This window comes from Rhizobium lentis, assembly GCF_017352135.1.
Lineage (GTDB): Bacteria > Pseudomonadota > Alphaproteobacteria > Rhizobiales > Rhizobiaceae > Rhizobium > Rhizobium lentis.
The window spans coordinates 1,397,501-1,453,118 of the sequence record NZ_CP071454.1 but is presented as its reverse complement, the minus strand read 5'-3'; the positions used below and the strand labels follow the sequence as shown (position 1 = coordinate 1,453,118).

At 61.6% G+C, this 55,618-nt stretch carries 56 protein-coding genes and 1 tRNA gene (2 of these 57 cut by a window edge); 29 read left to right on the top strand and 28 right to left on the bottom strand.

Features of this window, described 5'->3' with window-relative positions; translation table 11 throughout:
* Positions 1 to 857, bottom strand: partial view of a DUF2125 domain-containing protein gene (locus J0663_RS06965; RefSeq protein ID WP_207243712.1) — the 5' portion only. It extends 160 nt beyond the left edge of the window; the window shows 857 of its 1,017 coding nt (coding positions 1–857); its start codon is at positions 855 to 857; its stop codon lies beyond the left edge, outside the window.
* A gap of 49 nt (positions 858 to 906) precedes the next feature.
* Here J0663_RS06965 and J0663_RS06960 point away from each other — a divergent pair, with 49 nt between their 5' ends.
* Positions 907 to 1,437, top strand: coding sequence for a gamma-glutamylcyclotransferase (locus J0663_RS06960; RefSeq protein WP_207243711.1), 531 nt, complete (start codon positions 907 to 909; stop codon positions 1,435 to 1,437).
* Here J0663_RS06960 and J0663_RS06955 read toward each other — a convergent pair whose 3' ends face one another.
* The 4 genes from J0663_RS06955 to ftsE form a co-directional block, all read right to left on the bottom strand.
* Positions 1,438 to 2,235 carry a lysophospholipid acyltransferase family protein gene (locus J0663_RS06955; RefSeq protein WP_207243710.1) on the bottom strand — a complete coding sequence of 266 codons (798 nt, stop codon included), beginning with the start codon at positions 2,233 to 2,235 and terminating at the stop codon, positions 1,438 to 1,440.
* An 89-nt stretch (positions 2,236 to 2,324) separates the two neighbouring features.
* Entirely contained in the window at positions 2,325 to 3,041 is a 717-nt protein-coding gene (locus J0663_RS06950; protein WP_207243709.1) for a YdcF family protein, read from the bottom strand.
* Positions 3,042 to 3,108: 67 nt separating this feature from the next.
* Positions 3,109 to 4,128: a cell division protein FtsX gene (locus tag J0663_RS06945; RefSeq protein ID WP_207243708.1), complete on the bottom strand. Its 1,020-nt coding sequence runs from the start codon at positions 4,126 to 4,128 to the stop codon at positions 3,109 to 3,111.
* Positions 4,121 to 4,780 carry a cell division ATP-binding protein FtsE gene (gene ftsE / locus J0663_RS06940; protein WP_008527718.1) on the bottom strand — a complete coding sequence of 220 codons (660 nt, stop codon included), beginning with the start codon at positions 4,778 to 4,780 and terminating at the stop codon, positions 4,121 to 4,123. Before ftsE ends, J0663_RS06945 begins: the two co-directional genes overlap by 8 nt.
* Before the next feature lie 206 nt (positions 4,781 to 4,986).
* On the opposite strand from ftsE, the gene J0663_RS06935 reads away from it, so the two are divergent.
* From J0663_RS06935 to J0663_RS06925, 3 genes are all read left to right on the top strand, one after another.
* Complete coding sequence (locus J0663_RS06935) at positions 4,987 to 5,631, top strand: hypothetical protein (protein ID WP_207243707.1); 645 nt, start codon at positions 4,987 to 4,989, stop codon at positions 5,629 to 5,631.
* A gap of 133 nt (positions 5,632 to 5,764) precedes the next feature.
* Complete coding sequence (gene hpt, locus J0663_RS06930; protein ID WP_004671390.1) at positions 5,765 to 6,307, top strand: hypoxanthine phosphoribosyltransferase; 543 nt, start codon at positions 5,765 to 5,767, stop codon at positions 6,305 to 6,307.
* A gap of 129 nt (positions 6,308 to 6,436) precedes the next feature.
* Positions 6,437 to 6,796: a response regulator gene (locus J0663_RS06925; RefSeq protein ID WP_207243706.1), complete on the top strand. Its 360-nt coding sequence runs from the start codon at positions 6,437 to 6,439 to the stop codon at positions 6,794 to 6,796.
* A 128-nt stretch (positions 6,797 to 6,924) separates the two neighbouring features.
* Here the strand turns inward: J0663_RS06925 and J0663_RS06920 are convergent, their stop codons facing one another.
* The 4 genes from J0663_RS06920 to argH form a co-directional block, all read right to left on the bottom strand.
* Positions 6,925 to 9,576, bottom strand: a complete 2,652-nt coding sequence (locus J0663_RS06920) for a TIGR02302 family protein (protein WP_207243705.1) — start codon at positions 9,574 to 9,576, stop codon at positions 6,925 to 6,927.
* A gap of 267 nt (positions 9,577 to 9,843) precedes the next feature.
* Complete coding sequence (gene lysA / locus J0663_RS06915) at positions 9,844 to 11,112, bottom strand: diaminopimelate decarboxylase (RefSeq protein ID WP_207243704.1); 1,269 nt, start codon at positions 11,110 to 11,112, stop codon at positions 9,844 to 9,846.
* Between the two features lie 11 nt (positions 11,113 to 11,123).
* Positions 11,124 to 11,318, bottom strand: a complete 195-nt coding sequence (gene lptM / locus J0663_RS06910; protein WP_064697554.1) for an LPS translocon maturation chaperone LptM — start codon at positions 11,316 to 11,318, stop codon at positions 11,124 to 11,126.
* A gap of 150 nt (positions 11,319 to 11,468) precedes the next feature.
* A complete protein-coding gene (argH, locus tag J0663_RS06905) occupies positions 11,469 to 12,872 on the bottom strand; it encodes an argininosuccinate lyase (RefSeq protein WP_207243703.1) in 1,404 nt (467 codons plus the stop codon).
* Positions 12,873 to 12,898: 26 nt separating this feature from the next.
* On the opposite strand from argH, the gene tlpA reads away from it, so the two are divergent.
* Entirely contained in the window at positions 12,899 to 13,561 is a 663-nt protein-coding gene (tlpA, locus tag J0663_RS06900; RefSeq protein WP_207243702.1) for a thiol:disulfide interchange protein TlpA, read from the top strand.
* Between the two features lie 177 nt (positions 13,562 to 13,738).
* Here tlpA and J0663_RS06895 read toward each other — a convergent pair whose 3' ends face one another.
* The 7 genes from J0663_RS06895 to J0663_RS06865 all read right to left on the bottom strand — a co-directional run bounded on the left by J0663_RS06895 (position 13,739) and on the right by J0663_RS06865 (position 19,515).
* The gene (locus J0663_RS06895; RefSeq protein ID WP_207243701.1) at positions 13,739 to 14,620 is read right to left on the bottom strand and encodes a 3-hydroxybutyryl-CoA dehydrogenase; all 882 of its coding nucleotides are present in this window, start codon (positions 14,618 to 14,620) and stop codon (positions 13,739 to 13,741) included.
* A 149-nt stretch (positions 14,621 to 14,769) separates the two neighbouring features.
* The gene (locus J0663_RS06890) at positions 14,770 to 15,699 is read right to left on the bottom strand and encodes an electron transfer flavoprotein subunit alpha/FixB family protein (protein ID WP_207243700.1); all 930 of its coding nucleotides are present in this window, start codon (positions 15,697 to 15,699) and stop codon (positions 14,770 to 14,772) included.
* Between the two features lie 25 nt (positions 15,700 to 15,724).
* Complete coding sequence (locus J0663_RS06885) at positions 15,725 to 16,474, bottom strand: electron transfer flavoprotein subunit beta/FixA family protein (RefSeq protein ID WP_207243699.1); 750 nt, start codon at positions 16,472 to 16,474, stop codon at positions 15,725 to 15,727.
* Between the two features lie 185 nt (positions 16,475 to 16,659).
* Complete coding sequence (locus tag J0663_RS06880) at positions 16,660 to 17,442, bottom strand: rhomboid family intramembrane serine protease (RefSeq protein ID WP_207243698.1); 783 nt, start codon at positions 17,440 to 17,442, stop codon at positions 16,660 to 16,662.
* Between the two features lie 32 nt (positions 17,443 to 17,474).
* Positions 17,475 to 18,053, bottom strand: a complete 579-nt coding sequence (locus tag J0663_RS06875; RefSeq protein WP_207243697.1) for a cob(I)yrinic acid a,c-diamide adenosyltransferase — start codon at positions 18,051 to 18,053, stop codon at positions 17,475 to 17,477.
* Positions 18,054 to 18,459: 406 nt separating this feature from the next.
* The gene (locus J0663_RS06870) at positions 18,460 to 18,663 is read right to left on the bottom strand and encodes a twin transmembrane helix small protein (protein WP_207243696.1); all 204 of its coding nucleotides are present in this window, start codon (positions 18,661 to 18,663) and stop codon (positions 18,460 to 18,462) included.
* An 18-nt stretch (positions 18,664 to 18,681) separates the two neighbouring features.
* Entirely contained in the window at positions 18,682 to 19,515 is an 834-nt protein-coding gene (locus J0663_RS06865) for an SDR family oxidoreductase (RefSeq protein WP_207243695.1), read from the bottom strand.
* Positions 19,516 to 19,591: 76 nt separating this feature from the next.
* Here J0663_RS06865 and J0663_RS06860 point away from each other — a divergent pair, with 76 nt between their 5' ends.
* Complete coding sequence (locus J0663_RS06860; protein ID WP_207243694.1) at positions 19,592 to 20,515, top strand: YihY/virulence factor BrkB family protein; 924 nt, start codon at positions 19,592 to 19,594, stop codon at positions 20,513 to 20,515.
* Here the strand turns inward: J0663_RS06860 and gluQRS are convergent.
* Positions 20,480 to 21,361, bottom strand: coding sequence for a tRNA glutamyl-Q(34) synthetase GluQRS (gene gluQRS / locus J0663_RS06855; RefSeq protein ID WP_207243693.1), 882 nt, complete (start codon positions 21,359 to 21,361; stop codon positions 20,480 to 20,482). The two genes, J0663_RS06860 and gluQRS, sit on opposite strands and share 36 nt — an antisense overlap.
* Between gluQRS and J0663_RS06850 the strand changes: the two genes are divergently transcribed.
* Both J0663_RS06850 and J0663_RS06845 read left to right on the top strand, forming a co-directional pair.
* Positions 21,360 to 22,052, top strand: a complete 693-nt coding sequence (locus J0663_RS06850; protein ID WP_207243692.1) for a DNA-3-methyladenine glycosylase family protein — start codon at positions 21,360 to 21,362, stop codon at positions 22,050 to 22,052. The genes gluQRS and J0663_RS06850 overlap by 2 nt on opposite strands.
* A 111-nt stretch (positions 22,053 to 22,163) precedes the next feature.
* Positions 22,164 to 22,721: an HNH endonuclease gene (locus J0663_RS06845; RefSeq protein WP_207243691.1), complete on the top strand. Its 558-nt coding sequence runs from the start codon at positions 22,164 to 22,166 to the stop codon at positions 22,719 to 22,721.
* A 6-nt stretch (positions 22,722 to 22,727) separates the two neighbouring features.
* On the opposite strand, the gene J0663_RS06840 is transcribed toward J0663_RS06845, so the two are convergent.
* Positions 22,728 to 23,243, bottom strand: a complete 516-nt coding sequence (locus J0663_RS06840; protein WP_207243690.1) for a disulfide bond formation protein B — start codon at positions 23,241 to 23,243, stop codon at positions 22,728 to 22,730.
* Between the two features lie 21 nt (positions 23,244 to 23,264).
* Positions 23,265 to 23,855: a YqaA family protein gene (locus tag J0663_RS06835; RefSeq protein ID WP_207243689.1), complete on the bottom strand. Its 591-nt coding sequence runs from the start codon at positions 23,853 to 23,855 to the stop codon at positions 23,265 to 23,267.
* Positions 23,856 to 24,057: 202 nt separating this feature from the next.
* Between J0663_RS06835 and J0663_RS06830 the strand changes: the two genes are divergently transcribed.
* A complete protein-coding gene (locus J0663_RS06830; protein ID WP_375337172.1) occupies positions 24,058 to 24,303 on the top strand; it encodes a hypothetical protein in 246 nt (81 codons plus the stop codon).
* Positions 24,304 to 24,356: 53 nt separating this feature from the next.
* Here J0663_RS06830 and J0663_RS06825 read toward each other — a convergent pair whose 3' ends face one another.
* Positions 24,357 to 26,102, bottom strand: coding sequence for a cation:proton antiporter domain-containing protein (locus tag J0663_RS06825; protein ID WP_207243688.1), 1,746 nt, complete (start codon positions 26,100 to 26,102; stop codon positions 24,357 to 24,359).
* 212 nt (positions 26,103 to 26,314) lie between these two features.
* On the opposite strand from J0663_RS06825, the gene J0663_RS06820 reads away from it, so the two are divergent.
* Both J0663_RS06820 and J0663_RS06815 read left to right on the top strand, forming a co-directional pair.
* Positions 26,315 to 26,599 (top strand): hypothetical protein, encoded by a 285-nt coding sequence (locus J0663_RS06820; protein ID WP_207243687.1) that lies wholly within the window; start codon positions 26,315 to 26,317, stop codon positions 26,597 to 26,599.
* Between the two features lie 190 nt (positions 26,600 to 26,789).
* Positions 26,790 to 27,218 (top strand): hypothetical protein, encoded by a 429-nt coding sequence (locus J0663_RS06815; protein ID WP_207243686.1) that lies wholly within the window; start codon positions 26,790 to 26,792, stop codon positions 27,216 to 27,218.
* Between the two features lie 125 nt (positions 27,219 to 27,343).
* On the opposite strand, the gene J0663_RS06810 is transcribed toward J0663_RS06815, so the two are convergent.
* Together J0663_RS06810 and J0663_RS06805 are read right to left on the bottom strand one after the other, a co-directional pair.
* Positions 27,344 to 27,428, bottom strand: a tRNA-Leu gene (locus J0663_RS06810).
* Positions 27,429 to 27,554: 126 nt separating this feature from the next.
* On the bottom strand, positions 27,555 to 28,850 hold the full coding sequence (locus tag J0663_RS06805; RefSeq protein ID WP_207243685.1) for an MFS transporter: 1,296 nt from the start codon (positions 28,848 to 28,850) through the stop codon (positions 27,555 to 27,557).
* Positions 28,851 to 28,975: 125 nt separating this feature from the next.
* Here J0663_RS06805 and J0663_RS06800 point away from each other — a divergent pair, with 125 nt between their 5' ends.
* Both J0663_RS06800 and J0663_RS06795 read left to right on the top strand, forming a co-directional pair.
* The gene (locus J0663_RS06800; protein WP_207243684.1) at positions 28,976 to 29,554 is read left to right on the top strand and encodes a TetR/AcrR family transcriptional regulator; all 579 of its coding nucleotides are present in this window, start codon (positions 28,976 to 28,978) and stop codon (positions 29,552 to 29,554) included.
* 181 nt (positions 29,555 to 29,735) lie between these two features.
* Entirely contained in the window at positions 29,736 to 31,391 is a 1,656-nt protein-coding gene (locus J0663_RS06795) for an AMP-binding protein (protein WP_207243683.1), read from the top strand.
* Here the strand turns inward: J0663_RS06795 and J0663_RS06790 are convergent.
* From J0663_RS06790 to secA, 3 genes are all read right to left on the bottom strand, one after another.
* Positions 31,366 to 32,643 (bottom strand): GNAT family N-acetyltransferase, encoded by a 1,278-nt coding sequence (locus J0663_RS06790; RefSeq protein WP_207243682.1) that lies wholly within the window; start codon positions 32,641 to 32,643, stop codon positions 31,366 to 31,368. The genes J0663_RS06795 and J0663_RS06790 overlap by 26 nt on opposite strands.
* The gene (locus J0663_RS06785) at positions 32,644 to 34,059 is read right to left on the bottom strand and encodes a lipopolysaccharide biosynthesis protein (RefSeq protein WP_207243681.1); all 1,416 of its coding nucleotides are present in this window, start codon (positions 34,057 to 34,059) and stop codon (positions 32,644 to 32,646) included.
* Positions 34,060 to 34,236: 177 nt separating this feature from the next.
* On the bottom strand, positions 34,237 to 36,951 hold the full coding sequence (gene secA, locus J0663_RS06780) for a preprotein translocase subunit SecA (RefSeq protein ID WP_207243680.1): 2,715 nt from the start codon (positions 36,949 to 36,951) through the stop codon (positions 34,237 to 34,239).
* A gap of 246 nt (positions 36,952 to 37,197) precedes the next feature.
* Here secA and J0663_RS06775 point away from each other — a divergent pair, with 246 nt between their 5' ends.
* The 6 genes from J0663_RS06775 to J0663_RS06750 all read left to right on the top strand — a co-directional run bounded on the left by J0663_RS06775 (position 37,198) and on the right by J0663_RS06750 (position 41,318).
* Positions 37,198 to 38,079 carry a peptidylprolyl isomerase gene (locus J0663_RS06775; protein WP_207243679.1) on the top strand — a complete coding sequence of 294 codons (882 nt, stop codon included), beginning with the start codon at positions 37,198 to 37,200 and terminating at the stop codon, positions 38,077 to 38,079.
* Positions 38,080 to 38,186: 107 nt separating this feature from the next.
* Positions 38,187 to 39,428 (top strand): bifunctional glutamate N-acetyltransferase/amino-acid acetyltransferase ArgJ, encoded by a 1,242-nt coding sequence (gene argJ / locus J0663_RS06770; RefSeq protein ID WP_207244451.1) that lies wholly within the window; start codon positions 38,187 to 38,189, stop codon positions 39,426 to 39,428.
* Positions 39,409 to 40,215, top strand: a complete 807-nt coding sequence (locus J0663_RS06765) for a GNAT family N-acetyltransferase (protein ID WP_207243678.1) — start codon at positions 39,409 to 39,411, stop codon at positions 40,213 to 40,215. The genes argJ and J0663_RS06765 overlap by 20 nt, the downstream gene beginning before the upstream one ends.
* Complete coding sequence (mutT, locus tag J0663_RS06760; RefSeq protein WP_207243677.1) at positions 40,212 to 40,625, top strand: 8-oxo-dGTP diphosphatase MutT; 414 nt, start codon at positions 40,212 to 40,214, stop codon at positions 40,623 to 40,625. The genes J0663_RS06765 and mutT overlap by 4 nt, the downstream gene beginning before the upstream one ends.
* Positions 40,626 to 40,750: 125 nt before the next feature.
* A complete protein-coding gene (locus tag J0663_RS06755) occupies positions 40,751 to 41,068 on the top strand; it encodes a hypothetical protein (protein ID WP_064697586.1) in 318 nt (105 codons plus the stop codon).
* An 82-nt stretch (positions 41,069 to 41,150) separates the two neighbouring features.
* Positions 41,151 to 41,318, top strand: a complete 168-nt coding sequence (locus J0663_RS06750) for a Flp family type IVb pilin (protein ID WP_207243676.1) — start codon at positions 41,151 to 41,153, stop codon at positions 41,316 to 41,318.
* A 15-nt stretch (positions 41,319 to 41,333) separates the two neighbouring features.
* Here the strand turns inward: J0663_RS06750 and J0663_RS06745 are convergent, their stop codons facing one another.
* The gene (locus J0663_RS06745; RefSeq protein WP_207243675.1) at positions 41,334 to 42,218 is read right to left on the bottom strand and encodes a methyltransferase domain-containing protein; all 885 of its coding nucleotides are present in this window, start codon (positions 42,216 to 42,218) and stop codon (positions 41,334 to 41,336) included.
* A 77-nt stretch (positions 42,219 to 42,295) separates the two neighbouring features.
* Here J0663_RS06745 and J0663_RS06740 point away from each other — a divergent pair, with 77 nt between their 5' ends.
* The 4 genes from J0663_RS06740 to J0663_RS06725 are packed head-to-tail and all read left to right on the top strand — an operon-like array spanning position 42,296 to position 44,654.
* Positions 42,296 to 43,072 (top strand): ComF family protein, encoded by a 777-nt coding sequence (locus tag J0663_RS06740; protein WP_207243674.1) that lies wholly within the window; start codon positions 42,296 to 42,298, stop codon positions 43,070 to 43,072.
* 31 nt (positions 43,073 to 43,103) lie between these two features.
* A complete protein-coding gene (grxC, locus tag J0663_RS06735; RefSeq protein WP_064697589.1) occupies positions 43,104 to 43,361 on the top strand; it encodes a glutaredoxin 3 in 258 nt (85 codons plus the stop codon).
* A 10-nt stretch (positions 43,362 to 43,371) separates the two neighbouring features.
* Entirely contained in the window at positions 43,372 to 44,229 is an 858-nt protein-coding gene (locus tag J0663_RS06730) for a carbon-nitrogen hydrolase family protein (RefSeq protein ID WP_207243673.1), read from the top strand.
* On the top strand, positions 44,226 to 44,654 hold the full coding sequence (locus J0663_RS06725; protein ID WP_207243672.1) for a DUF1178 family protein: 429 nt from the start codon (positions 44,226 to 44,228) through the stop codon (positions 44,652 to 44,654). The genes J0663_RS06730 and J0663_RS06725 overlap by 4 nt, the downstream gene beginning before the upstream one ends.
* Before the next feature lie 65 nt (positions 44,655 to 44,719).
* Here the strand turns inward: J0663_RS06725 and ubiG are convergent, their stop codons facing one another.
* A complete protein-coding gene (gene ubiG, locus J0663_RS06720) occupies positions 44,720 to 45,466 on the bottom strand; it encodes a bifunctional 2-polyprenyl-6-hydroxyphenol methylase/3-demethylubiquinol 3-O-methyltransferase UbiG (RefSeq protein WP_207243671.1) in 747 nt (248 codons plus the stop codon).
* 294 nt (positions 45,467 to 45,760) lie between these two features.
* On the opposite strand from ubiG, the gene J0663_RS06715 reads away from it, so the two are divergent.
* From J0663_RS06715 to clpB, 6 genes are all read left to right on the top strand, one after another.
* Positions 45,761 to 47,035 (top strand): aspartate kinase, encoded by a 1,275-nt coding sequence (locus tag J0663_RS06715; RefSeq protein WP_064686444.1) that lies wholly within the window; start codon positions 45,761 to 45,763, stop codon positions 47,033 to 47,035.
* 89 nt (positions 47,036 to 47,124) lie between these two features.
* On the top strand, positions 47,125 to 49,392 hold the full coding sequence (ptsP, locus tag J0663_RS06710; protein ID WP_207243670.1) for a phosphoenolpyruvate--protein phosphotransferase: 2,268 nt from the start codon (positions 47,125 to 47,127) through the stop codon (positions 49,390 to 49,392).
* Between the two features lie 28 nt (positions 49,393 to 49,420).
* Positions 49,421 to 50,500, top strand: a complete 1,080-nt coding sequence (gene prfA / locus J0663_RS06705) for a peptide chain release factor 1 (RefSeq protein ID WP_207243669.1) — start codon at positions 49,421 to 49,423, stop codon at positions 50,498 to 50,500.
* On the top strand, positions 50,497 to 51,357 hold the full coding sequence (prmC, locus tag J0663_RS06700; RefSeq protein WP_207243668.1) for a peptide chain release factor N(5)-glutamine methyltransferase: 861 nt from the start codon (positions 50,497 to 50,499) through the stop codon (positions 51,355 to 51,357). The genes prfA and prmC overlap by 4 nt, the downstream gene beginning before the upstream one ends.
* 343 nt (positions 51,358 to 51,700) lie before the next feature.
* Complete coding sequence (locus tag J0663_RS06695; RefSeq protein ID WP_207243667.1) at positions 51,701 to 52,420, top strand: DUF4167 domain-containing protein; 720 nt, start codon at positions 51,701 to 51,703, stop codon at positions 52,418 to 52,420.
* 246 nt (positions 52,421 to 52,666) lie between these two features.
* On the top strand, positions 52,667 to 55,267 hold the full coding sequence (gene clpB, locus J0663_RS06690) for an ATP-dependent chaperone ClpB (protein ID WP_207243666.1): 2,601 nt from the start codon (positions 52,667 to 52,669) through the stop codon (positions 55,265 to 55,267).
* 89 nt (positions 55,268 to 55,356) lie between these two features.
* On the opposite strand, the gene J0663_RS06685 is transcribed toward clpB, so the two are convergent.
* On the bottom strand, positions 55,357 to 55,618 hold the end of the coding sequence (locus J0663_RS06685; protein ID WP_207243665.1) for a M23 family metallopeptidase. The gene runs 1,682 nt beyond the window's last position; the window shows 262 of its 1,944 coding nt (coding positions 1,683–1,944); its start codon lies beyond the right edge, outside the window; its stop codon occupies positions 55,357 to 55,359.

Below are 55,618 nucleotides of genomic sequence, written 5' to 3'. Positions count from 1 at the left end.
TTCAGGCTGTCGCCCCAGGGGCCGAGCCGTTCGATTTCCAGCTTGAATTTCCCGGAGAGAAAGCCCTGCTCGTCGAACGAAAAAGGTCCCGTGAGCGTCATCACCTTGCCGTCGCCGATATCGGCAACGATGCGGCGCAGTTCGCCGGCAGAACCATTGAGGCCGTTCGGGTCGCTGCCATCGATCAGGCCAGCCTTGCCGGCGACGGTCAAATCGATGCTGGCGGAAAGTTTGGGGAATATCTGCGGCCAGTCCTTGATCGCCGTGTTTGCATCCTGCACGGAAATCGCGCCGTCGAGATCGGTTCCATTCTGTCGGAGATGAATTTCGGTGTGGGCGGCATCGAAGCTGATAGTCTGGCCGGTGAGGGAGGAGACTGCCGTCGCCTTCAGGCCCTCGATGACCGTTGAACTGCGGTCGATGCCCTTCAACCGGGTTGCGAGGCTCGATTGCAGGTTCGCCCATTGGGCCGAGATCGAGAAGCCGTTGCCGGTGCGGATTTCCGCCGGCGAATCGAGCTCCCACATGATATGGCCCGGCGCATAGACCTGTGCCGCCGAGCGCAGCGCGCCGAAGGTGGCCGAGACGCCGTTGACGTTGTCGTCGACATCGATCTTGGAGCAGAACAGGCCGATGCGGAAGGGATAGCCGCGGAATTCGATATCGGCGCATTCGCCCCTGACGCCTGCCTGATTGCCTGGTGCGATTGCTTTCAGCACCGTCGTCTTCAACGCCGACGCGGCATAGAACCAGGCGGCGGTATAAAGCGCGATTACCAGGAGGACGCCTCCGCCCAGCAACCAGAATTTCTTGCCGCTGCCGGTTTGGCTGCTGCCGGATCGGCTTGACGCTGCCATGATGTTCTCCAATGGTGAATCGCAAAGTGATTCCGGTCTGGCGTGCGATATGGACGAATTTTGGGTGTTTGGCTACGGTTCGCTGATGTGGAATCCGGGCTTCGAGTTCCTGGAGCGGGCAGAGGCTCTGGTGCGTGGTTACAGGCGTTCGCTGTGCGTGCGCTCCTTCGTCCATCGCGGCACGCGCGACAATCCCGGCCTCGTTCTCGGCCTCGACAGGGGCGGAGCCTGCCGCGGGATGGCGTTCCGTATTTCGCCGAACAAATGGGACGAGGTGATCGATTATCTGCGCGCCCGCGAGCTCGTCACCAACGTCTATCTGGAGCGCCGGGTTCGGCTGCAGTTTGCCGGTGGCGGCCGAGTGGAGGCGGTGACCTACGTCGCTGATCGCGACCACGAGCAATATGCCGGTACACTCGATGCGCTCGCGGCCGCGCGGGTGGTGCACGAGGCCAGGGGTCAGTCCGGCCCGAACGATGCCTATGTCTTCAATACGCTTGCGCATCTCAGACAGATGGGCATTCGCGACCCGTGGTTGGAGCAGGTCGTCCACGAGGTGGAGCGGCTGCGGGCTGGCTGATCAGGCCGTCGCCGCCTTGACTTTACGAAGCTCGGCCAGCCTGGCGACCGTCGTCGGCGGCAAGGGCAGATGCGGATTGCGCTCGACGGTGTCGAGGAGCAGCTCGTCGCTTGCCCGTTCAGTTACCTCGATCAGATGGGCGAAGAAGGCATCGGGGTCCATTCCGGGCATGATCGGCGGCAGGATCCTGACTTTGAAGTGGCCGGGATAGCGACGGATGCTGCGCCGCGGCCAGAAGAGGCCGGGATGCATGGCAACGGGCACGACGGGAATGCCAAGGTCGCGGTACATGCGGGCGATGCCGTATTTATAGAGCGGTTCCGCGCCCGGCGGACGGCGCGTGCCCTCGGGATAGATGATGAGCTGGCGGCCGGTCGACAGCTCCTCCCTGGTGCGTTTCAGCACTTCCACCATCACCTTGCCGCGGGCGCCGCGATCGACCGGGATCATGCGCTGCTTCTTCGCGTACCAACCAAAGAGCGGGATCCACATCAGCTCGCGCTTCAGGATGTAGACCGGGTCCTTGAGCCTGGGCAGCAGCGCATAGGTGTCCCAGAAGGATTGATGTTTCGGCGCCAGGATGTAACTGCCGTCCGGCAGGTTTTCCAACCCCTCGATCTCAAAAGTCGTGCCGATGATCACGCGCATGAGCCAGTGGTTGGAGCGGGCCCAGTTCTTCGGGATTTCATAGGCGGTCAGGCGCGGCACCACAAAATAATATGGCGAGAGCACGATCATCCGGATGATGAGGTTGGCATAGAAGATCGTGTTGAAGATGACGGAACGCAGGGCGATCATGAAATTTTCCCGAGGCATGCTCACGCGACCCGGCCTACACGATATTGCCCGTCATAAAAAGCGTTTGATGATGCGTCAATGCAAAAGCGTCAGTCTGCGGCCGAGACATTTGCCGAGCGCAGCCCGGTATGGCGGCCGAAGCCGGTGACGTTGCGGGCGCCGGTTAATAGCACCTTTGCATATTCGGCGAGCATGACCCGCATCGCGTTGGGGTCGGTGAACCAGTTGCGGGTCTTCAAATCCGAATTGACCACCGGATAGGGGATGAACTCGATGTCCGGATCGACATAGGAGAGTTCTGCGAGGGTCCGCGGCATATGATAATTGTTGGTGACAACGAGGACGCTTCTGTATCCCTTGGCGTGGATCCAGTTAGAGGTCTCCTCGGCGTTGCCGATCGTGTCTATCGCGTCATGGCCGATATCGACGCAGCAGGAGAAAAGATCGGCCGGGCTTTGCGTCATCTTGCGAATCTGCGCCGTCGTCGTTGTCGGGTGGACGCCCGAGATCAGCAGCCGTTTGCCGGCGCCCTTCTGCAGCAGTTCCACGGCCTGATCGATGCGCTGGTAGCCGCCTGTCAGCACGACGATCGCATCCGCCTTCGGTTCGACGGGGGGCTTCAGAGTTGTGACGGAATCGGCAAATCGGAGGAAGCCGCCGAATAACAGGGCGACCGCCAGAACGCACCCAAAGCCGCACCAACGCAGCAGACGGCGGATCGGGCCGCGCCGCGGCGGCAGGCCCGCCGGACGATCAAGCTCCGGGTCCTGGCGAATCGGGTTGCGTGTCGTATGGCCCATGGTCATGAATCGTGATTATACGCTGATTGCGGCGCGGAACAGACGCTTTCATCACAAAATGGCATGACCACGATCAACTGGCGATGCCGTCGGTGCGCGTCGGGTCCGAACGCAATGTGTCGATTTCATAGATCGTGCGCATGACGGTGAGGCGTGCCGTGACGGTCGTCAGGAGCGCGATGACGATCATCGTCGCGAAGATGCCGGCATAACCGAGCACGCCGACCGAAAAGGTGCCAAACAACGCGGTCGCCTGATCCGTTTCCGGCGTCGCGAGCGTGCGGCTCTGCCAGAAGCCGGCGGTGGCGAAGAAAAGAGCGGCAAGCGCGCTGCCGATCGCCGAGCCTTTGAGGCTGATCTTCAGGAAATGCTTCTGAAATTCGGTGGCAACGAAGGAACTCTCGGCGCCGACGAAATGCAGCACTTCGACGATGTGGCGATTGCCCGACAGCGCGCCGCGCGTGGCGAAGACGACGGTCAGCACCATTGCCGAGAAGACCAGCAGCAGGACTCCTGTGCCGATCAGCACGGTCGTGTGCGCCATGGAGACCAGGCGATCAACCCAGGTGCGGTGGTCGTCGAGGCTCGCCTGCGGGATGCTGTCCTTGAGGAGCCCCCGCATCGCATCGAAATCCGGCGGATTGCTCTCGTCGATGGTGATGACGACGAGGCGGGGAACGGGCAGATCCTTGAGGTCGAGACCGGGGCCGAGCCAGGGTTCGAGCAGGCGGGCAGTTGCCGCCTCGTCGACGATCTGGCCGCTTTTGGTGCCGACGAAGGTCAGCGCCAGGTCGCGCGCCTGCGTCAGCGCCTTTTCCATGTCGAGATTGTCGTCCGGCTTGATCTGGATGGTGATCTCGCGGGAGATCTGGCTCTCCCAACTTGCCGCCGTCGAACGCACCATGCTGACGCCGCCGAGCGTCAGGCAGGCGAGAAAGGCCATGATCGATATGACCACCATCAGGGCGTTGCCCTGGATGTTGGAGGGCGGCAGGATCGGCGCGGTCGGGCGCACGCGCATTTCCGGCCGCTTCGGCTGGGCGGCAGCCTGGGCCGGCGCCTTCTCTAGGTTGCTGGACGGGGGCTCAGTCATAGATATCGAGGTGCCCCCCCGAGAGGATCATGCGCCGGGCTTCCACCTGCTCCATCAGCGCCAGGTCATGAGTGGCGATCACGACCGCCGTCCCAAGTCGATTGAGTTCGAGGAATAGATTGAGCAGCCGCCTGGCCATCGGCGGGTCGACATTGCCCGTGGGTTCGTCAGCCAGAAGGACTTCCGGCCGGTCCATCAGCGCGCGGGCGATGGCGGCGCGCTGCTTCTCGCCGCCCGAGAGCACCGGCGGCAGCACATTGATGCGTTCGCCGAGCCCGACCCATTTCAAGAGTTCCAAAACGTCGGTTTTGTAGGAGCTTTCCTCCTTGCCGCGCACCCGGAGCGGCAAGGCGACATTCTCATAGGTGGTGAGATGGTCGAGCAGGCGAAAATCCTGAAAGACGATGCCGACGCGCCGGCGCAACAGCGGCAGTTCGGGCCTGGGAATTTCGGAGATGTCGCGCCCGAACATGCGGATCAGGCCCCGCGTCGGCTGCAGTGACATGAACAGCAGCCGCAGCAGCGAGGTTTTGCCGGCGCCGGATGGGCCCGTCAGGAATTGAAAGGATTTCTTCGGAATGTCGAAGGTCAGGTCCCGGAGGATTTCCGGGCCCATGCCGTAGCGCAAACCGACATTCTCGAAGTGGATCAACGGGCAGCTCAGTCTGTTCTTGGTTTCACCGCGCGACTTGTTAACCAACACCGTTAACAGCCGGTAAATTTTGCCGGAAAGACGCCCGTTTGATGGCAATCTTTGCGAAGCATTAACCATTAAAATTTACGACTGAGGAGGATTCGTTTCAATGCCAAGATTTCTTGCAGCATCGAAACCATGTGGACATCTGCGAGGCAGCCACCATGGAAGCATCCTCCTTCAGCCGTCGGACGCCGGGTCAGACCTATGATTTCCTGCCGCCGGAGCCTGCCCGCCGACAGTACCGCACGGCACGTCCTGCCGATATTTCCGACGCCGAATTCGTGACGGTGGGCAAGGCCCGGCCAAAGGAATTCAGCGCCAGGATCCATAACGACAACCGCAGGCGCATGGGCGCCGCACAGCCGTCGCTCCTGTCGGCGACGGTTGCTTCCGCGCTGCGGACGGCGGAATCCTGGCTGCAGCGTGCGTCGCTGCAAAGCTTCGCAATACTGGTGCTGGCGCTTGCCGTGCTCGTCTTCGGTCTCACAGGCGGCTTTTCCGGCCTTTCCGCCGAGGGAGCTTCTTCCGGAGCGCCGCTGCATTTCACCCATGTGACGGTGACGCCGCGCGATGCGAACGGCATGCGTGTGCTGGTTATTAACGGCATCATCGAAAACGAAAGCGGCACCACGCAGACGGTGCATCCGATCCGCGCCGATCTCGTGACCGATGAGCGGCTGACGGCAAGCATCGTCATCGATTCGCCCGCCGACGTTATCTATGCCGGCCAAAGTCGCGGCTTCTCGGCCCGCGTCCAGCATGCCGGCGGTAAGATGCCGGAGGTCAGGCTTTCCTTCCTGCCGTAGCGCAGCGGAAGGCGTGACGACCGGCTTGCCGGCTATAGAATGCACCAATCGCGTTAATTTCATGCCATGCGAGGCTGTTTCGGGCCGGCATATGTGCTAACGGCTTACCTTCTTTTTCATGGAGCAAGCCTTTATGCCTGTCGTGCGCGGAAAAAACATCGAGCCGCTTTTCACCGCCGAGCAGATCGCCGAGCGCAATCATGCGATGGCGCGAGAGATCGCCAACGGTCCGACCAAGGACCTGCTCGTCATCGCCGTGCTCAAGGGCTCCTTCATCTTCGCCGCTGACCTGATCCGTGCCCTGCATGACACCGGGCTTGCACCGGAGGTCGAGTTCATCACGCTGTCGAGCTACGGCAGCGGCACGGTTTCGCAGGGCGTGCGCATCGTCAAGGATATCGACAGCGACGTGCACGGCCGCGATGTGCTGTTGATCGACGATATCCTGGAGTCTGGCCGGACGCTGCTTTTTGCCAAGGAACTGCTCTTCGAGCGCGGCGCACGCAACGTCACGATCGCCGTGCTGCTCGACAAACGGGTCAAGCGTAAGGAAAAGTTGGAGGCCGATTATGTCGGCTTCGAATGCCCTGATTATTTCGTCGTCGGCTACGGCATGGACGTTGCCTATGCGTTTCGCGAATTGCCCTTCGTCGGCGTGGTCACCGGCGACGCCTGAGACAGGGTCAATCTATTGCCGGTGAAGACGGGTTGTTAACCATTCCGTCCATCGCTTCGCCATCTTTACCGATCGAAAAGGAAAGTCTGGTGATTTCCGTCGCGGGGCTGAAGACGGAGCAATGCACATATGGCAAGAATTCTGATTACGGAAGACGAGGACTCCCTGCGGTCTTTCGTAGCCCGGGCCCTCAGGCTCGACGGTCATGAGACCGATGAAGCGGCGGATGGCGCCGAGGGACTGGAAAAGCTGAAAGACGGGGGCTACGACCTGCTGCTTTCGGATATCCGCATGCCTGTCATGGACGGCATCGAACTTGCTCATCAGGCGAAGGACGCTTTCCCCGGCCTGAAGATCCTGCTGATGACCGGCTATGCCGAACAGCGCGAACGGGCCGACGATCTTGCCGAAAAGATCATCGACGTTGTCGCCAAGCCATTCGCGCTTCCCGATATACGCAAGGCGGTTGCCCGGGCGCTCGTCGCCTGAAGCAAGTCGCGCAAAGTGCACAGCGGTTTTGCGACCACAACATGCGAAAACCAAAGACTAAAGCGCGGGCCAAGCGAATCTGAAGATCGCGACGCGCTTTAGAATCCAACCATAAGGCGGTATAAGGTCTACTGGATGTCCAGCAGCCGCTCGAGATACCGCCGTTCCATCTCCTGTGGCGGATTGTTGCCGAGTTTCTCGCGGATCGCGTCAAGGATTTCTCGTGCTCGCTGAACGTCGATTTCGTCAGGCACCTTCACGTTGTTGTCGCCGAAGTCCGGTCCCTGGGTCTGGCGCAGCCGGCCGAGCGGATCGCGACCGTTCTGCTCGCCCTGTCCCACCTGGCCGTTCGGACCTTGCCCCTGTTGGCCTTGCTGCGCCTGCATCATTTGGTTCATCATATCGCGCGCACCCTGGCGAAGTGCCTCCAGCGCGCGACCCTGGCCTTCGATCGCCGGCTGGCCGCGGCCCTGGCCGAGTTCACGGCCGGCGCCTTCCATTTCGCGCTGCGCCTGGCCGAAGCCCGGACCTGGCTTCATGCCCATCTCGCCGAGGCTCTTCTGCAATTCGCCAAGCTGCTTGCCGAGCGCATCCTGGCGGGAGCGCAGCTGTTTCAGCGCCTCGCGCAGTTGCTCTGCCGTCATCTGGTCGGAGGGTTGCTGGCCTTCCTGGCCTTGGCCCTGTTGCTGATCCTGCGGTTCGCCCTTCTCGCCGGGAAGCATATCGTCGAGCAACGGATCGTTCTCGCCCATCTCGGTCTCGCCGCGCTGCATGCGATCCTTGAGCTGCTGATCAAGACGGAAGGTCTCTTCCATCAGCTTCTGCTGGTCGCGCAGGATCTCCCCGAGTTTGTCGATCTGCTTTCGGGCTTCGCTGTTTTCCTGGCCCTGCTGGCCGCGCTGCGGCCGGCCCGCCTGCAGGTTGTTCATCATGCGCTGCAGTTCCGACAGCATCTGCTGGGCTGCGTCACGGTTGCCGGAGCGGGCGAGATTTTCGATCTGATCCATCATCCGCTCCAGATCCTGCTGGCGCAGGATGTTCTGTGCGTTCTGGTTCGGCTGCATCGGCGCGTTCTGCATGCGCTGGGCGAGCTCGCTCAGATAGTCCTGCATCGCCTTGCGCAACTCGTCCATCAGCTTCTTGATCTCTTCGTCGGGCGCGTTGCGGTTCAACGCGTCGGCGAGGTTCTGCTGGGCCTGGCGCAGCTTGCGCTCGGCAAGGGAAAGATCGCCATCTTCCATGCCAAGCGCGATCTCCCAGAGATATTGGGCCGTATCCTTCAGCGCTTCTTCGCCCTTTGCGAGCTTCATGCGCGTCAAGGCGGATTGCAGCAGCAGATAGTTGGTCAGCTTGGGGATGGTCTCCTCGGGACGGATGGTCAGCGCCTCGTTCAGGGCGATAGCCTGCGGCATCTTGCGCGTATCGAGCGCGAAAACCTGTCGTTCCTCGGCAACTGCTGCGGCAAGCGGTTCGTTGAAGGGCCGCGACGGCAGCGTCATCTCGTGCGGCGGGCTGCGGCCGGTCTGGCCGGCGGCATCCCTGGCGACGAGCGTCACGCGAACGCGCTTGCCGGCAAGTGGATGTTCGGTCAGGTTCCGGCTGGTCACGCCCTTCGCATCGCGGGCGTTGCGACGGGGGATATCCAGCCGGTATTCCGGCAGCGGATAGAGCGGCGTCGCGGTCGGATCGGTTTCGACCGGAACGATCTCGGCATGCGCTTCCTGCACGCCGTAATCGTCCTTGACGGTGAAGCCGATCTCAAGCGCGCCGTTGACGCTGGGCTTCGGTAAGCCGTCGAAAGCGATTTCCGGCGCCTTGTCGGGAAGGACATCGAAGCTCCAGCGGCGGCCGTTGACTTCGAGCGTGCCGTTCTCCTCGAGCTTCATCACATGTGTCTGTGCGATGGCAGCCTGGCTGGCTGGTGCAGCATCCGGCTGATCGCCAGCGGTCACCAGAGTCTGCTGCGGCCTTGCATCCGCCTGGACGGCAATGTCCTGCGCCTCACCATTCGCCTTGCGGAACACGACCTTTTCGGCCGTTTTTCCGCCGCTGACGCGTACGGTGAGACCGGAAAACTGCGGTATGCCGATCGGCGCCTGTTCACTCCCGTCGGCGGTCAAATAGACCGGTGCGCGACCGGTGTAGGAGGGTGGTGTTACCCAGGCGTCGATGCGCACGGCCGGATCGACCGTCACCTGCTCGGGGGCTGCCTGCAATGCATCGCCGATCGACCCGCCGTTGATCGACAGCGAATAGGCAAAGGCCGTGACCAGAAGCAGCGCCGGAACGGCGCGAAGGGCGAAGCGGTCATGTGCGGCGATATCCGGCCTCGGCATGCCTGTGTCGAGCGCTGCAATTTTTTCGGCCATGCGCACCTGGTGCTCGCGCCAAAGCGCTCGGGCAAAGGGCGTATCGAAGGCTGGTTCGTCTTCCTGGACGGTGACCGGCTGGTGCGGCAGGCCATTGCGCTCTTCCAGCAGGCGGTCGGCTTCGGCGACCTTCGGCCAGCGCAGATGGCGGAAGGGAAGCAGCGAGACGAGTAAAGCGAGCGCGAAGGCGATCAGCAAGACAATGCGCAGCCAGTCGGGCACGTTGCGGAAGAGGCCGAACCAGGAGGCGGAGAGATAAAAGGCTGCGACCGACAGCACCGGCAGCAGCGGCGGCAGCAGCTGCTCGCAAAAAAGCACAATGCGCGCCAGCAGGCGCTTCGTCGTCACCAGCCGGGCAAGCGCAGGGCGGAGCGCAAATGCACCTTTCCTCTGCCTGAAAGGGCTCATCATCGGTCCGGTCTCCGCGATCTGGCGTTCTGAAACAGAGGGCGCTTCCGGCGATTGTCGGGCAATACGCTCATGAACGAAAGGATAACACTCTTTGTGGCGAAGGCGAGGGCGAGCGGCCGGTAATACCGGCTTTTCACGTTTATTCGCCAAAAAGTGATGGCTGCTTTAAGCGCGCCGCGATCTTTCAGACTGCTCCCCGCGCTTTAAATTTTTGTTGTACGCATGTCGCGTGATCGCAAAATCGCTGCACCGATTTGCGCGAGGCGTTTAGTCGAGCCAAGCAGGAACCGAGTCGAGGCTGATCAGCTCGGCATAGGTCCTCCGCGGCCGAATCGCATGAAAATCGCTGCCCTTGACCAGAACTTCGGGCACCAGCAAGCGGCTGTTATAGGTGCCGGCCTGAACGGCACCATAGGCTCCCGCAGTGCTGACGGCCATCAGGTCGCCTGGCTTCGGCATCGCCATTTCGCGGTCGAGCGCCAGATAATCGCCGGTCTCGCAGACGGGACCGACCACGTCGGCGCGGATGCGCGGCGCGTTTGCTGCCGAAATCGTCACCGGACGGATCTCATGATAGGCCTCATAGAGCGTCGGGCGGATGAGGTCGTTCATCGCGCCGTCGACGATGACGAAGGTCTTCTCGCCGCCATCCTTCACATAGAGGACTTCGGTCACAAGGATGCCGGCATTGCCGACGATCAGGCGGCCGGGCTCGGTAATGATCTTGCAGTTCAGATCGCGCAGCTGGTGCTTGACGATTGCCGCATAGGCGTCCGGCAGCGGCGGCGGATTGTTGTCGTCCTTGTAGGGCACGCCGAGGCCCCCGCCGATATCGACGTGATGAATGGTGTGGCCGTCGGCGCGTAGCGTCGCGACGAGATCGCGCAGCAGCTTGAAGGCGTCGTCGAAGGGCTGCAGCTCGGTGATCTGACTGCCGATATGCATGTCGATGCCGCTGACCTCGATGCCGGGCAGCCTGGCGGCATGGGCGTAAATAGCGCGGGCCCGTTCCCAGGAAATACCGAACTTGTTTTCCTTCTTGCCGGTCGAGATCTTCGAATGCGTCCTGGCATCGACGTCGGGATTGATGCGGAAGGAGACCGGCGCTTTTTTACCGGCGCTGACGGCCCGCTGGTTGAGGATTTCGAGTTCGGGTTCGGATTCGACGTTGAAGCAGTAGATGCCGGCCTCGAGAGCGAAATCCATCTCGGATGGAGTCTTGCCGACGCCTGAAAACATGATGCGGCTCGCCGGAATGTCGGCCGCGAGCGCGCGGCGCAGCTCGCCTTCCGAGACGACGTCGATGCCGGCGCCGAGGCGGCCCAACGTCTTCAGCACCGCCTGGTTCGAATTCGCCTTCATCGCATAGCAGACCATCGAGTCCATACCGGCGAAAGCATCGGAGAAGACCCGGTAATGGCGCTCCAGCGTCGCGGTGGAATAGACATAGAAAGGCGTGCCGACCGCCTTGGCAATCTCCGGAACGGGGACATTTTCGGCATACAGGACGCCGTCGCGGTACTCGAAGTGGTTCACGGGCCTATGCCTTAAAGAAGAGGATCGAGGAGGAAGGGCTTGTCGACGGTCCCCGGCTGTTTCGTCGGCTTGGATACGTCGCCTTCCTTGGTTGCCGCGGCACTCGGCGGATCGAGATCACCTTTGCGACCACATCCGGCAACGGCAAGGCCGACGACGGCGAGAACCACCGTCAGGCGGATGAGATGCGGCAAGCTCTTCTGCATATATACCTCTTCTGCGGCATAAGGTGGACATCGTTCACATCGCACGACGGACATCTTCATAGCGAAGTTTATCCGCCTTGTGCACCCTGATTGTTGGACGTGTGCGCGCTTGCCGTAAGGGCGTGGCGGCTCTCCGCCTCGCCCGTTATCTCAGTTGCGGGCGCGCCAGAAGGCGATCTGCCGGCGCACTTCGGAGGGTGCCGTGCCGCCGAAGCTCTTGCGGCTGGCGACGGAGGCCTCGACGGTCAAGACGTCATAGACCTTGTCGGTGATCGCGGAATGGATCGCCTGCAGATCGGAGAGCGGCAGGTCGGCGAGGTCGCAGCCCTTGCTTTCGGCGAGCGCCACGGCTCGGCCGGTCACGTGATGGGCATCGCGAAAGGGCAGGCCCGCTTCGCGCACCAACCAGTCGGCAAGGTCGGTCGCCGTCGAGAAGCCGGAGCCGGCCGCCGCCTTCATGCGCTGGGTGTTGACCGTCATGTCGCGCACCATGCCGGTCATGGCAGCGATGGCCAGTTCCAGGCTCTCGGCCGCGTCGAAGACCTGTTCCTTGTCTTCCTGCATGTCCTTGGAATAGGCGAGCGGCAGGCCTTTCATGATCGTCAGCAGTGCAATCAGCGAACCGTTGATGCGGCCGGTCTTGGCGCGCACCAGCTCGGCCGCGTCGGGGTTCTTCTTCTGCGGCATGATCGAGGAGCCGGTCGAGAAGGCGTCGGACAGGCGCACAAAACCGAATTGCGGGGTCGACCAGATGACGATCTCTTCCGCCAGGCGCGACAGGTGCATGCCCGTTATCGCGGCGATCGACAGAAACTCGATGGCGAAGTCGCGGTCGGAGACCGTGTCGATGGAGTTGCGGGTCGGTTCGCGAAAGCCCAGCGCCTTGGCCGTCATGTGGCGGTCGATCGGATAGCCGGTGCCGGCAAGGGCGGCAGCGCCGATCGGGCTTTCGTCCAGATGCTCGATGGCGTGGCGCACGCGCGAGCGGTCGCGGCCGAACATTTCGACATAGGCCATGCAGTGATGGCCGAAGGTGACGGGCTGGGCGGTCTGCAGATGCGTGAAGCCGGGCATGACGCTTTCGGCATGCTCCTCGGCACGGTCGAGAAAGGCGGCGATCAGGCTGGTCAGCATGCGTTCGGTCTTCTCGAGCTCTTCCTTCACCCAGAGGCGGAAGTCGAGCGCCACCTGATCGTTGCGCGAGCGGGCGGTGTGCAGCCGGCCGGCCGCCGGTCCGATCAGCGTCGCCAGGCGCGCTTCAATGTTCATGTGGATGTCTTCGAGCCGGCGTGAGAATTCGAAATTGCCGCTTTCGATTTCTGACAGGATCGTGTTTAGCCCTTGAACGATCTTGTCCTTATCCTCGGCCGAAATGATCCCCTGATGGGCGAGCATCGTCGCATGGGCGACGGAGCCGCGGATATCCTGGGCGAATAGCTTCTTGTCGAAACCGATCGAGGCATTTATCTCCTCCATGATCGCGTCCGGGCCGGAGGCGAAGCGCCCGCCCCACATCTGGTTGGAGGATTTAGTATCCGTGTTGTTCTCGGCCATGGGAGATGCCCGTCCTGGAGAATGAAATGACGACGAAAAAACCTTTCGGCCTGCCGTCCGTAAAACTGATCGCAATCGCCGCCGTTGCGGGCGTTGTTGCCGGTGCGGCAGCGGTATACGTGAAGGAGACGGGGATTGGCAATGGCGTCGGTGATACCGCTTCGGCCGAGTGTCCACTGGCGAAAGAGCGCACAGCCAATCTGACGCCGCTGATGAAGGGGCAGGTCGCCGCGATGGTCGCCGCCAGCGAGCCGCGCCAGCTGACTACGGTTTCCTTCAACGGTCCCGACGGCAAGCCGACGACGCTCGATTATTTTGCCGGCAAGACGGTGCTTCTCAACCTCTGGGCCACCTGGTGTGTCCCCTGCCGCGAGGAGATGCCGGCCCTGAACGCGCTGGAAAAGGACATGGGAAGTGACAAGTTCCAGGTCGTGACGGTCAATATCGATACGGGTGACGACGAGAAGCCGAAGGCCTTCCTCAGCGAAATCGGCGTCGATGCGCTGCAGCTTTACCGCGACAATACGATCGGCGTATTCAATAGCCTGAAGAAGGAAGGCCTGGCCTTCGGCCTACCGGTGACGCTGCTGCTCGACGACAAGGGCTGCCTGATCTCCGCCATGAACGGTCCTGCTGCCTGGGACAGCGAAGATGCAAAGGCGCTGATCAAGGGGGCGATAGGGTCGTAGCGAGGTTGGTCAAGAGTCTCCATCTCCTCTTATGAGGAAGACGCCGGCAATTCCAATCAGGACGCAGCATTGCAGCAGAAACATCGGTGTTTCGGTCGACATGGCGTTTCCTCCCGTTCTCGAAGGAAAGCATTTCGCGGGCGCTGGGTCCACTCGCCCGTTGTAATGATAGTCTGCTTAGCGGGTCGGGACCGGCACGTCGCCGCGATAATCGTAGAAACCGCGGCCGGATTTGCGTCCGAGCCAGCCGGCTTCGACATATTTCACCAGCAGCGGGCAGGGGCGATATTTCGAATCCGCCAGGCCGTCATGCAGCACCTGCATGATCGATAAACAGGTGTCGAGCCCGATGAAATCGGCAAGCTGCAGCGGGCCCATCGGATGATTGGCGCCGAGCTTCATCGCGGTATCGATGGCGTCGACGGTGCCGACGCCCTCGTAGAGCGTATAGATGGCCTCATTGATCATCGGCAGCAGGATTCGGTTGACGATGAAGGCCGGGAAATCCTCGGCGACCGTGACGGTCTTCTCCAGCGAGCCGACGAATTCCTTGGCGGCGGTGAAGGTCTTCTCGTCTGTCGCGATGCCGCGCACCAGCTCGACCAGCTTCATCACCGGCACCGGATTCATGAAATGTATGCCCATGAAGCGTTCGGCGCGGTCGGTGGCGGCAGCAAGCCGAGTGATGGAAAGCGACGAAGTGTTGGTGGCAAGCAGCGCTTCCGGCTTCATCACCGGGCAAACCTGGCTGTAAATCTTGCGCTTGACGCTTTCGTCTTCGGTGGCGGCCTCGATGACGAGATCGGATGGTGCGAGATCGTTGATATCGGCGGAGCCTGATATGCGCGACAGGGTCGATTTCCGTTCCTCATCGGTCATCTTGCCGTTCGTCACCAGGCGGGCGAGATTGCCGTTGATGGTGGCGAGGCCGGATTCGATGCGGTCCTGCGAGAGATCGTAGATGTGAACCCGGTAACCTGCGGCGGCCGAAACATGCGCGATGCCACAGCCCATCTGGCCGGCACCGATAATACCAATATTCTTCAACACCGCACTCATCTCCAAACCCCCGTGCGGCATTCGCCCCCGCGTTGCCGCATTATTTTAGCAATACTGCCGGACGACGGATCGTCCGGCAGTAAGTAGTAGACCGATAAGAGACAATTTTCCAGTCATTCGCAAGTGCGAAAGAAAGGCATTTGCCTCGCTCAGAGCGCCTTTTCGAGTTCCGGCAGGACCTCGAAGAGATCGGCGACGAGGCCGTAGTCGGCGACCTGGAAGATCGGCGCCTCCTCGTCCTTGTTGATGGCGACGATCACCTTCGAGTCCTTCATGCCGGCCAGATGCTGGATCGCCCCGGAGATGCCGGCGGCGATATAGAGATCGGGCGCCACCACCTTGCCGGTCTGGCCGACCTGCCAGTCGTTCGGCGCATAACCGGCATCGACGGCAGCGCGGCTGGCGCCGACGGCCGCCCCGAGCTTGTCGGCGACCGGCAGGATCACTTCCTTGAACTTCTCGGAGGAGCCGAGCGCCCGGCCGCCGGAGATGATGATCTTCGCCGAGGTCAGCTCCGGACGTTCCGAGGCCGACAGCGCATCGGAGACGAAACGCGACAGACCCGGATCGGACACCGCCGGGATCGCCTCGACGGCGGCAGAACCGCCTGCGGGCGCGGAGGCGAAGGAAGCGGTGCGCACGGTGATGACCTTCTTGGCATCGCTTGCCTGCACCGTCTGAATGGCATTGCCGGCATAGATCGGCCGCTTGAAGGTGTCGGAGGAAACGACCTCAATGATCTCCGAGACCTGGGCAACATTGAGAAGGGCTGCCACCCGCGGCAGCACGGTCTTGCCGACCGAGGTCGCGGCCGAGACGATCGTGTCATAGGAGCCGGCGAGCGAGACGATCAGGTCGGCGAGCGGTTCGGCCAGATTGTTGGCAAGCGCGTCGCTTTCGGCAAGCAGCACCTTCGAGACGCCGGAAAGCTTGGCGGCCGCATCGGCCGCAGCCCTGGCGCCCTTGCCGGCGACGAGAATGTGAATGTCGCCGCCGATCTGCGTTGCGGCGGTCAGCGCCTTGGTGGTCTGGTCGGAGAGGCTCGAATTGTCGTGATCGGCCAGAAGAAGAATGGTCATGATGGTTGCTCCTGTTCTTGCCCGATTACAGCACGCCGGCTTCGTTCTTCAGCTTGTCGACCAGCTCAGCGACCGACTTGACCTTGACGCCGGCCTTGCGGCCGGACGGTTCCTCGGTCTTCAGCACCTTCAGCCGCGGCGTCGTGTCGACGCCGAAATCGGCCGGAACCTTCTTCTCCAGCGGCTTCTTCTTCGCCTTCATGATGTTCGGCAGCGAGGCGTAACGCGGCTCGTTCAAGCGCAGATCGGTGGTCACCACCGCCGGCAGCTTGATCTCGATCGTCTGCAGGCCGCCGTCGACCTCGCGGGTGACGGTCGCCTTGCCGTCGCCGATCTCGATCTTCGAGGCGAAGGTCGCCTGGGGCATGCCGAGCAGCGCCGCCAGCATCTGGCCGGTCTGGTTGGAATCGTCGTCGATCGCCTGCTTGCCGGTGATGACAAGCCCCGGCTGTTCGGCTTCGGCGATCCCTTTCAGGATCTTGGCGACGGCGAGCGGTTCGACGGCATCGTCGGTCTCGACCAGGATCGCCCGGTCGGCGCCCATGGCAAGTGCCGTCCGCAGCGTCTCCTCGGCCTTGGCAGGACCGATCGAGACTACCACCACTTCCTCAGCCTTGCCGGCTTCCTTCAATCTCAGCGCCTCTTCCACCGAGATCTCGTCGAACGGGTTCATCGACATCTTCACATTGGCAAGCTCGACACCCGTGCCATCCGGCTTCACACGGATCTTCACGTTGTAGTCGACAACCCGCTTGACGGGCACGAGAATCTTCATGGGGGCCTTCCTTCAAGAGAAACTGGTTTCGCGAGGTTTTTAGGAAAATGCGCGCTCGAGCGCCGCTTCGATTGTCGAATGGCGACATGGATACGCGTTTTTCCTCCAATTACAACGCTCGCATACGCCGACAGGGATTTTGCTCCGGCAATATATGGACGTTTACGTACACGTCAATATATCTGTTAGCGGCGACCTCGGCCCCAGGGAAGACGCTGCACGGTGCGCCCGTCCATACCGGCGGCAGCGGCGCCGGAGTCGTCCCTTACGGCGCGGGGCGTTACGATTTGCCGGTCGAAGAGCGGCACGCCGGGACGGCGCAAAACGAGGATCAGAGCGGCACCTGCAAGGATGCCGCCGACATGGGCGCCCCAGGAAACGTCGCCATCCGGCGCAATCGCCAGCATGAAGAACTGTTGTCCGATCCACAAAAGCAGCGGCACGAAGGCCGGCAGCGGCAAGGGCACACGAAAAAATACGAGCACCCAGACCCTGACACGTGGATGCAGCATGACATAGGCGGCAACGACGCCTGAGATCGCTCCGGAGGCGCCGACCAGCGGCGCTTCGGACGTCGTCGTCAAAAAACCGTGGCAAAGGGCGCCGGCAGCCGCGCAAAGGAGGTAGAAAAGCAGGAAGCGCATGTGCCCCAGGGCATCCTCGACATTGTCGCCGAAGACCCAGAGGAAGACCATGTTGGACGCCAAATGCCAAAAGCCCATATGGACGAAGGCATAGGTGAGATAGGTCAGCGGTTCCGGCACGATTTCCAGTCCCTCTGCCAATTGCGCATGCCCGAAGGCAATCGCCGGGATATAGCCGAGGCCGACAGTCGTCGCCTGTGCCGCCAGTTCGCTCTCCAGAGTGGTGAAGAGCCAGACGGCGACATTCAGCGCGATCAAGGCCAGGGTCACCCACTGAACCTTGATATGCTTCAGCGTATTGGCATCGTGAAGTGGTATGAACATAAGGTCCCCGGGCGATCGTGATCGCGGCAAACCTATCTGTTTTTTCCCGGAACCCAAAGCACATCCGCACGACCCCGGTCATTTGCATGACGGGCAGCGACGAAGAGAAAATCCGAGAGCCGATTGATATATTTCAGCGCCGGCTCGCCGACGATTTCACCGTCTCTGCGTGCAAGCGTCACCATCAGCCGCTCGGCCCGGCGCGCGATCGTGCGGGCCAGATGCAGATGTGCGGCAGCCGGGCTGCCGCCCGGCAGGATGAAGGATTTCAGTGGATCCAACTCGGCGTTCAGCCGATCGATATCGCGCTCGATCCGCCCGAGCTGCGTCTCGACGATCCGCAGGGGCTCATAGGCAGGGGGCTCGCCGGATTCGGGTGTGGCAAGATCAGCGCCGAGGTCGAAGAGATCGTTCTGGATCGACATCAGCATCGCATCGAGTTCGGGTAGGCCTGATGTGTGCAGCCGCGCCACGCCGATTGCGGAATTGGCCTCGTCGATCGTGCCGTAGGCCTCCACGCGCAGATCGTCCTTCCTCCGGCGCCGGCCGGAAGCCAGCCCGGTCGTGCCGTCGTCGCCCGTCTTCGTGTAGATCTTGTTGAGTTTCACCATGCCGCACCGCCTGTCGATGGGAGGGCGTTCGCGCCGTGGGAGATTGCCGACAGCAGCCCCTCATCCGCCTGCCGGCAGCGACCGGGGTCGAGCCACGTGTCTCGACCCGTCCTTCGGACCCCCGTAAACGGGGCGAAGGGATATGCCGCGCCCTCTCCAGTCCCACTGCGCTCTCGCAGGGCACGTCCCCTCTCCCCGCGAGCGGGGAGAGGGTTAGGGGCAACTATGGGCATGGATCCTCGGGTCAAGCCCGAGGATGACGGAGAGTGGGGTTGGCCTTCTCGGCAAACTCTCCCCGGCATACTGACGCACACCGCGTCGGGGTGCTTCCTCAAGCCGGCACTCACCTCTCCGCGGTCATTTCTGTCCGCACCCGTCATCAAAAATGCCCGCTCCATTAGTCACCTCAACTCGGCCGTCCGCCGCCGGTCAGCCAGAGCGTCAGCATGATCAGGACAACGGCGATTGCCTGCAGCAAGACACGAAGCTGCATCAGCTTGTTGGAAAGATTGGCATCGCCGCCCTTCATCATGTTGAAGAGGCCGCGGATCAGGACGAGGGCAACGACGCCCATGACGATGATCGCAAGGATATAGGTGGCCGCAGACATGGCATTCAACTTTCTCGGTCAATCGGTCCAGCGCATCAGATTGTAGAAGAGGTCCGCCGGAAGCAGCCGCTTCAGGAGCATGCCCTGTTTAGCCGGAGTCGTTACAGGATAATGTGGCCTGGGTCTTTTCGAGTTCAACGCATGTTTCAATACCGAATAGACCGCGTCCGGGCCAAGTCTATGGCGGTTGACCGGCCCCAAGCCCTCAAGTCTCGCCAACTGCCTGACATAATCGGCTGCGTGCGGCGAATTCTCGAGATCGATATTCTCCTTGATCTTGGCAAGCGCGTTGGCGGTGAAGCGCGTCGCGATCGGTCCCGGCTCGATCAGGCTCACATGGATGCCGCTGCCATGGAGCTCCATGCGCAGGGTGACACTGAGGCCTTCCAGCGCAAATTTGGAGGCTGTATAGGCGCCGCGGTAGCGGTAGGGGACGAGGCCGAGAATGGAGGAGCACTGGACGATTCGTCCGTGACCATGTTTGCGCATCGAAGGAATGACTTGCCGCGTCAGTTCGTGCCAGCCGAAGAAGTTCGCCTCGAACTGGGCGCGCAACGCCGCCGTCGAGAGATCCTCGACAGCGCCCGGCTGACCATAGGCGCCGTTGTTGAAGAGCGCGTCGATGTGGCCGCCGCTGCGGTCGAGCACGGTGCCGACCAGGGCGGAAATCGTCTCGGTCCTGGCATAGTCCATCAGGAAGGCTTCGATTCCGTCGGCTTCCAGGTCTGCGAGATCCTGCGTCTTGCGCACCGTCGCAAACACGCGCCAGCCATCGGCTTTCAGCGCCCGGGCGCAATGAGCGCCGATTCCGGACGAACATCCAGTCACGACGATGGTGCGCTCTCCCGCCATGGATTGATTCCTGTACAAAATGGGACTCGTTTCCCATATTCGGCCAGAGGATACAATCTGGAACGCCGGGGACGGAATGCCGAAGACACTGCGCACGATTTACGACGTGGTCTATGACGCGATCTGTCACATGGTCGAGGATGACGGATTTGCGATGGCGAGCCACGTGGCGCTGTCGAGCCTGCTTGCGGTTTTCCCGTTTCTGATCTTTGGCACGGCGCTTGCGAGCTTCCTCGGCGCCGATCAGTTTTCTTCCACCGCCATCCATCTGATCTTCGACACCTGGCCGGAAGCGATCGCCAAGCCTTTGGCTGACCAGGTATTGCAGGTTCTGACCATTCAGCGCGGCGGGCTGCTGACGATCTCTGTGCTGGCGGCCGCTTATTTCGCCTCGAACGGCGTCGAGGCGCTGCGCATCTCGCTCAACCGTGCCTATCGGGTGCAGGAGACGCGGCCGTGGTATTTCACCCGCCTGGCCAGCCTCGGTTACGTGCTGATTGCGGTCATCATATTCGCCGCGATCAGCATCCTGCTCGTTGCCGTGCCGTTGGCTCTCGACTATGCGCGCCGCTGGCTTCCGCTGTTTGCCGATACGCTCGACATTGTCTTCAGCTGGCGCATTTACGGCACGCTTGTCGTGCTCACCGCCGGGCTGCTGGTCATGCATCTCTGGCTGCCGGCCGGCAAGCGGCGGGTCTTCGACGTAATTCCCGGCGTGCTGCTGACGCTGCTTCTCTGGCTCGCCGGCGCATTGATCTTTGCCTATTATCTCGCGACCTTCGCCAATTATACGGCAACCTATGCCGGTCTCGCTTCTGTCATGATCGTGTTGATCTTCCTCTACATGGTCGGCGTGATCTTCATCATCGGCGCGGAGATCAACGCCGCGCTGATCAAATTCCGCGTCTTTCGGATGTTCTCGCATACGCTTTCGATCGTCGGCAGAGAGCGTGTCGAACGGCGATCAAAGCCCGACAAGGCGGCGAATGTCGGCCCCTGACATGCCCCGGGCACGCAATTCGGCAAGCCCGCTGTCTCCTTCGCTTTTCGAAAGCTTGCGGCCGTCCGCGTCGAGAATGAGACGATGGTGGTGATAAAGGGGCTGCGGCAGGCCGAGCAGCACCTGCAGCAGCCGGTGCACCGAGGTCGCATGGAAGAGATCGAGCCCGCGCACGACGCGGGTGATGCCCTGCAGCGCATCGTCGACAACCACGGAAAGATGATAGCTCGACGGGGCGTCGGAGCGCGACAGGATGACATCGCCCCAGACGCCGGGCTCGGCGGCGATCTCGCCTGTCCTGCCGTCGCCGGTTTCCGTCCAGAACAGCAGTTCGCCGATCAGGTCGAGCGCCTTTCTCATATCGAGCCGCCAGGCATGTTTTTTCCCGGAGGAAAGGATTTCCCGCCATTCGGCCTCAGGCCGCTCGCGATCAATCGGCGGGTAATGCGGCGTGCCGTCGGGATCGCGCGGCCAGGATCGGCCCGTTGCCTCGTAGGCGGAGACACGCGCCTTCACCTCGCCGCGCGTCAGGAAGGCCGGGTAGACCAGGCCACGCTCGATCAGCGCGTGCAGCGCCGCCTGATACTCCGGAAAATGTTCCGACTGGCGTCGGACCGGGCTTTCCCAATCGATCTCAAGCCAGTCGAGGTCCCTCAGGATGCCGGCCTCGAATTCGGGGGTGCAGCGCGTCTGGTCGATATCCTCGATGCGCAGCAGCAGGCGACCATTCCAGGTCTCGGCCATGTCGCGGTTCAAAAAGGCCGAAAGCGCATGGCCGAGATGCAGCGATCCGTTAGGACTCGGCGCAAAACGAAAGACAGGTTTTTGACGCTCGCTCGTGGTCATGCTTTCTTCTGCCACGGATTTGGGTTCCGGACCACTGGGAGGACGCGTGCAGATCATCCGCAGCGACGATGACGTGAGGCTGGGGCTGGACGCGCTGCTTGTCCTCGATCCCCGCCTTGCGCCGATCGCAGCCGATGCAGGGCCCATTCCGCTGCGGCTACGCGAACCGGGTTTTGCCGGCCTTGCCCATATCATCGTCTCGCAGATGGTCTCGCGCGCTAGCGCCGAGGCGATATGGCGGCGCATGCTGCCGGCCGACGGTCCGCTGACGGCTGAAGGTTACGTGCGTCTTGCGCCCGAGGTGTGGCGGGAATTCGGCCTGTCGCGCGCCAAGGCCGATACGCTGTCGCGTATTGCCGAGGCGGTTGCCTCCGGCCGTCTCGATCTTTCCGGACTTTGCCTGAAGCCGCCGGACGAAGCGCTTGGTGAACTGACGGCGCTGAAGGGCATCGGCCCGTGGACGGCGGAGGTCTATCTGATGTTCTGCGGCGGCCATGCCGACGTCTTTCCGGCCGGCGACGTCGCGTTGCAGAATGCCGTCGGCGCCGCGCTTGGACTTGCGGCGCGGCCGCAAGCAAAGGCGCTTGCCAAGCTTTCGCAGGTCTGGTCGCCATGGCGCTCGGTGGCCGCCCGGCTTTTCTGGGCCTATTACGCCACGAAAATGCGACGGGACATGGTGCCGATCGGCTGATCGGCAACACTCTTTAAATTGCCTTTATCCTCTGAATTTATTGGACTTCACAATCCTGTAACAACCGGCCTAATATACAGGTGCAGATGCCGAATCGATCAGGAGAGTCCCTTGACGATTGCAGTCTCCCCGCAGGCCCTGCCGGCGCTCGTCCTGAACGCTGACTACCGGCCGCTGAGTTATTACCCCTTGTCGCTGTGGTCCTGGCAGGACGCGATCAAGGCGGTATTTCTCGACCGTGTGAACATTATTGCGGAATATGAACATTCGGTTTCCTCGCCGAGTTTCTCGATGCGGCTTCCGAGTGTCGTGTGCCTGAAGACTTACGTTCAGCCATCACGCAATCCGGCCTTCACCCGGTTCAACGTCTTCCTGCGCGACCGGTTCGAGTGCCAGTATTGCGGCTCCCATGACGACCTGACCTTCGACCACGTCATCCCCCGCGCTCATGGCGGTGAGACGACCTGGGACAATGTCGTGGCGGCCTGCTCGCCCTGCAACCTTCGCAAGGGCAGTAAGCTTCCGAAGCAGGCGGGCATGTTTCCGGCTCAAAAGCCCTACCAGCCGACGGTGCAGGATCTGCACAATAATGGCCGGCTGTTTCCGCCCAACTATCTGCATGAAAGCTGGCTCGACTATCTCTACTGGGATACCGAGCTGCAGCCCTGACAGCCCTTACGCAGATTTGCGGACGCCGATGAAGGCGAAAGCTGCGAGCAGAATGCCTGCGATTACGTTCCAGCCTGCAAAAGACAGGCCAAGCACTCTCAGCGCCGCATCGGTGCAGGATGGACCTTTGATCGTGTTGAGCTCGGTGAGCAGATCGCCGGCATTGCTGGTCATGCTGTTTGCCGTCGTCGAGCAGGTCGCAGGTCCCGCCCAAAAATGCCATTCGACGCCGGCGTGATACACGCCCATCCCTGCCGTCACCAGCATCAGGATGCCGGCAGCGAGAATGAGCGCCCGGGTGATCCAGTTCGGCAAGCCGACAAGCGAGGAAACCGCGCCGATAATGGCGATCGGGACGGCATAATAATAGGGCTGGCGCTGCAACAGGCAGAGCGCACAGGGAATATAGCCGCCAACATATTGGAAGCCGAGCGCCGTTCCGACTGCCGCCGCCATGCCGATAGCGAGCAACAGGGAATAGATGAAGCCGGGGCGGGCGAGCGGCGAGGAAGTGGCAGTCATGGCGGAACTCCGCGAGGTGGTCTAGTGTGCGAAAGAGCGGTAGCCGACGTATAGCACGATCACGGTACCGGCACCGATGCCGACGATCTGGCCGAGGCGCTTTTCGATGAAATCCCGGATCGGCTCGCCATAGCGGCGCAGCAGCCAGGCGAGGAACAGGAAACGCGCTCCGCGTGCAACGATCGCCGAAACAATGAAGAGCCCCAGATTGACGTGAATGACGCCGGACAGGATGGTCACGATCTTGATCGGCGGCAGATGTGCGAGACCTGATGTGACGAGCAGCAGCAGGATCGTCTCGTAGGTGACATAGGCCTTCATCTGTTCGAAGGCATCGAGCTTGCCGTAGAATTCCAAAACCGGCCGCGCCACCGTCTCATAAGCGTAAAAGCCCAGCGCCCAGCCGGCAATGCCGCCGAGCACGGAGGCAACGGTTGCAACCAGCGCATAACGATAGGAGCGCTCCGGCTTGGCCAGTGCCATCGGCAGGAAAAGCACGTCGGCGGGAACGAGAAAGACGGAGCTTTCGACGAAGGCGATGACGGCGAGCCAGACTTCCGCCGATTTGCGCGAGGCCAGAGACATGGTCCAGTCGTATAATCTGCGGAGCATTCTGTTCCCTTCCTGTTGCGGTGCAAAAAGCTTTAGGGGCCGTGTGCGGCGCTGTAAATGCTTGCCCGTGTCCTTCGCGCCACCACGGCTTAAAAAATTTCGTGATCCAGGGCATTCCACCCGTCCCAAGATTTCATGGGATTACGAATCGGCCATTGTGAGGCAGGTTATTTTTGTGGGCATGCATGGGTGGCGTGAGACGATGTTCAAGGTGATCGAGGGCGGCCGCGGGCCGAGCCGAGACGATGTACGCCGGGAAGCGGCGCGACGACTCGACGCGAGCGGCTATCATCTGTCCCGGGTCCGGGAATTTGCGACCGGCGCGCCGATGCCGGCATCGCTCAGATATTTGTCGCTGCAGATCAATTTCGTCGCCGAAACGCTCTCGAAGCTCGACCCTATCCCTTTGGATTTTTGCTCCGACGCCTACTGGCCTGCCTTCGCTTGAGACGGCCACGGCAGCACGATCGTGGGCTGCTTTCTATGGAGCCCATAACGCCCTCAGGACAGATCCATCGACTTTTCCCATTGCTGACGCAAGACGTTCATTTCCGTGCGTTTTTGCGCCATTTCGCTGACGATGGCGCGCAAGTTGGGGTGATGCGACATGAACATATTGAAGTCGCGGCGCTCGAGCACTTCGAACTGGCAGAAATCGACGGCAATGACGTCGGCGGTCCGGCGTCCACCGCTCAGCAGCGCCATCTCCCCGAAAAAGGCGCCCGGTTCCAGGCGGATGGCGCCGCTGGCGAGCCTCACTTCCACGGCCCCCGAGGAGATGAAATACATGCTGTCGCCGCGGTCGCCGCGGCGGATCACCCGTTCGCCCGGAGGGGCCGACTTTGCCTTGAAGAGCAGCAGCAGTTCCTCCTGCGCGTCCTCGCCGACCTGGGAGAACAGGGGGAAGGTTTCGATCAGCTGCTGCATCTTCAGCTGATGCTGGCGTTCGCGTTCCTCGCCGAGCGCCTTGATCTTCTCCAGTTCTTTGCCGAGCGTTATCTGCCTCTTTCTGCCGAAGCTTTCAAAGAGGGAGGGCCACTGCGCATGGATATAGTTCTTCAGGCCCTCGCTTGCGACGATTACGACCGGGTTGAGTGTGATCGACAGGATCGCGGCGGCCAGGATCAGATCCTGGCCTTCATGCGGCAGAAGCCCGAGCGAGACCCCGAGCCCGGCTAGGATGAAGGAAAATTCGCCGATCTGGGCAAGGCCGCCGGCCAAGGTCAGCCCCATGCCGATCGGATATCGCAGCAGCATGACGATGGCGAAGGTGATAACGGCCTTGCCGAGAATGATGAGCGCCAGGGCGCCGATCACCGCCAGCGGCTGGCGCACCAGGATCGAGGGGTCGAAGAGCATGCCGACCGAGACGAAGAACAGCACGGAAAAGGCATTCTGCAATGGCAGCGAATCGGCCGCCGCTCTGTGGCTGAGCTGGGATTCGCTCATGACGACACCGGCGAAAAAGGCGCCGAGCGCGAAGGAGACGCCGAAAATCGCTGCCGAGCCGAAGGCGATGCCGAGCGCGATCGCCAGCACCGTCAGTGTGAAGAGTTCACGCGAGCCCGTTCGGGCGATCATCGTCAGCAGCCAGGGCACGATACGGGGGCCGAGGAAGATCGCCATGGCGGCGAAAGCCAGCACCTTGAACAAGGTCAGTCCGATCGTCAGCGCCAGCGGCAGTTCACCGAGGCCGTGATTGGTGTCGACGGCGTGGCCGCCGAGAAGCTCTGCCAGCGCCGGCAGCAGCACCAGCGCCAGCACCATCACCAGATCCTCGACGATCAGCCAGCCGACGGCGACGCGACCGCTTGGCGCATTGACGAGATTACGTTCCTCCAGCGCCTTCAGGAGCACGACCGTACTCGCCACCGAGAGGCTGAGCCCGAACACGATACCGGCGCCGAGGCTCCAGCCCCAGAGCATGCAGAGGCCAATGCCCAGCAGAGTGGCAAGGACAATTCGGCCGATGGCGCCCGGCACGGCGATCCCGCGCACGGCGAGCAGGTCGGAAGCGGAAAAATGCAGGCCGACGCCGAACATCAGCAGGATGACGCCCATTTCGGCGAGCTGACTGGCAAGGGCGGTATCGGCGACGAAGCCCGGGGTGAACGGCCCCATCAGGATGCCGGCCATCAGGTAGCCGACGAGCGGCGGCAGCCGGAGCCTGTCGGCGCCATAACCGAGGACCGCCGCGAAAACGAAACTGACGGCGACCGTCGCTATGAGTCCTACTTCCTGATGCACGTCTGCCCTCGTCTTATGGTAACGGCCGTCACCTTGGACGAAGCGCAAGCAAAATTAAATAGTTGATTTGCGTTTTGCACCCGCCGTTGGGGGCTTTATTCGGCCGAAATAATAGGGCCTACGATCGCTCACGGCGTGAACGAGCGGTTGCTGGTACTGGAACCACTTGCATCTTGGGTCGTTGCCTTTTCGTCAAGAGAAGGAGAAAGGATATGCGGAAGATCATCCTGAACTGTTCTGTGGCGGCCCTTGCCGCCTGCTCTTTTGCAGCGCCGGTGCTTGCCGACAGTGTCTATGTCAGGGAGCGTTCCTATGACGACGATTATCGCCAGGAGCGGATACGGCCCGGCATCACCATCAGTGAGCGCGGCGTCACTTTCGGTGCTGTGCGTGAACGTGAGCACCGCCGCTATCGACACGATGACTGCGAAACCAGGAGCGTCACCCGCCAGACCGATGAAGGCGAGGTGACCAGGACGGTCAGGCGCTGCTATTGATGAAAACCGCGACAACAAAGCCCGGCTCCCGCAGGCCGGGTTTCGCCAGATGATCACGCGAGATCATTGGGAGTGTCCAGGCCGATCAACTTGCTCGGAAGCCCCAGCCTACCCCTTTGGGCGATATTGACTCCCACCTGCATCCTGGCAACCTGCACCAATACGTTGGAGCCAGGGGGAGGTTCTTGTCTTGGATGCATCATACCCTGGGTGTGAAGCAAGCGTTCACGATATTCTCGAGCTGGCATCGCATTACCGAACCGCCGCGATTTTGCTTGGGGAGTGCTCTCGGAGCACACCGCTGTCGCATACTCCGCGCCGGTTTCTGGCCCTCCACTCGATCGAGCTTCATCTGAATGCGTTTCTGCTCGCCAAAGGGCATGAACCCAAGAAGATTCGCGGCCTTCAACATGACATTGGCGAGGGATCGCAATGGGCGAAGGATGCCGGCTTAATTTTGCGAAAGCGAACGGAGGCACACTTGGCGACGCTCAAAAGGGAATATCTGGTCACAAGATACGATCCGGCGGCCCCGCTGTCGCCGGAGAACCAGGTAATGGCAACGCTCGAAGAGCTGTCGCAGAAGGTGAGGAAGGCCATTGATGGTTCGCTGTATTGAGCGCCGCCATCGATACCGTTTTTAAGCCGCCCGCTACCAACGATTAGCCTCACCTTGGCGCTGATCGACCATTAGAGCCATTCGTGGCCGAAAAATCCCAATGAATTTAATAGCGATTTGGGAGGTGGTGCCCCATGCCGGGGTCGAACCAGCACTTCTTTCGAAACTCGATTTTGAGTCGAGCGCGTCTACCAATTCCGCCAATGGGGCAACGGATACGGACGGGCGGCTGTCTAACATGCGAGCGCCTGGGCGCGCAAGACGGGCTGGCGAAGTTATCGCCGTGAAGCGCTGCGAGGGATCCGGCCTCGTTTCGAGGCCGGATCCTATTTCGTCTCAGTGGGCGGCGGCAGGTACTGCGTTGGTCAGGGCGGACTTCTTCAGCGTGATTGCCAGGATCGAAGCCAGCAGGCAGAAGGCGCCGGCGACGAAGAAGGCGGGTAGATAGCTCGACAGTTCTGTGCGCGACAGGCCGGCGCCATAGGCGGCGGTGGCGGCGCCGAGCTGATGGCCGGCAAAGACCCAGCCGAACACGAGGCCGACCTTCTCCCGGCCGAAGCGATCGGCGGCGATCTTGACGGTCGGCGGCACGGTGGCGATCCAGTCAAGACCATAGAAGATGGCGAAGATGGAGAGGCCGTAGAAGCTGAAATCGCTGAAGGGCAGATAGAGCAGCGACAGGCCGCGCAGGCCGTAATACCAAAACAGCAGCCAGCGATTGTCGAACCGGTCGGAGAGCCAGCCGGAGCCGATCGTGCCGAAGAAGTCGAAGATGCCCATGACGGCAAGCACGCTGGCGGCGGCCACGGGCACGATGCCGAAATCACCGCAGAGGGTGACGAAATGGGTCTGGATCAGGCCGTTGGTGCTGAGACCGCAGATGAAAAAGGTAGCGAACAGGATCCAGAAGGTCGAGGTTGCGGAGATTTCGCGCAGAATGGTGATCGGCGTCATCAGCGCTGCGCCGAGCGTAGTGCGGGCCGGCGCAGGCGCGATATGGGCTTCTCCCAGCGACGGCAGGTTCACGTCCGAAGGGCGGTCACGCATGAAGAGAAGGACGAGAAAGGCGGCAGCCATGATCATGGCGCAGACGAAGAAGACGGTGGCACGCCAGCCATAACGCTCGGTGAGTTGCGCCATCAGCGGCAGGAAGACGAGCTGACCGGTTGCCGAGCTTGCGGAGAGCATGCCGACGACTAGACCGCGATGCTTGACGAACCAACGCGTCGAAACCGTTGCCGCCAGCACCATGGCCGTCAGGCCGGTTCCGAAGCCGACGACGATGCCCCACAGCGCCAGCAGATGCCAAAGCTTGGTCATGAACAACGACCCGATGAAGCCGGAGCCGATCAGCGCCAGTGCAAAGACAATGACCTTTCGCACCCCGAAATAATTCATGAAGGCGGCGGCGAACGGTCCCATGAAACCGAAAAGGATCAGGCGGATCGCCAGCGCAGAGGAAATCTGCGAGGTCTCCCAGCCGAACTCGTCCTGGAGCGGCTTGATGAGCACGCCGGGCGCGCCCATGGCGCCTGCCGTGACCAGCATGGTCAGGAAGGTCGCGGCAACGACCACCCAACCATAATGGATGTTGCGCCGGGCAAGGGAGGAGGCAAGGACTGTGGAAATCATGGGAGAGTCCGTCGGAAGTGAGGTTGGGAGGGTCGTGGACCGATTTACATGATGGTCATCATATTTCTTGCTTATTGATGATGGACATCATATATTTTGTCAAGCGACTATTTCTGGAGACGACGATGCGGGTCAGCCGCGAGAAATTTGCTGAAAACCGCGAGAGGATCCTCAGCGTTGCCGGCGTGCTCTTTCGCGAGAACGGTTTCGATGGCGTCGGCGTCGCCGATATCATGAAGGCGGCGGGGCTGACACATGGTGGCTTCTACGGCCACTTCAGTTCGAAGGACGAGCTGGCGCTCGAGGTCAGCCGCAAGCTGATCGGCAAGGTCGAGAGACGCTGGAAGGAGCATATTGCCGAGGCTCCGGAGCGGCCGCTGCAGGCGCTTCTCGATCATTATATCCACTGGCGTACGGTCGACGATCCCGGCGGCAGTTGCGTCTTTGCGACGCTGATTCAGGAGGTGAGCCGCAGCCACGGCGCCGTCCGGGCAGTTTTCAGCGACGGATTGTCGGTGCTGGTGGACACGCTCGCCGATATCGTTCCGGGCGAGACGGACGAGGAGCGCCGAGCCAATGCCGCCACCACGCTCTCCTCGATGATGGGGGCGGTCATTCTTGCGCGCGCGGTCGAGGACAGGGCGCTTGCCGAGCAATTTCTGGTGACGATGCGCCGACAGCTCGATCCCGACAACCGGAAATAGTCTCAATCGCGGAAGGCGATGAGGGCATCCCATCGAAGGGGGGGAACGAGAATTTGTGCTGCAAGAGCGCAGTGACCTGCGACCGTTGAAAAGCGGCGCTTCCCATACGGTTTCGGGCGGCGGCTTGCACATCGGCGCCGCAAGGTGTTAGCTGCTGCAGCATTTTTACCGGAATCCGACTATGCAGCTGCCCTTCCATGATCGTTACGATGATCTCTATCGCGATTTCTCCTGGCGGATTCCCGAAGACTTCAATATCGGCCGCGCTGTCAGCGACGACTGGGCGGTGCGAGCGCCAGAGCGTGTTTGTCTCGAACATTTCAGCCCGGATGGCTATCACCGCACGATGACCTACCGCGCGCTTGCCGACCGTTCCGCGGCCTTCGCAAATGCACTGGTTTTGCTCGGCATCAAACGCGGCGATCGTGTCGCGCTGCTCCTGCCGCAGTCCTTCGAGACGGTGATTGCCCATGTGGCGATCTACAAGATGGGAGCAATCGCGCTGCCGCTGGCGCTGCTCTTCGGCGTGGAGGCGCTGGAATACCGGCTGAAGGCGGCGGGTGCCGCGGCGATCGTCACCAATGGCTTCGGTTTCGAACGCATCCGGCAAGTCCGCAATCGTCTGCCGATGCTGAAGCATGTGATCAGCATCGACGGGGCCAATGGCGATGCGCTTGGCTTTGCCGAGCTGGTGGATAGTCACCCTTCCATCTTCGATGTCGCTAGGAGTGGTCCGAACGATCCGGCGCTGATGATCTTCACTTCGGGCACGACGGGGCCGCCCAAGGGCGCGCTGCATGGCCACCGCGTTCTGCCCGGTCATATTCCGGGTATGCAATTTGCCCATGAGGGTTTTCCGAAAGCAGGCGACAAGATCTGGACGCCATCCGATTGGGCCTGGGCGGGCGGTCTGCTCAATGCGCTGCTGCCGAGTCTTCTGCTTGGCGTTCCGGTCGTCTCCTCGCCGGCGCAGAAATTCGATGCCGATATGGCCTACCGGATCATGGCGGAGATGAAGGTGCGCAACGCTTTCATTCCGCCGACGGCGCTGCGGCTAATGCGGTCCGTTTCCGATCCGCGCTCGAAATACGATCTGACGCTGCGCACCATCGGTTCTGCCGGGGAGGCGCTTGGCCGCGAGACCTACGAATGGGCGCGGCGTGCGCTCGGCATCACGGTCAATGAATTCTACGGCCAGACGGAGTGCAACTTCGTGCTGTCGTCGAGTGGCGGCTATGGCGTGACCAGGGCCGGCGCCACCGGCCGGGCGGTGCCGGGACACCGCGTCGCGATCGTCGATGATGCTGGGGACGAACTGCCGGCCGGCGAACCGGGCCAGATCGCCATTGCCAGTCCGGATCCCGTCATGTTCCTCGGCTATTGGAACGATGCGGCGGCGACCGAGAAAAAATTCGTCAAGAACTGGTTGCTCACCGGCGATATCGGCCGGCAGGACGCGGAAGGCTATGTCACCTTCGAAGGCCGTGACGACGACGTCATCACCTCGTCAGGATACCGCATCGGTCCGGCCGAGATCGAAGACTGCCTGATCGGCCATCCCGCGGTGCAGCTTGCCGCTGCCGTCGGCAAACCCGATGTCGTGCGCACCGAGATCGTCAAAGCCTATATCGTCCTGTCTCCTGCCCATTCCCCAAGCGAGGCGCTGGCCGCCGATATCAGGGAATGGGTGAAGATGCGGCTGTCGATGCACGAATATCCGCGTGAGGTGGAATTCGTCGAGTCATTGCCGCTGACGACAACCGGCAAGGTCATCCGCCGGCTGCTGCGGGAGAAAGCTGCGGCGGAAGACTCTAACCTCGGCCAGCGAGCGACATGATCTTCTCACGCAGCATCTTTGCCATGTTGCGGGTGCTGCGGTACATGTGAAGCTGCGCGGCCGCCTGGCGCATGTCGCGGTCGCCGTTCTGGGTTAGGCCGATGACCAGCGTGCCCATCTCCTCGCGCTCCTGCCAGAAGCGGCTCATGATCGGATGATCGGAAACGGCGCAGGAATCCGAGCGCACGATATTGGCGTCGTCGAGATGCCATTCCGTGAGTTCGCTCATCAAGAGCTTGCCCGGCGAATAGCGGGCATAGTTCTCGTCATAGGCGGTCTTCCAGGTATAGGCCTCGCCACCCATCATCAAAACGACGATGGCGGCGATCGCCTTGCCGTTGAGATCGATCGTATGGATGCGCACGGCGTCGACGGCGGCAAGGTTCCACACCGCCTCGCGGGCGAAGGCGGTATGATAACGATCGGTGACGAGCGCGCTTCGCCGCTTGCCCTTCCAGCCGCCGGCCTCCATTGCCAGGAATTCCTCGAAGCGGATATGGACGTCACGCGGCTGGCGGGCGACGGCGTAGACCGCCGTTCCCTGTTCCTCCAGCAGCCGCCACTGGCGGCGCATCTCGCGCATATGCGAGGAGGAGATGGTTTTGCCGAGGTAGGCGGGCGCTTCTTCCTCGCTCTGCAGCATCGGACGCAGATAGGGATTGGTCACCGTCAGCGGAAGATTGCGGCTGAGCGCCACGGCCTTGAGCATGCGCACGAAAATTCCGTTCAATCTCAGATCCGGCAAGACCAGGGTGCTCGGCAGGTTGAGATCGGGAACGGTGAGACCCTCGAAGAAATTGTCGAGGGTTTCGGCCGCATCTTCGCTGTCGACCAGCGGCGTGCCGAGCGGGCCGAAGCTGTTCGACCAGCCGCGGATGATCGAGGGGCCGACGGCAAAGCCCGGTTTATCGACCGAAAACGGCAGGAGGAAGCGCATGCGGCTGCGGCTGTCATTGTGGTCGCGGATCAGGGCGAAGTTCACCTGCCGGTCTTCGATCCGTGGCATCGCGGGTGCGAGGAAGCGGCCGGAGAAAAAGACGTTCGGTTCCATCGCCCGGTTGGAGAGGAAGTCGAGCTCGTCCTGAAGTTCGTAGCCGAGCTTGCCGGGATAGAGGCAGAGTTCGCGCCCCGGCCGGCCGATCTCGGCACGGGCCTCGGCCTGCGGCGCTTCGAAATGCAGCGCCGCGAGATCATGAATCATCCGGTTGCTGATGCTGTCGGTGCTTTCGGTGACGGGGGGCAGGCGCACCATCTATCGAACTCTCATTTCTGGCGTTGCGGCGGAGGGGCTGGTGAAGGCGAAGAGGACGATGCCGAGCGCACGGCGCACGGCGACATGCAGAAGGATGGCCTCAACCGCCATCGCCGAGGCCGTGGCGATCGCAGTGCCTTCGATGCCATAATCCGGGATCAATGCGAGGTTGAGGCTGACATTGGCGGTGAGGGCGCCGGCATAGAGCGCGACGCAGAGATTCTGCTTGCCCGCCATCATCAGCAGCGTCTCGGCGGGACCGACCAGCGATTTGGCGAGGATGCCGGCGAGCAGGATCGCCATGACGAGATAACCTGCGGTGAACGCGCCGCCGAACAGCGACAACAGCAAATGGCCGGCCGCCAGCACGGCAAGACCGACGCCGAGCGCCGGCCAGAAGGTCCAACGGGCTGCGTCGGCGGCGGCGCTCGCGAGCTGGGCATGATCACCTTCGGCGATGATCGCGGAAAAGCGCGGGCCGGCGGCGGCCTTCACCGAGAAATTGATGAAATGAACCAGCGCCATGGTCTTGGCGGCGGCGAAATAAATGGCGACGTCGTGCGGCTCGAGGAAAATGCCGACGACGACGACATCGGAATTGGTGAGCAGGAAACTCACGCCCTCGATCAGGAAGATCGGGAAGGCGACACTGAGCCAGGCGAGGAAATCGACCTTGCGCGGGCCTTCGTCGAAATGCCGGCGCAGGCGGTAGAGGGTTGCGCCATATTGGCCGAGGGCAGTGACGAAGGTGGCGGCAAGCGCTGCCTGCATCGCCGTGACGGCCGTATGCGGGGCGCCCATGGCAATCGCGATCAGCATGAAGGCGATGATGAGGATCGGGCGGATGATATAGACCGGGCTCAGCGCCATCACCGCCCAATGGTTCGCCCGCGAGGTGCCTTCCAGAATATCGCCGAGTGCAATCATCGGCATGGCCAGCAGGCCGAGGAAGATCGGGACGAGATAATAGGCCTCGATCGTATCGCCGAAGAAGTGCAGTCCGAGCATGCCGGCCGCGAGCATCGCCGTGCCCGAAAGCAGTGCGAAAACCCGTGCCGTGCCGGTCAGCCCGCGGATTTCGTCGAAGGCGCCTGCCGCCTTGTACTGCGGCAGAAAACGGACAATGGCGGTGTGAAAGCCCAGACAGGAGAGATCGCCAACCATGACGACCAGCACCCAGACGAAAACGAAGACGCCATACTCATATTCGCCCATCAGCCGGGCGAGGACGATCTGGGAGATAAAGGCGAGCGCGGCACTGAGGATACGGATCGAGAAGGCCGTCAGCGCCATGCGCTGGGCGGTGGCCTTCTCCCCACCCTCGGTGAGCACGGCCGCAAGCATGCGCAGCGTACGCCCGCCGATCGGGCGCAGACCCGCCGGCAGCAGTTTCTCCGCTGTTTCTATGACTGCCATGATGAACACGCAAAACTCTGAAGGTCAGGCAAATCGTCCCTGAAGTCTTGACAGAGCAGGGTTAAGAAACGGTTCCGGATGCGGCTCGTCGTCCAACGCGGAACTGTTACTTTCCGGCGTTGCCGCAGAAAGAAAATGCCGCCCGAAGGCGGCATTTTCAGCGTCGTTGCGATTTTCTCAGACCTGTTCGAAGGCCCCGTGGCAATGCTTGTATTTCTTGCCGGAGCCGCAAGGGCAGGCCTCGTTGCGGCCGACCTTGCCCCAGGTAGCGGGGTCATCAGGCTTGCGGTTCTCGGGGGCGACCGTGACTTCGGAGGCCTGGTAGATAGGGGCGAAGTCGTCCTCGCCGGTCGTCGGATCGAGATGATGGGCCTGCATCAGTGGCGGTTCGGGTTCGGCGGGCGCCTGCTGCACCAGTTCGACGCGCATCAGCTGGGCGGTGACGGCCTCGCGCAGATTGTTGAGGAGCCCGGTGAAGAGTTCGAAGGCTTCGGACTTGTATTCCTGCAGCGGATCGCGCTGGGCATAACCGCGGAAACCGATGACGGAGCGCAGATGGTCGAGGTTGACGATGTGCTCGCGCCAGAGATGATCGAGCGTCTGCATGACGATCGAGCGTTCGACATAATGCATGATGTCGTCGCCGAAGCGCTCGGCCTTTTCCGTAAAGGCGGCATTGGCGGCTTCCGTCAGGCGCTCGCGAATATCGTCCTCGCCGATGCCTTCTTCCTGGAACCATTCCTCGATCGGCAGATCGAGGTTCAGAATATTGGCAACACCGGTCTTCAGGCCGACGGCATCCCATTGTTCGGCATAGGCGCGCTCGGGGATATGCTTTTCGACCAGATCTTCGATCACTTCGCGGCGCATGTCGGAGACGGTCTCGGAAATATTGGTCGCTTCCATCAGTTCGAGACGCTGCTCGAAAATGACCTTGCGCTGATCGTTGAGGACGTCGTCATACTTCAAGAGGTTCTTGCGGATATCGAAGTTGCGGGCTTCAACCTTCTTCTGCGCGCGCTCGAGCGCCTTGTTGATCCAGGGATGGACGATCGCCTCGCCCTCCTTGAGGCCGAGCTTGGTCAGCATGCTGTCCATGCGGTCGGAGCCGAAGATGCGCATCAGGTCGTCCTGAAGCGAAAGATAGAATTTCGAGCGGCCGGGGTCGCCCTGACGGCCGGAGCGGCCGCGCAGCTGGTTGTCGATGCGTCGGCTCTCGTGGCGTTCGGTGGCGATCACGTAGAGACCGCCGGCGGCGAGCGCCTTTTCCTTGAGGCCTTTGATCTCCTCGACGATCGCCTGGACCCTGGCGTCGCGTTCCGGGCCAGCTTCGACTTCGCCGAGTTCACGTTCGATGCGCATGTCCAGATTGCCGCCGAGTTGAATGTCGGTGCCGCGGCCGGCCATGTTGGTGGCGATCGTGACGGCGCCCGGCACGCCTGCCTGGGCGACGATATAGGCTTCCTGCTCGTGGTAGCGGGCGTTCAGCACCTGAAAGTCGTTGAAGCCCTGCTTGCGCAGGCGCTCGGCGAGCAGTTCCGACTTCTCGATCGAAGTGGTGCCGACAAGCACCGGCTGACCGCGCTTATGTGCGGCGAGGATTTCCTCGATGATAGCCTTGAACTTCTCGTCGAAGGTCCGGTAGACCTCGTCGTCCTCGTCGATGCGTTTGATCGGCAGGTTGGTCGGAACCTCGATGACGTCGAGATTGTAGATATTGCCGAATTCTTCCGCTTCCGTCTGCGCCGTGCCGGTCATGCCGGCGAGCTTGTCGTACATGCGGAAGTAGTTCTGGAAGGTGATCGAAGCCAGCGTCTGGTTCTCCGGCTGGATCTGCACCTTTTCCTTGGCTTCGAGCGCCTGGTGCTGGCCTTCCGAATAACGTCGACCCGGCATCATGCGGCCGGTGAATTCGTCAATAATGACGACTTCGCCGTTGCGGACGATATAGTCCTTGTCGCGCTGGAAGAGCTTGTGGGCCTTCAGTGCGTTGTTGATGTGGTGAACGATCGCGACGTTCTCGATGTCGTAAAGCGCGTTACCCTTCAGCAGACCGGCCTGGCGGAGCAGGTTTTCCAGCTTCTCGGTGCCTTCTTCGGAGAAGTTAGCGGAGCGCTGTTTTTCGTCGATTTCGTAATCGCTTGGCGCCAGCACTGGAATGAATGCGTCGATCGTATTGTAGAGTTCGGAGCGGTCGTCGAGCGGACCGGAGATGATCAGCGGCGTGCGCGCCTCGTCGACGAGGATCGAATCCACTTCGTCGACGATCGCGAAATTGTGGCCGCGCTGGACCATCTGGTTCTTCTCGTACTTCATGTTATCGCGCAGATAATCGAAGCCGAGCTCGTTGTTGGTGGCATAGGTGATGTCGCAGGCGTAGGCCGCGCGACGCTCCTCGTCGGAGAGGCCGTGGACGATGACCCCCGTGGTCATGCCGAGAAAGCCGTAGACACGACCCATGGTCGCGGCGTCGCGCTGGGCGAGATAATCGTTGACGGTGACGACGTGCACGCCCTTGCCGGAAAGCGCGTTAAGGTAGACCGGCAGGGTGGCGACCAAGGTCTTGCCTTCGCCGGTCTTCATCTCGGCGATCGCATTCGAATGCAGGATCATGCCGCCGATCAGCTGTACGTCAAAAGGTCGCAGGCCGAGAACGCGGCGCGAAGCCTCGCGCACGACCGCAAAGGCGGGGATCAGAATGTCGTCGAGCGTCTTGCCTTCGGCGAGAAGCGCGCGGAATTCCGCCGTTTTTGCCGCGAGCTGCTCGTCCGTCAGCGCCTTCGTCTTCTCTTCGATGGAGTTGATTGCGGCGACGTTCGGCTGGTAGGACCGCACGCGGCGATCATTGGACGATCCAAATAACTTGCGGGCTATACCGCCAAAGCTGACCATGTGACTGGTCCTTTCTCAATATTCATCCGCGACGTTTCTTGTCCGCGGCCCGGCCGAAAATCAGGCGCATGCCTTGAAACGCCCGGAAACTGTTCTGGACGCGAGGTTGCGTGACAGATAAGAGGGGGGTCGAATGATGTCAACGGATTTGGCGGATGCAGAAAGGCCACAATCCGGTGTTGATGGCTATTTTGAGCTGGAATAGGCAATGCTGAAGCCGGCGATATAACTGTGAAGGGTTATTTGATGTTGAGCACCAATAAATTCGCCCTGCTGGCCTTTGCAACTTTCGTTGCATTCCAGGTTCCGGCTCATGCAGAGGACGCCGTCGTCGCCAAGGTCGGCAATCTGGAGATCCACCAGTCGGAACTCGATCTCGCCGTCGCCAATCTCGATCCGCAGCTGGCGCAGCTCCCCGACGACAAGAAGAAGGTCGCAGCTCTCTCCGCCGCCATCGACGTGAAGCTTCTTGCCGCCAATGCCGCGGCTGAGAAGCTCGATCAGACCGACGAATTCAAGAAGCGCATGCAGTATCTCTCCGATCGCGAGCTGCACAACGCCTATTTCAAGAAGCATGTCGTCGACACCGTGACGCCGGACGAGGTCAAGGCTCGCTACGACAAGGAAGTCGCAGCCCTCCCGAAGCAGGAGGAAGTCCACGCCCGTCACATTCTCGTCAAGACCGAAGAGGAAGCCAAGGACATCATCAAGCAGCTCGACGCCGGCAAGGATTTCGCCGAGCTCGCCAAGGAAAAATCCACCGATCCGAACAAATCGGAAGGCGGCGACCTCGGCTATTTCTCGCGCGGTCGCATGGTCAAGGAATTCGAGGACGCGGCCTTCGCGCTCGACAAGGGCACCTATTCCAAGACGCCCGTCAAGACCGATTTCGGCTATCACGTCATCAAGGTGGAGGACAAGCGTGACGCTCCGCCGCCGCCCTTCGACCAGGTGCAGGACCAGGTTCGTCAGCTCGTCATGCGCGACAAGTATCTTGCTCTCCTCAACCAGGCCAAGACGTCTGCCAAGATCGAGATCTCGGACGAGGCGCTGCGCAAGGGTTACGACGAAGCCAACAAGCAGCCGGAGCCGGGCAGCGAGCCTGCCGCGCCGGCGCCGCAGCAGTAATGTTCGCATCGGGCCCGGTTCTTCCGGGCCCTTCACTATGTTGTCGCATTTCCAGACGGCGATCCGGCTCTGATGCCGCCTGGAAATGCTCATTGGCAGGTTTCATCATGTCCGGTTCCGTTTCTCCGCTCGCTCCGAAATCCTTCGTCGCCATGCCCTCGCTGCGAGGCGTACGCATGGCGACGGCGTCTGCCGGCATCAAGTACAAGAACCGCACCGACGTGCTGATGATGGTCTTCGACAAGCCGGCCGCCGTCGCCGGGGTCTTTACCCGCTCCAAATGCCCGTCGGCGCCCGTGGATTTCTGCCGGGCCAATCTTCCCCATGGCAGCGCCCGGGCCGTCGTCGTCAATTCCGGGAATGCCAATGCCTTTACCGGCATGAAGGGCCGCCAGGCGACCGAGTTGACTGCGAAGTCGGCCGCGGCGGCCGTCGGCTGCGGCGAGAACGAGATCTATCTGGCATCGACCGGCGTCATCGGCGAACCGCTCGATGCTACCAAGTTCGCCGGTGTCCTTGACAGGATGCAGGCCGAGGCCACCGGCGATTTCTGGTTCGAGGCCGCCAAGGCGATCATGACGACCGACACCTATCCCAAGGTGTCGACCCGCAGCGCCGAGATCGGCGGCATTGCGGTGACGATCAACGGCATTGCCAAGGGCGCCGGCATGATCGCGCCCGACATGGCGACGATGCTCTCCTTCATCGTCACCGACGCCGACATCGCGTCCGGAGCGCTGCAGGCGCTGCTCTCCGATGGTGTCGGGCCGACCTTCAATTCGATGACCGTCGACAGCGACACGTCCACCTCCGACACGCTGATGCTGTTTGCAACGGGTGCGGCGGCCGAGGACAGCCAGCCGCACATCGACCGCGCCGATGATCCGCGCCTGGCCGCCTTCCGGGCGGCCCTCAACGAGGTGCTGAAGGATCTGTCGCTGCAGGTGGTGCGTGACGGTGAGGGTGCCACCAAGATGCTGGAAATCACCGTGACAGGCGCTGAAAGCGATGCCGCGGCCAAGCGCATCGCGCTGTCGATCGCCAATTCGCCGCTGGTCAAGACGGCTGCCGCCGGCGAAGACGCCAATTGGGGCCGCATCGTCATGGCCGTCGGCAAATCCGGCGAGATGGCAGATCGCGACCGGCTCGCCATCTGGTTCGGCGATGTCAGGGTCGCCGTCAACGGCGAGCGTGATCCCGGCTACTCCGAGGAAGCCGCCTCGAATGTGATGAAGGCGCAAGATATCCCCGTCAAGGTCGATATCGGCCTCGGCACCGGTTCGGCAACCGTCTGGACCTGCGACCTCACCAAGGAATATGTTGCGATCAATGGCGACTATCGGAGCTGATCGTTCATTGATGCAGGCATCTATTTCCTCGCAGAATTTGCCGCTGGTCCGCAGGCTGGAGGCTGTCGGCTTTCGCGCCTGGCCGGCGGCATCGGTGCAGTACGACGGTAGCTGGCAGGTGCGATTGACGGCGGGCTACCCGTCGAACCGGCTGAATTCCATCGTGCCGCTCGATCCCTCGGATCATCGCGACGTCGAGATTCGTCTGGAAAAGGCGAGCCGGAAGTTCGAAGCCTATGGCCGCGCCGCCGTCGTCCGGCAGACGCCGCTCGCCTCGCCGGTGCTGATCGAGCTTCTGCGCACCCAGAACTGGACACGGTTCGACGAGACGGTGGTGATGACATGCGATCTCGCCGAGGCTGAGCTGCCGGATACTCTCGATCATCTGCCGACCCATGATGTCGGCCGTTTCGTCGATGCCAATCTGGCGGTCGAGAAGGCGCCGGCGATCTTGAAACCGGCGCTTGCCGAGATCATTTCGGCGATCAAACCGCCGTCGGGCCTCTTCTTGATCGAAAATGCGGCAAAAGGGCCGCTCGCGACCGTGCTCTGCGTCCAGGACAACGATCTTGCCGGCATCATGTCGCTTTCGGTCTGCGAAACGCGGCGACGCGAAGGGCTCGGCACTGAAATCCTGACGTCGGCGCTACGCTGGGCGCGCATGCGCAGCGCCCGCTCGGCCTGGCTGCAGGTCAAGCTTTCCAATCGCCCGGCCATCGCACTCTATGAACGCCTTGGTTTTCGCGACGCCTATCACTATTGCTATTGGCAGCGGGAGCCGCGATGAGCGAGGCAGGCCGGAAATTATTGCTGGTCGCCGCCTGCGCCTTGATCGATGCCGATGGCCGTATCCTGTTGGCACAGCGCCCCGAGGGAAAGTCGCTGGCCGGGCTCTGGGAGTTTCCCGGCGGCAAAGTCGAGCCCGGCGAGACGCCGGAGGAGACGCTGGTGCGCGAACTCGAGGAAGAGCTCGGCATCAAGACCAAGATCGCCTGCCTGGCACCGCTCACTTTCGCCAGCCATTCCTACGAAACGTTCCACCTGTTGATGCCGCTTTATATCTGCCGGCGCTATGAGGGGATTGCCCATGGCCGCGAGGGGCAGGCTTTGAAATGGGTGCGGGCGCAGGCGCTCCGGGATTACCCGATGCCGCCGGCCGACGAGCCGCTCATCCCGATGCTGCAGGATTTACTTTAGCATTCTCTGATTATTGTCTCGCCGTGCCGTTTTCGGCTGTGGATATTAATGGATCGTTTAACACCTTCTGCCAAAGATCGGCCTCAATCAAGCATCTGGCGTGCGTATTTAAAAGGCTTGACGTCATGGACGATGATTTCTGGAAAGCTGTCCGGGAAAAGGAACGGGCTTCGTCTGCCTCGCGCAGGACGGGCGCGCTCAATATCGCCCTTCTTTTTGGCACGGCGGTGGTCGCGCTGACGCTGATTCTGACGCCGATGCTGGCGGATTCCTCGAAGAAAAGCGTCTTTGCGAGCGCGCCGGTCGATTTCGATACGATCACAACCGGATCGATCCCGAAGAACGAAAGCGGCAAGCACTATACGATTCGTCGCAGCGTGCTTCAGGATACGCCCGGCTCGGTCTGCGTCGTCCAGGGCTACGGTGTTGGCGCCGGTTGCTGAAGCCGGTTGCTTGGAATGACGGACACCGCCAGGTGGCCGTAGAATTGATCGTTGCATCCGGTTCACGCAGAAGGTTGGGGTAATGCGTCTTTTGAAAGCATTTCTTGCAGACGGCACAGGTGCGACGGCGGTTGAATACGGCCTGATCGCCGCCGTCATCTGCACAGCGCTCGTCTCCGGTCTCGGCATCTTTACCGGCAGCCTGCAGAATGTCTTCAGCGTGGTCACCAACACGATGACCGTCAATTGAAGAAGCAGCCGACGATTACTGCCTGAGCTTGTGCTCGTCCACTTTCAGCGCGTCGGCAAGGCGCGCTTTGGCCGAACCCGGCTGGAGCGGCTTCTGCTGGCTCTCGTGGGCAACCCATCCAGAGACATAGATGATCGAGAATGTCGCGCGAATGCGTCCGTCGGGATCGGAATAGCGCTCGGCGTAGATCTCTGCTGCGCGCAGGAAGAAGGCCCGCGTCAGCGGCATGCGGCTGCGGGCTGCGAGCGGATTGCTCATGCCCATCGCCCTGAGATCGCGCATCAGCGGAAAGAGCGAAGCGTATCGCACCGTATAGGTCTCCGCGTCGATCACCGGCAGGGTGAAGCCGGCGCGCTGCAGAAGGCCGCCGACATCGCGCACATCGGCGAAGGGGATGACGCGTGGGCTGGCCCCGCCCGTCAATTCGACCTCGGCGGCCAGGAGCACGTCGCGCAATTCCTGCAGCGTGCCGGCGCCGGGGATGGCCGCCAGGAACAGGCCGTCCGGTTTCAGGGCACGGCGAATCTGGATGAAGACACCCGGTGTATCGTTGGTCAGATGCAGGCTGAGCGGCGCAAGAATGAGATTGGCCGACTGCGGCGCAAGCGGCACGTCCTCGAGCGGCGCTTCGATAAGGGTTTCGCCTCCGCCCGCATAAGCCTTCTCGCTCTCGACTCGGATCATCGTGCCGATCTTGCCCGTTGCCATCGCCATGCGGGCCGCCGCGCCGGTCGTGCCGTGCAACTCTACAGCGGTTTCGAAGTGCCGCTCGACGACGGCAAGCCTCTCGGCCATTTCCTCGGCGGCGATGTCCAGCAGGAAGGCGGCTTTCTGGTCGTTGTTGACAAGCGCGCGATGGCGACGTGCGGCGATCAGGTCTCTGTCGAAGATCGTTTCCATGGCAGTGTCCTTAGTCCCCGGTCGTCTAGGCGGCAAGGCGATTTTCCTTTTCAGGCATATGCGCTAGTCTCGCCCGTATGGGGCCGACCGATTCCGAAAGTCCGTCAAAGTCTTTACGGACGCAGTTCCTGCGACCATTTTCGGCGCTTGCTGATTTTTTCTATCCGCCCGCCTGTTCCGTCTGCGGTATTTCCACAGGTGGCCACCGCGGACTGTGCGCGAAATGCTGGTCCGGCATCCGCTTCATCGAACGGCCCTATTGCGAGGTGCTCGGCATTCCCTTTTCGCACGACCTCGGCGCCGGGATCGTCAGCGCCGAGGCGATCGCCAATCCGCCGCCTTTCGACCGGTTGCGGTCGGCGGCGACCCATGATCACGCGGTTCGCGATCTCGTGCATGGACTGAAATATCGCGATCGCACCGATCTGGCGCCGATGATGGCGGCCTGGATGCTGCGTGCCTCTGACGGTGCGGTCGAAAGCTGCGACGGGCTGATCCCAGTGCCGCTGCACCGCACCCGCATACTGGCGCGCAAGTTCAATCAGGCGGCCGAGCTTGCCCGCCACATGGCGAAACTTTCCGGCAAGCCGCTGCTTGCCACCACGCTTCTGCGCGTCAAGCGCACCAGCCAGCAGGTCGGCCTCGGCGCCAAAGCGCGCGAGGACAATGTCAGAGGAGCCTTCGCGATCGCAAAGGATCGTGAAAACGATATTTTCGGCAAGCGCATCGTTCTCGTCGACGACGTCTATACGACAGGGGCGACAGTCGCTGCCGCAAGCCGGACGCTGCGCAAGGCGGGTGCGGCCGAGATCACGGTTTTGACCTTTGCAAGGGCTCTCTCCGAACCTATATGACAGAAATACCCGGAATCTGTCTGGAGATAACATGGTACCCGTCACGATCTATACACGGCAATTCTGCGGCTATTGCACCCGCGCCAAATCGCTTCTGGAACAAAAAGGGGTCGAATATGTCGAGCACGACGCGACCTATTCGCCAGATCTCCGCCAGGAGATGATCGGCAAGTCGAACGGGCGCACGACTTTCCCGCAGATCTTCATCGGAGCCGATCACGTTGGTGGCTGCGACGATCTGTTCGCGCTCGACCGGGCGGGCAAGCTCGATCCGATGCTCGCCGCCTGAGGAAGATTCTATGAGCTTCAAAGCCGCCGCCGTTCAAATGTGCTCAGGGGTCGATCCAGTGAAAAACGCCGCCGCCATGGCCGGACTGGTGCGCGAGGCAGCGGCTGGCGGGGCGATTTATGTGCAAACGCCTGAGATGACCGGCATGCTGCAGCGCGACCGCGCTGCCGCACGTGCGGTGCTGGCCGACGAGACGAATGACGTCATCGTCGAGACCGGCGCTGATCTTGCCAGGGAACTCGGCATCTACCTGCATGTCGGCTCCACGGCAATCGCCCTTGCCGACGGCAAGCTCGCCAATCGGGGTTTCCTGTTCGGACCGGATGGCCGAATTCTCAATCGCTACGACAAGATCCACATGTTCGACGTCGATCTCGATAATGGCGAGAGCTGGCGGGAAAGTGCCGCCTATACAGCCGGATCGGAGGCGCGCGTTCTGTCACTGCCCTTCGCGGAGATGGGTTTTGCCATCTGCTATGACGTTCGCTTTCCGGCGCTATTCCGCGCCCAGGCGGTAGCAGGCGCCGAGGTGATGACGGTTCCAGCCGCCTTCACCAGGCAGACCGGCGAGGCGCATTGGGAGATCCTGTTGCGCGCACGCGCGATCGAGAACGGCGTTTTCGTCATCGCCGCCGCGCAGGCCGGTCGGCACGAGGACGGGCGCGAGACCTTCGGCCATTCGATGATCATCGATCCCTGGGGCACGGTGCTGGCATCGGCCGGCGCTACCGGCGAAGCGGTCATCCTAGCCGAGATCGATCCCGGCGCGGTCAAGACGGCTCATGACAAGATTCCGAACTTGAGAAACGGCCGGGAGTTTTCCGTCGAGAGGATTGCGGGGGCAGTCGCAGGAGGCGTCGCCGCTTGATCCGCTATTCCCTCACCTGTGACAATGCCCATGAATTTGAAGGCTGGTTTTCGGAAGCAGCCGATTTCGACCGTCAGGTCGCGACCGGTTTCCTCACCTGCCCGGTCTGCCATTCCGTTGCCATATCGAAACTTCTGATGGCGCCCTCGGTGTCGACGGCGCGCAAGAAGGACGAAAGGCAGACGCTGGCGATGGACGCCATGCGCCGGGAGGCCCTGCAAAAGCTGAAGGAGGCCGTCGCCACGGTCAGGGCCAATTCCGAGGACGTCGGCACCAAGTTTCCCGAGGAAGCCCGGAAGATCCACTATGGCGAGGCGGACGCCCGCGGCATCATCGGCCAGGCGACGGTCGACGAGGCGCAGGCGCTGGTGGAAGAAGGCATCGAGATCGCCGCCATTCCTGTTTTGCCGGAAGATGTGAACTGACCGTTCCCAAGCCTCCGGCTTCCCGCAGCCCGGACCGCCGCTCGGGCCTGCCGAAGTGTAGCCGGCTATGCCGGCCGCTTCGCCAGCAGCATATAATTTACGTCCATGTCTTTAGACAGGTTCCACTGGTTTGACAGCGGATTGAAAAATACGCCGGTGCGGTCGATAACGTCGAGGCCGCTCGCCGCAAGCGGTTTTTCCAGTTCTGCCGGGCGCACCAGCTTTTCATACTGATGGGTGCCGCGCGGCAGCCAGCGTAAGATATTCTCGGCGGCGAAGATGGCGAGCGCTGCCGCCTTCATCGTGCGGTTGATGGTCGCAACAATGATCAGGCCGCCGGGGCGGACCATTTTCGCGCAGGTCGTCATGAAGAATTCGACGTCGGCGACATGCTCGACCACTTCCATGTTCAAGACGATATCGAAAGTCTCACCGGCCTCCGCGAGTTCCTCGGCGGTGACGGCGCGGTAATCGACCGGAACGCCGGAGGCCTTCGCATGGGTCGAGGCGATGCCGATATTCTTCTCGGAAGGGTCCGCGCCGACGACGGAAGCGCCCATGCGGGCGACAGGCTCGGACAGAAGGCCGCCACCGCAGCCGATATCGAGCACGCGCAGGCCCTCGAGCGGGCGAGCGCTTTTCGGATTGCGGCCGAAATTCTCGCAGGCCTTGTCCCTTATATAAGCAAGGCGGACGGGATTGAATTTGTGCAGCGGCCTGAATTTGCCGGTCGGGCTCCACCATTCCGCCGCCATCGCCGAGAAGCGGTCCACTTCGCCCTGGTCGATCGTGCTTCTGGCGGTTTCGGTCATCGTCCACTCCTTGTTCGTGACATTTGAAGTCGGACGATCGGTGGCATAAGTCAAGGGGCGCGGAGCGGAGCCCGATGAAACGCGGAGCCGCTTGGCAATTGCTTTATCGCGCGCGCTTGCCTCCCCCCGCCAAACTCGCTAAGAGACGCCGCAACTTGGGGCCTTTGAGGCCTGGGCTTTTAGAGCGGTTCCAGAAATCGGTAATCCGGCTCTTTCGCCAAGCGGTCCGCCCCAGAGCTTTCGTGATGCCGGGTCCGGTTTTCCGCTCTCCGGCGCCAGTCGTGGTAGAGGCATATGGCACGCATCGTAATGAAATTCGGCGGCACGTCCGTCGCTGACCTGGACCGCATCAAGAACGTTGCCCGCCACGTCAAACGCGAAGTCGATGCCGGCCACGAGGTGGCGGTCGTCGTCTCGGCCATGTCCGGCAAGACCAATGAACTCGTCGGCTGGGTGCAGGGCATGCCGAAGGTCATCGGCGCCAATTCTCCGTTTTACGATGCGCGTGAATATGATGCGGTCGTTGCCTCCGGCGAGCAGGTGACTTCGGGGTTGCTGGCGATCGCATTGCAGGCGATGGATATCAATGCCCGCTCCTGGCAGGGATGGCAGATTCCGATCCGCACGGACAACGCGCACGGTGCGGCCCGGATCCTGGAAATCGACGGCTCGGACATCATCAAGCGGATGGGCGAGGGACAGGTCGCCGTCATCGCCGGTTTCCAGGGGTTGGGGCCTGACAACCGCCTCGCTACCCTCGGACGCGGCGGGTCGGATACGTCGGCCGTCGCCATTGCCGCAGCTGTCAAAGCGGATCGCTGCGATATCTATACCGATGTCGACGGCGTCTATACGACCGATCCGCGTATCGTGCCGCAGGCGCGTCGGCTGAAGAAGATCGCCTTCGAGGAAATGCTCGAGATGGCCTCGCTCGGCGCCAAGGTCCTGCAGGTGCGCTCAGTCGAGCTTGCCATGGTGCACAAGGTGCGTACCTTCGTACGCTCGTCTTTCGAAGATCCCGATGCTCCGGGCATGGGCGATCTGTTGAACCCGCCCGGAACGCTGATTTGTGACGAGGATGAAATCGTGGAACAGGAAGTAGTCACCGGCATCGCCTATGCCAAGGATGAGGCTCAGATCTCGCTCCGCCGTCTTGCCGACAGGCCCGGCGTCTCCGCCGCGATCTTCGGGCCGCTTGCCGAATCCCATATCAACGTCGACATGATCGTCCAGAATATCTCCGAGGACGGATCGAAGACCGACATGACCTTCACTGTGCCATCCGGCGATGTCGAGAAGGCGATCAAGGTACTCGGCGACCATAAGGAGAAGATCGGCTACGATGTCGTGCAGAACGAATCGGGGCTGGTGAAGGTATCGGTCATCGGCATCGGCATGCGCAGCCATGCGGGCGTCGCTGCCACCGCGTTTCGTGCACTTGCTGAAAAAGGCATCAACATCAAGGCGATCACCACCTCGGAGATCAAGATTTCCATCCTGATCGATGGTCCCTATGCAGAACTCGCTGTCAGGACTTTGCATTCCTGCTACGGTCTGGATAAGAATTGATTCCCAGCGGGCGGCCTGCCCCTTCAGGTTGAAGAGACGAAGGCGGGCCCGCCGGAACTGAGTGCGTTGTTTCGGGAGCTTGAGACGTCATGAGAGACCTTTCCGGCGGTCCGCGCGTGCTGCTCAGGCGGCTGCGCGAGTTGATGGCAGAGCCGCTGGAGCCGCAGGATCGTCTTGACCGGATCGTCCGCCAGATCGCCAGCAATATGGTGGCTGAGGTTTGCTCGGTCTACGTGCTGCGCGCTGACGGCGTGCTCGAACTCTACGCGACCGAAGGTCTCAAAAGCGAAGCCGTACACCTGGCGCAGCTGAAGATGGGGCAGGGCCTCGTCGGCACGATCGCCGCCTCGGCGCAGCCGCTGAACCTTTCCGACGCGCAATCGCATCCGGCGTTCCGCTACCTGCCGGAGACGGGCGAAGAAATCTACCATTCCTTCCTCGGCGTGCCGATCTTGAGAACGGGTCGCTCGCTCGGTGTTCTCGTCGTGCAGAACAAAGCGAGTCGCAACTATCGCGATGAGGAGGTCGAGGCGCTCGAAACGACGGCGATGGTGCTTGCCGAGATGATCGCCACCGGCGAGCTCAAGAAGATCACCAAGCCCGGCCTCGAGCTCGACCTGACGCGATCGGTGACGATCGACGGCGATACCTATAATGACGGCATCGGCCTCGGCTATGTCGTCTTGCACGAGCCGCGCATCGTCGTCACCAATCTGCTGAACGAGGATGCAGAGAAGGAAATCCGCCGGTTGGCGGAGGCGATGGGTTCGCTCCGTATCTCGATCGACGACATGCTGTCGCGTCGGGACGTCTCGATGGAAGGAGAGCATCGCGAGGTGCTCGAAACCTATCGCATGTTCGCGCACGACCAGGGCTGGGTGCGCAAGCTCGAGGAGGCGATCCGCAACGGCCTGACGGCGGAAGCTGCAGTGGAGAAGGTGCAGAGCGACACCAAGGCGCGGATGATGCGGTTGACAGACCCCTATCTGCGCGAACGCATGCATGATTTCGAGGATCTGGCGAACCGGTTGCTCAGGCAGTTGACGGGTTACACCGGCCGCACGACCGCTGAAGGTTTCCCCAGCGACGCGATCATCCTGGCGCGGGCCATGGGGGCGGCCGAGCTGCTCGATTACCCGCGCGCCAACGTGCGCGGATTGGTGCTGGAAGAGGGGGCGGTGACGAGCCATGTGGTGATCGTCGCCCGCGCCATGGGCATTCCCGTCATCGGCCAGGCGGCGGGCGTCGTGGCACTTGCCGAGAATGGCGATGCCGTGATCATCGATGCCGATGAGGGGCATGTTCATCTGCGGCCGATGGCCGATCATCGGCGCTCCTATGAGGAAAAGGTCCGCTTCCGCGCCCGGCGGCAGGAGCAGTTCCGGGCGTTGCGCGCCATCGAGCCGGTCACCAAGGATGGCCAGCGGATCTCCCTGATGATGAATGCCGGCCTACTGGTCGATCTGCCGCAGCTTTCGGAATCGGGTGCGGAGGGCATCGGTCTCTTCCGCACCGAGCTGCAATTCATGATCGCCTCCACCATGCCGAAGGCGGAGGAACAGGAGCAGTTCTACCGCAATGTGATCAAACAGGCGGCAGGTCGCGCCGTTACCTTCCGCACGCTCGATATCGGCGGCGACAAGGTCGTGCCCTATTTTCGTGGTCACGAGGAGGAAAACCCCGCGCTCGGCTGGCGCGCCATCCGGCTGTCGCTCGACCGGCCAGGACTATTGCGCACCCAGCTGCGCGCTCTGCTGAAGGCGTCTGCCGACACCGAGCTGAAGCTGATGGTGCCGATGGTGACCGAGGTTTCCGAGCTGAAGATAGTGCGCGAGCTCTTGCAGAAGGAAGTCCAGCATCTCTCGCGCTTCGGTCATGGGCTGCCGCGCAAGCTGCAATTCGGAGCGATGCTGGAGGTGCCTGCATTGCTTTGGCAACTCGACGAACTGATGGAGGCGGTCGATTTCGTGTCGGTCGGTTCCAACGACCTCTTCCAGTTTGCGATGGCAGTCGATCGCGGCAATGCGCGGGTGTCGGATCGCTTCGATCCGCTTGGCAAGCCGTTTTTGCGCATCCTGCGGGATATCGTGCGAGGGGCGGATCGGAACAAGACGCCCGTGACGCTCTGCGGCGAGCTTGCCGGCAAGCCGCTTTCGGCAATGGCGCTGCTCGGCATCGGCTTTCGCTCGATCTCGATGTCGCCGGCCTCGATCGGGCCGGTGAAGGCGATGCTGCTGGGGCTTGATGTCGGGGCGCTTGCGAAGGCGATGGACGAAGTACTGGATGATCATCGCAGCACGGAACCGATGCGCGAGGTGCTTGCCCGCTTCGCCGACAGCCACAATATTCCCCTTTAGACAGATAGAAGAAGAATCGGAGTGAAGGGTGGCGAAGCTTCCCGTTGAAAAGATGCGCGAGCTGGAACGCCGTTTCGGCGAGATCGAGGCGCGCATGTCGGCAGGTCCTGCCGCCGACGTCTATGTGAAGCTCGCTTCTGAATATTCCGAGCTGCAGCCTGTCGTGACGAAAATCCGCGCCTATCAGAAATCCATCGACGAACTTGCCGATCTCGAAACCCTGCTCGAGGACAAATCGGTCGATCGCGAGATGCGCGATCTCGCCGAACTCGAACTGCCCGACGTGAAAGCCCGGATCGAGGCGCTGGAGCAGGAAATGCAGATCCTGCTTCTGCCGAAGGATGCAGCCGACGAAAAAAGCGCGATTCTTGAAATCCGGGCCGGCACCGGCGGCTCGGAAGCTGCGCTTTTTGCGGGCGATCTGTTTCGCATGTACGAGCGTTTTGCGGCGGAAAAGGGCTGGAAGGTTGAAGTTCTCTCGGCAAGCGAGGGCGAGGCGGGCGGCTACAAGGAAATCATCGCGACGATCACCGGCCGGGGCGTCTTTGCCAAGCTGAAATTCGAATCCGGCGTGCACCGCGTGCAGCGCGTGCCGGAAACCGAGGCGGGTGGGCGCATCCATACCTCGGCCGCGACGGTGGCCGTTCTGCCGGAGGCCGAGGAGATCGACATCGAGATCCGGCCGGAAGATATCCGCATCGACACCATGCGCTCTTCGGGCGCCGGCGGTCAGCATGTCAACACGACCGATTCGGCGGTGCGCATCACCCATCTGCCGAGCGGCATCGTCGTCACCAGTTCGGAAAAATCGCAACACCAGAATCGCGCCAAGGCGATGCAGGTGCTGCGATCCCGATTGTACGACGCCGAGCGGCAGCGAGCCGACAACGAACGTTCAGCCGACCGCAAGAGCCAGGTCGGCTCCGGGGATCGCTCCGAACGCATTCGCACCTATAATTTCCCTCAGGGCCGTGTCACGGACCATCGGATCAATCTGACGCTCTACAAGCTCGACCGGATGATGGAAGGCGAGATCGAGGAGGTGGTCGATGCGCTGATGGCCGATTACCAGGCGAGCCAGTTGGCCCAGCTCGGCGAACAGCAATGAGCGCCACGGTCGCCGATATGCTTGCCGAAGCGCGGCGTCGCTTCTCCGAAGCAGGCATCATCGATCCGGCGACCGATGCACGGCTGCTTATCGCGGGCCTTCTGAAGCTGTCGTCGACAGAGCTGCTGACGCGATCGGCCGAGAGGCTTTCGCCTGAGCAGATTGAGGGGATTTTCGCGGCGATCGAACGGCGGCTCGGCCATGAGCCGGTGCATCGCATCCTCGGCGAGCGGGAATTTTACGGCCTGCCGCTTCGGCTTTCGGCGGAAACGCTGGAACCGCGGCCGGATACGGAAATCCTGGTCGACACGGCGCTGATCTATCTCAGGGACCTTGCAAAGGTTCAGGGCCATCTCCATATTCTAGACATGGGAACCGGGACGGGGGCGATATGCCTTGCACTCTTGAGCGAGTGTCCTGAGGCATCGGGAGTCGGTAGCGACATATCGGCGGATGCACTGCTGACGGCAAGGTCGAACGCAGAGAGAAACGGATTGCAGGATCGTTTTCAGGCCATACAGTCGAGCTGGTTTGAAAACATCCAAGGTTCGTTTCACGCGATTGTCTCAAATCCGCCCTATATTGCATCCAATGTCGTTCACGATCTCGCTCCCGAAGTGACGAAATTTGATCCGGTTGCGGCTCTGGATGGCGGCTCCGATGGGCTTGACGCCTACAAAGCCATAGCTAAGGATGCGGCCAGGTTCATGAAGCCCGACGCGATCGTCGGACTGGAAATCGGCTACGATCAGCGAAACGATGTGACGGCGATCTTCGAAGCGGAAGGCTTCAAGTGCCTCAAATCCGTGAAAGATTATGGTCAGAACGACAGGGTGCTCGTGTTCGCGCTCGCGTGATGGGCGATAATTGCGGCATCGGACAGGACATTATTGCTATTGCGAAGAAAAGGCTTGGATTTCCTGAGGAAGCAATATAGGTTGCGGTCACGTGTTGGGCAGATAGGAATGAACGAGATTCGTTCGGTACTTGGTTTGCCTCGGGGGTCCGCTCTTTTAAACGAGAGTTTCAGCGGTTGAACACGACCCAATGCGTGAATCAGTCAATCTGACTTGAGAACCAAGCGGCAGGTCGGCGCGAAGGCGCAGTATGCTCGCGGCACAAAGGTCCTGACGCGGTTTTCCGGTCATGGCGGTTGGTGCCATGTATCCATCACAAACAGAGAATTCAGGTGAACGATCTATGAGGCCAGGACAGCAGAACAAGCGCGGTCGAGGGCGTGGTAACAACAATAACAATGGCGGCGGTGGAAATAACAATAACAACAATTTCAACCGCAAGGGCGGCAATCCGCTGACCCGGACCTATGACAGCTCCGGACCCGATGTGAAGATTCGCGGTACCGCGCAGCATATCGCAGAAAAATATGCGCAGCTTGCCCGGGACGCCCAGAGCTCCGGCGACCGCGTCATGGCCGAGAACTATCTTCAGCACGCCGAACATTATAATCGTATCATCGCAAGCGCCCAGGCTCAGATGCAGGAGCGCTTCCAGCGCGACGACCGCGGCGAATACAATGAGCGAGACGGCGCCGATCGCGACAGCGACGATATCGACAACACTGACAATGACGGCGATGATGTCGCCATCGTTCAACCTCCGCAGAACAGGCAGCATCAGCCGCAGCCGCGGCCGGCAGCACCGGTTGCCGCACCTGCTCCAGCACTGCAGCCCGAGGTGATCGACGGAACCGGTCCTCAGCCGGAGATCGAAGGCATTCCAGCCGAGGTTGCCATGGACGAAGAAGGTTCCACCGGTCAGCCGCGCGAACGCCAGCCCCGCCGCCGCAGCGCCGGCAATCGTCCCCGTCGCCCGCGTCGTGGCGCTGAAGGCGATGCAGCCTCCGAAGGTGAAGGTGGCACCGCCGAGGCACCTGTGTTGGCGGACGCGGCATCAGAGTGAGCCGGCGCTTCTTCTTTAAGAGGAAGCGGGCCTTCTGCCATCTACTCGAATTGCTTGAAATCCCCGGACTGGTGCCGGGGATTTTCATTTTTGCCGGCTCTTTAAACTCGAAGAACAGGCTACCATATTCTCCTCGAACTGCTTCGCCCCAATCGCAACGGGCAAGCACGGCCTGCCTTTTCAGGGGGTTGATCTCAATCATCGGTCTGCGCCTCGAAAGGGCAGGGCGATCAATGGAGGTAGAATATGAATATCGAGAAATATTCAGAGCGGGTGCGCGGTTTTATCCAGTCGGCCCAGACCTATGCGCTGGCGCAGGGTCATCAGCAATTTTCGCCCGAACATGTGCTCAAAGTCCTGCTCGATGACGATCAGGGCATGGCGGCGTCGCTGATTGAGCGTGCGGGCGGCGATCCCAAGGCGGTTCGCCTCGCCAATGACGCGGCTCTTGCCAAGCTGCCGAAAATTTCAGGCGGCAACGGCAACATCTACCTGGCGCAGCCGCTCGCCAAGGTGCTTTCGACGGCGGAAGAGGCGGCCAAGAAGGCGGGCGACAGTTTCGTCACGGTGGAACGTCTGCTGCAGGCGCTGGCGATCGAATCCTCGGCGTCGACCCATTCGGCGCTGAAGAATGCAGGCGTGACTGCCCAGGGCCTCAACCAGGTCATCAACGACATCCGAAAAGGGCGGACGGCAGATTCCGCCAGTGCCGAGCAGGGCTTCGATTCGCTCAAGAAATTCGCACGCGATCTGACCGGCGAAGCCCGCGAGGGCAAACTCGATCCGGTGATCGGGCGTGACGACGAGATCCGCCGCACGATCCAGGTGCTGTCGCGCCGCACCAAGAACAACCCGGTGCTGATCGGCGAGCCGGGCGTCGGCAAGACGGCGATCGTCGAAGGTCTGGCCCTGCGCATCGTCAACGGCGACGTGCCGGAATCGCTCAAGGACAAGAAGCTGATGGCGCTCGACATGGGCGCGTTGATCGCGGGTGCGAAATACCGCGGCGAATTCGAAGAACGGCTGAAGGCCGTCCTCAATGAAGTCCAGGCGGAAAACGGCGAGATCATCCTGTTCATTGACGAGATGCACACGCTGGTCGGCGCCGGCAAAGCCGATGGGGCGATGGATGCTTCCAACCTTTTGAAGCCCGCGCTTGCCCGCGGCGAGCTGCATTGCGTCGGCGCGACCACGCTCGACGAATATCGCAAACATGTCGAGAAGGATCCGGCTCTTGCCCGCCGCTTCCAGCCTGTTGTCGTCGACGAACCGACGGTCGAGGACACGATTTCGATCCTGCGCGGCCTGAAAGAAAAATACGAGCAGCATCACAAGGTGCGCATTGCCGACGCGGCGCTGGTTGCGGCCGCGACGCTTTCCAACCGCTATATCACAGATCGTTTCCTGCCCGACAAGGCGATCGATCTGATGGACGAGGCGGCAGCGCGGCTGCGCATGCAGGTGGATTCCAAACCGGAAGAGCTCGACGAACTCGACCGCCGGATCATTCAGATGAAGATCGAGCGCGAGGCGCTGAAGAAGGAAACCGACGTTGCTTCCGCCGATCGATTGAAGCGGCTGGAGACCGAGCTCACCGCGCTGGAAGAGGAAGCCGATGCGCTGACGGCCCGCTGGCAGGCGGAAAAGCAGAAGCTCGGCCTTGCCGCCGATCTCAAGAAGCAGCTCGATGACGCGAGAAACGAACTGGCGATCGCCCAGCGCAAGGGTGAATTCCAGCGCGCCGGCGAACTGACCTACGGGGTGATTCCGGATCTCGAAAAGCAGCTCGTCGAAGCCGAGAAGCAGGATGGCGAGCGCGGCGCGATGGTGCAGGAGGTGGTAAGCCCCGACAATATCGCCCATGTCGTTTCCCGCTGGACCGGCATCCCGGTCGACAAAATGCTGGAGGGCGAACGCGACAAGCTGCTTCGCATGGAAGACGAGCTGGCGAAATCGGTGATCGGTCAGGGCGATGCGGTTCAGGCCGTGTCGCGCGCGGTGCGGCGCGCGCGCGCCGGACTGCAGGACCCGAACCGGCCGATCGGCTCGTTCATCTTCCTTGGCCCTACCGGCGTCGGCAAGACCGAGCTTACCAAGGCGCTCGCCCGCTTCCTCTTCGATGACGAAACGGCGATGGTGCGCATGGACATGTCGGAATATATGGAGAAACACTCCGTTGCCCGGCTGATCGGCGCGCCTCCCGGCTATGTCGGTTATGATGAAGGTGGAGCGCTGACGGAAGCCGTGCGCCGCCGGCCGTATCAGGTCGTGCTGTTCGACGAGATCGAGAAGGCACATCCCGACGTCTTCAACATCCTGCTGCAGGTGCTTGACGACGGACGGCTGACAGACGGCCAGGGCCGGACAGTCGATTTCCGCAATACGATGATCATCATGACCTCGAACCTCGGAGCCGAATATCTGACGCAGCTCCGGGACGGCGACGATAGCGATACGGTTCGCGAGCAGGTGATGGATGTCGTGCGTGGGCATTTCCGGCCCGAATTCCTGAACCGCATCGATGAGATCATTCTCTTCCACCGCCTGAAACGCGAGGAGATGGGTGCGATCGTCGACATTCAGCTGAAGCGGCTGGTGGCATTGCTGTCCGAACGCAAGATCGTCATCGACCTTGACGAGGACGCTCGTCACTGGCTGGCGAACAAGGGTTACGATCCGATTTACGGCGCAAGGCCGCTGAAGCGGGTTATCCAGAAGTTCGTGCAGGACCCGTTGGCCGAGCAGATCCTGTCGGGCCAGGTGCCCGACGGATCGACCGTCAAGGTGACGAACGGTTCGGACCGGCTGCAGTTCAGGACGCGGCAGACGGTGAGCGAAGCGGCGTAAGCAACGTCGCCGGAAATGGCGGCTTCGGCCGCCATTTTCGTTTGGTCGGCCGCTACCAAAAGCATCTCAGCCGATCGGCGAAATGGATTTTACTTGCTCGCCATCTGGTCCTGCGCCGGCGGATTGTTGAGCAGCGTATCGATACGCTTGCGCTCATCTTCGAATTTCGCCAGCGTTTCGCCTTGCAGCGACTTGCCGCCCGGGAGTCGGATGCGCAGCGGATCGACCTTGGTGCCGTTGACGATCAACTCGTAATGTAGATGCGGCCCGGTGGATTCGCCTGTTGTGCCGACCCAGCCGATCACCTGGCCCTGGCGGATCTTCGCGCCGGGAACGACGCCCTTGGCGATG

Excerpts from the sequence above, each read along its gene's own strand:
- J0663_RS06805 (WP_207243685.1), bottom strand. The coding sequence starts at position 28,850 with ATGATTTCCACAGTCCTTGCCTCCTCCCTTGCCCGGCGCAACATCCAT.
- J0663_RS06925 (WP_207243706.1), top strand. The coding sequence starts at position 6,437 with ATGGCAAGAATTCTGATTACGGAAGACGAGGACTCCCTGCGGTCTTTC.
- J0663_RS06885 (WP_207243699.1), bottom strand. The coding sequence starts at position 16,474 with ATGAAGATTCTCGTGCCCGTCAAGCGGGTTGTCGACTACAACGTGAAG.
- J0663_RS06955 (WP_207243710.1), bottom strand. The coding sequence starts at position 2,235 with ATGATCGCCCTGCGTTCCGTCATCTTCAACACGATCTTCTATGCCAAC.
- J0663_RS06850 (WP_207243692.1), top strand. The coding sequence starts at position 21,360 with ATGCTTTCTTCTGCCACGGATTTGGGTTCCGGACCACTGGGAGGACGC.
- J0663_RS06715 (WP_064686444.1), top strand. The coding sequence starts at position 45,761 with ATGGCACGCATCGTAATGAAATTCGGCGGCACGTCCGTCGCTGACCTG.
- J0663_RS06875 (WP_207243697.1), bottom strand. The coding sequence starts at position 18,053 with ATGGTGAAACTCAACAAGATCTACACGAAGACGGGCGACGACGGCACG.
- J0663_RS06820 (WP_207243687.1), top strand. The coding sequence starts at position 26,315 with ATGCGGAAGATCATCCTGAACTGTTCTGTGGCGGCCCTTGCCGCCTGC.
- J0663_RS06960 (WP_207243711.1), top strand. The coding sequence starts at position 907 with ATGGACGAATTTTGGGTGTTTGGCTACGGTTCGCTGATGTGGAATCCG.
- J0663_RS06865 (WP_207243695.1), bottom strand. The coding sequence starts at position 19,515 with ATGGCGGGAGAGCGCACCATCGTCGTGACTGGATGTTCGTCCGGAATC.
- J0663_RS06765 (WP_207243678.1), top strand. The coding sequence starts at position 39,409 with ATGGCGACTATCGGAGCTGATCGTTCATTGATGCAGGCATCTATTTCC.
- ptsP (WP_207243670.1), top strand. The coding sequence starts at position 47,125 with ATGAGAGACCTTTCCGGCGGTCCGCGCGTGCTGCTCAGGCGGCTGCGC.
- tlpA (WP_207243702.1), top strand. The coding sequence starts at position 12,899 with ATGACGACGAAAAAACCTTTCGGCCTGCCGTCCGTAAAACTGATCGCA.
- J0663_RS06870 (WP_207243696.1), bottom strand. The coding sequence starts at position 18,663 with ATGTCTGCGGCCACCTATATCCTTGCGATCATCGTCATGGGCGTCGTT.
- J0663_RS06785 (WP_207243681.1), bottom strand. The coding sequence starts at position 34,059 with ATGGCAGTCATAGAAACAGCGGAGAAACTGCTGCCGGCGGGTCTGCGC.
- J0663_RS06890 (WP_207243700.1), bottom strand. The coding sequence starts at position 15,699 with ATGACCATTCTTCTTCTGGCCGATCACGACAATTCGAGCCTCTCCGAC.
- ubiG (WP_207243671.1), bottom strand. The coding sequence starts at position 45,466 with ATGACCGAAACCGCCAGAAGCACGATCGACCAGGGCGAAGTGGACCGC.
- J0663_RS06755 (WP_064697586.1), top strand. The coding sequence starts at position 40,751 with ATGGACGATGATTTCTGGAAAGCTGTCCGGGAAAAGGAACGGGCTTCG.
- secA (WP_207243680.1), bottom strand. The coding sequence starts at position 36,951 with ATGGTCAGCTTTGGCGGTATAGCCCGCAAGTTATTTGGATCGTCCAAT.
- J0663_RS06745 (WP_207243675.1), bottom strand. The coding sequence starts at position 42,218 with ATGGAAACGATCTTCGACAGAGACCTGATCGCCGCACGTCGCCATCGC.
- J0663_RS06920 (WP_207243705.1), bottom strand. The coding sequence starts at position 9,576 with ATGATGAGCCCTTTCAGGCAGAGGAAAGGTGCATTTGCGCTCCGCCCT.
- J0663_RS06935 (WP_207243707.1), top strand. The coding sequence starts at position 4,987 with ATGGAAGCATCCTCCTTCAGCCGTCGGACGCCGGGTCAGACCTATGAT.
- J0663_RS06800 (WP_207243684.1), top strand. The coding sequence starts at position 28,976 with ATGCGGGTCAGCCGCGAGAAATTTGCTGAAAACCGCGAGAGGATCCTC.
- J0663_RS06790 (WP_207243682.1), bottom strand. The coding sequence starts at position 32,643 with ATGGTGCGCCTGCCCCCCGTCACCGAAAGCACCGACAGCATCAGCAAC.
- J0663_RS06945 (WP_207243708.1), bottom strand. The coding sequence starts at position 4,128 with ATGACTGAGCCCCCGTCCAGCAACCTAGAGAAGGCGCCGGCCCAGGCT.
- J0663_RS06860 (WP_207243694.1), top strand. The coding sequence starts at position 19,592 with ATGCCGAAGACACTGCGCACGATTTACGACGTGGTCTATGACGCGATC.
- argH (WP_207243703.1), bottom strand. The coding sequence starts at position 12,872 with ATGGCCGAGAACAACACGGATACTAAATCCTCCAACCAGATGTGGGGC.
- mutT (WP_207243677.1), top strand. The coding sequence starts at position 40,212 with ATGAGCGAGGCAGGCCGGAAATTATTGCTGGTCGCCGCCTGCGCCTTG.
- J0663_RS06840 (WP_207243690.1), bottom strand. The coding sequence starts at position 23,243 with ATGACTGCCACTTCCTCGCCGCTCGCCCGCCCCGGCTTCATCTATTCC.
- gluQRS (WP_207243693.1), bottom strand. The coding sequence starts at position 21,361 with ATGACCACGAGCGAGCGTCAAAAACCTGTCTTTCGTTTTGCGCCGAGT.
- J0663_RS06835 (WP_207243689.1), bottom strand. The coding sequence starts at position 23,855 with ATGCTCCGCAGATTATACGACTGGACCATGTCTCTGGCCTCGCGCAAA.
- argJ (WP_207244451.1), top strand. The coding sequence starts at position 38,187 with ATGTCCGGTTCCGTTTCTCCGCTCGCTCCGAAATCCTTCGTCGCCATG.
- J0663_RS06775 (WP_207243679.1), top strand. The coding sequence starts at position 37,198 with ATGTTGAGCACCAATAAATTCGCCCTGCTGGCCTTTGCAACTTTCGTT.
- J0663_RS06740 (WP_207243674.1), top strand. The coding sequence starts at position 42,296 with ATGGGGCCGACCGATTCCGAAAGTCCGTCAAAGTCTTTACGGACGCAG.
- grxC (WP_064697589.1), top strand. The coding sequence starts at position 43,104 with ATGGTACCCGTCACGATCTATACACGGCAATTCTGCGGCTATTGCACC.
- J0663_RS06895 (WP_207243701.1), bottom strand. The coding sequence starts at position 14,620 with ATGAGTGCGGTGTTGAAGAATATTGGTATTATCGGTGCCGGCCAGATG.
- J0663_RS06750 (WP_207243676.1), top strand. The coding sequence starts at position 41,151 with ATGCGTCTTTTGAAAGCATTTCTTGCAGACGGCACAGGTGCGACGGCG.
- J0663_RS06880 (WP_207243698.1), bottom strand. The coding sequence starts at position 17,442 with ATGTTCATACCACTTCACGATGCCAATACGCTGAAGCATATCAAGGTT.
- J0663_RS06695 (WP_207243667.1), top strand. The coding sequence starts at position 51,701 with ATGAGGCCAGGACAGCAGAACAAGCGCGGTCGAGGGCGTGGTAACAAC.
- J0663_RS06795 (WP_207243683.1), top strand. The coding sequence starts at position 29,736 with ATGCAGCTGCCCTTCCATGATCGTTACGATGATCTCTATCGCGATTTC.
- J0663_RS06830 (WP_375337172.1), top strand. The coding sequence starts at position 24,058 with ATGTTCAAGGTGATCGAGGGCGGCCGCGGGCCGAGCCGAGACGATGTA.
- clpB (WP_207243666.1), top strand. The coding sequence starts at position 52,667 with ATGAATATCGAGAAATATTCAGAGCGGGTGCGCGGTTTTATCCAGTCG.
- hpt (WP_004671390.1), top strand. The coding sequence starts at position 5,765 with ATGCCTGTCGTGCGCGGAAAAAACATCGAGCCGCTTTTCACCGCCGAG.
- prmC (WP_207243668.1), top strand. The coding sequence starts at position 50,497 with ATGAGCGCCACGGTCGCCGATATGCTTGCCGAAGCGCGGCGTCGCTTC.
- J0663_RS06950 (WP_207243709.1), bottom strand. The coding sequence starts at position 3,041 with ATGACCATGGGCCATACGACACGCAACCCGATTCGCCAGGACCCGGAG.
- J0663_RS06730 (WP_207243673.1), top strand. The coding sequence starts at position 43,372 with ATGAGCTTCAAAGCCGCCGCCGTTCAAATGTGCTCAGGGGTCGATCCA.
- lptM (WP_064697554.1), bottom strand. The coding sequence starts at position 11,318 with ATGCAGAAGAGCTTGCCGCATCTCATCCGCCTGACGGTGGTTCTCGCC.